Origin of the sequence: Psychrobacter sp. NPDC078409, assembly GCF_050268505.1 — a bacterium.
GTDB lineage: Bacteria > Pseudomonadota > Gammaproteobacteria > Pseudomonadales > Moraxellaceae > Psychrobacter.
This window is the reverse complement of record NZ_JBNNGW010000003.1, coordinates 1-57,671: the sequence shown is the minus strand read 5'-3', so window position 1 is coordinate 57,671 and position 57,671 is coordinate 1. Positions and strand designations below refer to the sequence as shown.

Sequence of the window (57,671 nt, the reverse complement as noted above, 5' to 3'; positions counted from 1 at the left end):
AAGCGTCAAAATATCTGGACCAAAGTTTTTTTCCACTTCAGCGAGACTGATGATTGATTTGCGCGCACTGCGATACAGCATGGCCGCGACCAATGCGTCTTCATCTTGATAAAGATAGGTCAGAATATCGGTCATACCAATACCGGTCACATAAGCGCCTGAACGCTCAGATTCACTGGTATTCATATGACTACGAATAAACTCGCAAGCTGCACTTAGGTTGGGTACTGACTCTTGTCCAATACGCTTGGCCACATTATCTAGCCAAGTAGGTACGTCGATGTTGGCTTGGTCTAAGTCGACCGCCTCAAGCTCTTCGTTTGATAGCGCATTGCTATCATCCAAATACTCGTCTTCAGTGTGAGGATCATGCAAATGATAAGTGTGTGCAGCTGAGCGATCAAAAGTAGTATGTAGCTTGTGGGTTGCCAACTGGTATTTGATGTCGAGGGGAATTTGGGCATAGCTATTGGCTGACTGGTGAGAGCGTTGGCTCGCCACCAGTTGCGCCGCAAGTGTTGCACTATCGGCCTGCGTGGTCTGTCCATCCACCAGCGGTAATCCTTCACGAATTTTTACCATAGCCGACTCCTCTTAGCTATTTTGAATTGATTATAACCTCATCTACTATGCACACACTCTGAATTAACGATCCATAAAGTGTCAGCTATAAACCAATACAACTGCTAAAAATGTTATTTTTAGCAGCTATAAAATGCGCGTAAAATATATAAAGCTATGAGTGCAAATGCTTGCTATGTAGCGATTGGAAACATCATCAAAAACATAGGAAGATTGTTTACTATTATCTCATTTTAAAGTGACAAATCAAGCGAGCCTCTGTACGGCTGTGGTCAATTAAGCTAAATAATGGCTACTTATTAGCACAAATTTATCAAAGCTTTGAGTTATCTTAGATAATTATAATAACGCTTAATTGTCTCTTTAATTAGGTTCAACTATCAGTTGTTATTAACTATTAATCATTTTTGAAGATTAACAATGTTAAACCGCTACTTTTTCAAAGCGAGCGATAGATTCAACATGGCCCGTATGGCAGAACATATCCATCACGCCAGCATGAGTCAGACGATAGCCTTGTTCTAACAATGCTTTTGTATCACGAGCAAGGGTCGCTGGATTACAAGAGACATAAACAATGCGTTCAGCATTGAATTTTGGCAAATATTGCATAATCTCCCAAGCGCCAGAGCGCGGTGGATCAATCAATAGTGCATCAAAACCTTGGTTGGCCCATGGCTTATCAGTACAGTCTTGCGTCAAATCTTGACTGTAAAACTCAGTATTGTTGATACCGTTGCGACGAGCGTTGTCAGCAGCACGTTCGGTCATGGCTTCACTACCTTCAACACCGACTACTGAGCCTGTCTCGCCAACGAGGCGCGCTAGTGGCAAGCTAAAGTTACCCAAACCACTGAATAAATCTAGTACGCGTTCACCTGCTTTTAAGTCCAATAAGTCACAGGCAAGCTTGGTCATCTGACGGTTCACAGATAGATTTACTTGAGTAAAGTCAGTAGGGATAAATTCAAAAGTCAGGTCATACTCTGGCAATTGATAATATAAACGCCCAAATTGCTCGCTCAAATCATCAGCGTCTGTCAACGCAATACGTTGGATGCTATCAACGCCTTTCGACTGCAAATATAGCTGCCAATTACGCGCCGCAAAAAATACTTTTAGTTTGTCTATATCAGCGTCTGACAACGGTTCTAAATTACGTACGATGAGCGCAACTGGCTGATTACCATCAGGTAGTTCTGGCAGTTGCTCACCCATTGCAAGCTCAAGCTGAGCAATCTTGTCACGGCTCTCTAAAGTGCTAATAAGCGTTTTTAGGTTTTCAATCTCAAACCCAATACGTGGATCTAGGATATGACATTCATTTAGCTCTGCCAAGAAATTACTTGAACGCTCACGAAAGCCGACAAGCGCGGTTTCTTTTTTGACGACATAGCGCACGCCCAAACGTGCTTTGGTACGATAACCAAGACGATCACCGACCACAGGCGGGAGCCAATTGTCAGGTTCCGCGTTGGCTTGATGCATCAGCATTTCAGCTAGTACTGACTGTTTAAAGTTTATTTGACCATCTGGTTGCCAGTGCTGCAAGTTACAACCGCCGCAAGTGCCGAAATGCGGGCAGGGTGGTACAGCACGTTCAGGGTTTGGGTTGGCAGTGATACTAATGGCATCGCCTTCTTCAAAGCTAGCACGGCTATTGGTTATTTTTACTAAGGCGCTTTCACCTGGTAGAGCAAAGCTAACAAAGATTTTTTTACCGTGTTTATCTTCAGCATGGCCTTCAGCAACATCAAAGCCATTACCATAGACAGCAACACCGCGACCATCATGTGACAAGCCATCAATATTAAATGGAATTGGCTCTGCGTCTTTTAAACGACGACGTGTCTTTGATGATGGCTTTGATTTTTTCTTACTCGGCGGAATGACAATCGTTTGGGTGTCGTTGGTTTGAGCTTCATTCGTTTGAGCGTTACTGCTTTGCGCTGCCATATCAGATGCTGAAAATGTTTTTGAATCGGTGGGTTGCATAAACCTGCCTTAATAATAAATAACTAGAAGAGGGGAATAAAAACTACTAATAATGCGTATTCTATAATTCGGGTGCCGATGACCAGTCAGCGATAAACTCTTGATGTCGCGGACTACCGTTAGCTTGGGTATACTTTGCCAGATAGTCATAGCTCTGCTGCTGCCAAGCATCAAAATCTTGTGAAGACAACTGTCCAGTTAGACGTAACCAGCGTAAATAAATAAGCCAAGTGTTCATAACATCAGACTCACAGTATATAGATAGGGTCTGCCAGTCACTGCTACTAACAAGCGCGCCGACCATGCTGCCATCTACCTCAGTTTTACCAGGTAATCCGTACAGACTTGCGACGATATCCATGGCTTCGCGGCGACTAGCACCGTACTGGCTAAACCGATCCATCAAGTCTAGATGGCGCGTATGAAAGCGATTAACATAGTTATCAAAGCGCATGTTTTTAATACGCTCGCCTTCTTCGAACAGCCATGGTGCTGACAAATCATACTGCATGGCACGATATATCAGTACAGGTATGTCAAAGCCTGAGCCATTCCAACTAATAAGTTGCGGTAGTGTCTCAATGTCGTTAAAGGCTCTAAAGAATTTGGCTAGGATTTCTTTTTCACTAAATTTATCGGCAGTCAAAGAAAATAGCGATAACTTACCATCCTTGATATACAGAGCTGAGATACAGACAATACGCTGTAGGGGCAAGCGCATAAAATCATGCCCTGCCTCTTGCGTACGTATCGCTGTCAGCGCGCTTAACGCATCTGCATCATTAAGATCGGCCAATTGCGGATAGATACGGCGTGCTGCATCGACATCGGCGACAGTCTCGATATCAAAAACCAAGATAGGGTCGGATGGTAGCGCTTGTGACATAGATAATCCTGACTATTTATGAGCTTATAGTTAATTCATTATAAAAGAATAACAGCATTGACCTTGCTTGAAGTATTACATCTGCACTTGGTCGTTTTGCACTTTTTTTAAATTAACGATACTAAATGGTATTTCTTATACATTAATTAACTTCTGCGCTGCTGTTATCCGTATTGCTATCGTCAACGTTATATAAACCCGTTGATAAATAACGATCGCCACGATCGCAGACAATAAAGGCAATAACAGCATTAGGATTTTCTTTTGCCACTTGGGTCGCTGCCCATGCAGCTGCGCCCGAAGATACCCCAGCAAAAATACCTTCAGTCTTCGCCAATTTACGCATATAGACTTCGGCAATACGCTGATCGATATCCATCACTTCATCAATCAAGTCTGCATCAAAAATACCTGGCATATAGGCAGCAGGCCAACGGCGAATGCCAGCAATCGAAGCTTCTTCGTCAGGCTGTAGTCCGACGATTTTGACGTCTGGATTTTGCTCTTTTAAGTAACGTGATACACCAGTAATCGTACCTGTCGTGCCCATCGAGCTAATAAAATGCGTAATTTTACCTTCTGTCTGTGCCCATAGCTCAGGGCCTGTAGTCAGGTAATGTGCTTGACTATTATCAGGATTATTAAACTGATCCAATACAACCCCTTTGCCATCTGCTTGCATCTGCAATGCCAAATCACGCGCAGCTTCCATACCTTCGTCTACTTCAATCAGCGTTGCGCCATAAGCGATCATGGCATCTTTACGCTCTTGGGTAGAGTTGGTTGGCATCAGCAATGTTATCGGATAGCCACGCATCGCAGCGACCATGGCCAATGCGATACCAGTATTGCCACTAGTGGCTTCAATTAACATATCGCCAGGCTTGATATCACCGCGTTGTTCTGCTTGATAAATCATATTAAAAGCAGGACGATCCTTTACAGAACCCGCTGGATTATTGCCTTCAAGCTTAGCTAATACCGTGGCACCATTGGCAATGTGCTCTTGCTCAGGCAGGCGTTGAAGTTTCACCAATGGCGTTTGACCAACGCAATCAGCGAGGGTAGTGATTTGAGTAATAAAGTTAGCATTTGACATGGCCGTAGTGGACATAAAGTATCCTTTTCTATTTTTTAAATATGTTTTTAATGGCTTGTTTTTGATGGAAGCGCTGTTTTTATTGTTTGATCATAATTTTAGACAGTCGCTTGGGTTATAGGTTTACGGTGATAAGCGAGCTAAAAACGAAAGGCATTAGAGTGCGCTCTCATATGTTATGACTATGAGCGATATATTGTGGTAAATAAAAAGTGGCTTTATTATATCATTTTGTTTTCAGCTGCGCTTATCGCATCAAGGATTAATAGTCACTGTATCAGGTCAATGTCAATGTTACGTTGAAGGTTGCAAAAATGGGACTGTTCGCTTAAAGCCATACTCTCTTTGACACAGAGTGGTTGGTACTCTAATTATAACGTTATTCATCACATGGAATGCCTAACCAGTACTTATAGAATCCTGTTAAGATAATCTTGAGCTGTACAGTAGTTGCCCCGTCAAAATCAGTTAATTTATTAACGATTAATAGCTTCATTAAGAGTAGCGCCTTACCCAGATGCTCTAATACGACACGCTACAAGTATCACGAATACTGACGTTATCACAAAAATTCACGGCAAGAACCTTAGTGGAGAGTAGACCTAGCATGGCATATAAAAAACGTTTCGATACCAGTAGTGCTTATGGTCAGCTGATCATACTGGTGTTTTTGCCTATCTGTGTGTTGGCAGCAGTAGGCGGCATTTTGGTATTTCACGAAACCATGCGTGCAAGCGACTCGGAGCAAGAAGTATTGGCCGAAGCGGTACTTATTCGCTACACACCAGTCATAGCTGAACTGATTCCTGAGCTGCTAGAACAAGAGCGCCAGCAAGTAGGGAGTAGTGCTGAGAGGACCCAGCAAGCGGCAATGACGACGCTAGAGGGTATCCAAGATAAGCTTGGACGTATGCAGTCTGAGCAGCATGTACAGCGCATTGCTATTATTAATGAAGGCAATCAAATACTGGCAACCGTCGGTTATGGCCTCAATGAAGAGTGGCCATTAATCAGTGATTCCGCAAGCTTTTTATCACAACGCCCAACGCCTGTAGGTACAGCGTATGGCAGTGTGTTAGGAGAGTTTGAAGGGCAAACGTTGTGGCTGCTCGTCGATATGGATAATGAGCCGCTCTACATTGCACGTTACCGTATTGCGATGGCGTTAGTGATTACTGGTTTATTTACTATCTTGATTCTACTACTGAGCCTAAATATCTATTCAAAACGTTGGATCGCCCCTATTTATGAGCTGCGTTTGCAGTTGCAACGTACCCATGTTGATAATTTATACCAACCTGTACCCGTTGAGTCAGATGGTGAGCTGAATTTATTACAGCAAGATCTAGTCAGAACATTGCGCCGCTTACATAGAAGCTTTCAAGAGCTCAAAGACCATGCCGAGCAAACTGAGGATGATTTACGGTTGGCATTTGATGAGATGGAGATGCAAAACATCTCTATTCGAAATGCACGTGATGCAGCGATTTCAACCAGCCAAGCAAAATCTGCGTTTTTAGCCAATATCAGTCATGAACTGCGTACACCATTGAACAGTATCGATGGTTTTATTAATTTGCTGGCACGTCATGGTGAGCTTAATCCTGAGCAGGACTTGTATGTACAGACCATACGTAAGTCCTCAGCACATTTGCTTGCTTTGGTAAATGATGTCTTAGATTTTTCTAAGATTGAAGCAGGTAAGCTAGTACTGGATCGTCATGAATTTGATCTCTATGACACCATTTACGATGTGGTCGATATGCTATCTCCGGTCTCTGCGGAGAAGGGTTTACGCATGGCAGTGCTGTTTTACAATGATGTGCCGATGCGCATCAACGGCGATGCGTTACGTCTTAAGCAAGTACTGACCAATATCGTTGGTAATGCCATTAAGTTTACGGATAGTGGTGATGTGGTGGTGCGTGTGAGCTTAGATGACCACCGTGATAATTATCTGATGATTAGTGTGCAAGATAGCGGAAAAGGCATTTCTCTGGCAGATCAAAAAATGCTGTTCCAAAGCTTTAGCCAAGGCGATCCATCAATCACGCGTCAGTATGGCGGTACAGGGTTGGGTCTGGTCATCTCCAAACAGTTAACGCGCTTGATGGGCGGTGATATTGGGTTTCATGATAATGCTCAAGAAAATATTGCCAATCAAGGCGCGACGTTTTGGTTTCGCATGCCAGCCCATGTCGATGTGCTAGAGGCGGCCACAGGGCAGACGATCGAATTACCAGTATTAGCGCCACTGGCGAGCGACACCGATGAGTTTAATGTGTTGGTTTGGATTAATCATACTGCTTCGATACAAGTACTAAAGGCTAGCTTACAGTATTTGCCAATTAAGTTGACTCAGGCCAACTCATTACCGGGTGTGCTTGAGTCATTAAAAGAGCACGGTAATTATTGGGATTGGGTCATCGTTGATGATGACACTCAAGACGATATGATGGCGCTTCTTAAGCAAATTCGTCTGCATTATCAAGGCAAGCTTGCTGTGTTTGGCTACCAAGTGGCGGCCGATCAAGCGCTACTCAATCGCTATCATGCCAACATACTGTATGAGCCATTAGACAAAAGACAACTCTATGCGATGCTCGATACGCAAAGTCGTAGTACGCCGCAAAGCCTTCAGGAACCACGCTGGAAAGGGGTCACGGTACTGGCAGTTGATGACCATTTGCCTAATTTACTAGTGCTTGATGCTCTATTGAGCGAGCTAGGGATTCAGGTAGTTACTGCGAGCAGTGGATTTGATGCTATTGAGATTATCAGTAAACAGCAAACCAAAAATATCAAAACTGCCAAGAGCGATAAGCAAAGCCTATCGAATAAAACGCAACTTTCTAAAGCAGAAACACGTGATGAGATAAATAAGAAAACAAATAGCGCGTTCTATCATGAGGACACGAGCGCTGATGATAAAGCGGCTACGCAAGACAAAGACAATATTGATTTGATATTTATGGATATCCAAATGCCGCGGATGTCAGGACATGAGGCGGCCAAGCAAATCCGCAATATCGAAAATGCGGACAGCCGCATTCCTATTATTGCTCTGACCGCGCATGGGTTGGCAGATGAACGTGACAAACTTATAGCCAGCGGCATCAATGATTATGTCGGCAAACCTATTAGCCAACCTCAGTTATTGCAAGTGCTACAGAAATGGCTTGGTCGCAAGAGTACCACACCACAATTGACCGCATTGCCCGATACAGATTTGCAGAGCTTTGGTTTACAGCATCCTGACTTGCAGGGTAATAATTTCAAAGGTGCTAATGTACAGGATGCTAATGTACGGGGCACCGACTCATCAGAAGCTGAGCTAACTGCTATTGACTCGCTGCGCGGTTACTCAATCAATGACAATGATTTATCGAACGACTTACTCTCTAACAAGGTAAATAATAAAGAGTCTCAAGCCAGTTCAGATATATCTTCAAATACATTAACCGCTACTTATCCAATAATAAGAGGAGACGGGGTAAATCGTAATAGTACTTCTGTCAGTAGCGAGCAGAAGATTACCCGTCCACTATCCTTGAAAAAAATCCGTGATGATTATTTGCGTGATAGTCAGCCTCGTGAAAACTATAGACGAGATGCTGCGCGTGATATTCAACCGCGCTATGAGAGCTTACGTCTACAAAAACAAGGTCAGTCGCCACTACTACAATCACCAACAAAATCTATCGACAACTCTCAAGATAAAAGCCCTCAAGACCAAAGCTTTCAAGATAGAACAGCTCATGATAATACGATTTTACACGAGCAAATCAACAATGACCTTAGTAACAACAATATAAGTAAAAGCGATACTTCAAACATTTTAGATTGGCAAGATGCGCTCACTCGTTCAGCGAATAAACCTGAATTGGCGGCCAAGCTGATTATCATGATGATCGATACTATCAATGATGAAAAACAGGCACTCATTCAGGCATGGGAAGCGCATGACCGCAATATGTTGGCACAAATTGCCCATCGTATACTAGGCGGTAGTCGATATACAGGTGTACCGCAACTGCGTCAGGCTAGCCAAGATTTAGAAGATAAATGCCTGCTGAATGTACAGCATACGACACCTGTGCAATTTGCAATGATTGAGCCATATTATGAGGCATTATTAACGGCGCTAGACAACTTGCAAAAGGTAGATTTATCTTCTTATCCGCAGCTTAACTATCATCGCTTGAGCGAAAATGATATGACGTGGAAAATGATATAAGTTGAGGGTAAGGCAAAGCAGACAAAATCATTCAGGTTCAGAGAGCGATAGGTAATCTTGTTAGATTTGCTTATCGCTATTAGCTAGGTGCTCTGTGTCTGCTGTATATGAAACTGACTATAGTATCGTGGCAGTCAGTTATTACTACGGTACAACAAAGACAAGCCTGCTAATATTGTGAATATTAGAACCATATTTGTTTTATTCATTAATAAGGATTGTTATGAACGCGATTGCAAGTTACCAGTATGAGACCTTACAAGTTAGTATTACAGACAACATACTGACGGTTACCTTAAATCGTCCACATAAAAAAAATGCCATGAGCTTTCAGGTAATCAATGAGCTGATTAAGCTGGCAGGTCGCATTAGCAAGGACAGAACCATACGCGCAGTCATTCTAAATGGGGCAGAGGGGACGTTTTGTGCAGGTATTGATTTAGGAGACTTAAATCATCCAAAAAACACCGCATTTGCGCTTTGGGAATTGATTAAACCATGGCAAAGTGCGTTCCAACGAGTATGTTTGGTATGGCGTGATCTACCAGTACCTGTCATAGCGGTATTGGAAGGATATTGTATCGGCGCTGGGTTGCAGTTGGCGTTGGCTTGTGACATACGTGTCAGCCATCCTGATTGTCAATTATCTATTATGGAAGCTAAGTGGGGTTTAGTGCCAGACATGGGACTGACCCAATCAGCATTTGGGGTCCTAAGAGAAGACACTCTAAAAGAGCTCGCCATGAGCGCTCGTATCATCGATGCCAATGAAGGCAAAGAGTTAGGCTTGATTAGTCATTGTAGTGAAGCGCCTCTTGAACAAGCACAAAAACTTGCTGCCGAATTCGCAGAGCGCTCTCCTGATGCGGTACTAGCAAGTAAACGCGTGATAAATGCGATGTATGATCAACCTGCTAAGACTTTGTATAAAGAAAAAGCATGGCAGCTTAAAATGATGCTTGGTCGTAATCGTAAGCTTGCTCTCAGAAAAGCGAAGCAGGCCAGCACCTTATTTGGCAAACGCCAATTCCGCTAAATTTTTGCTACTAGCAACTTTGCTAGTTCCGTTTTTTATTTGACTCGCTTTAATAGAAGAGGGCTATTGTCTAAGAATACCAGACATATTTTGATAAGTTATTTCGACGAGTTTTAATTGTTAGCAGTTGTTTCGCCATTATCTTATAGCCATTGAAATGCAAGTAGATAGCACGATATAGCATTGTCTGCTTGCACCGATATGGGTAAAGATGCACTATTGTTGTTAAAGGTATCTATTTTGATTACTGTATAAGCCAGTAAAATGACGAAAGCCTACCTAACAACACGTGCAAGCAGTTAAACGTCGAAAAATAAAATATCAAAAATAATAGTCACTATATAAAACGGTCTAAATATGTCTGCTTCAAAACCCTCCCTTCCAAACAAACCTATCGCTTCTGAGCGAGTGCGCTCTGCTGATTTGCCTGTTGCATGGATTATGATGCTTGGGCTGATGGTTGCGGTGGGCCCATTATCAATTGATATGTATCTGCCAGCGCTACCATCGATGGCCGATGATTTCGGTGTTTCAACGGCCTTTATGGCCAACTCTGTCCCTGCATATTTTTTAGGTTTGGTATTTGGACAGCTATTTTACGGACCTTTCAGTGACCGTGTTGGCCGTGTCAAACCCTTGTATATAGGTATGACGCTGTATGTTATCGCTTCTATCCTTTGTGCGACTACTGATAATGAGTACGTACTGTTTGCAGGCCGGACCCTACAAGCACTGGGCGCGTGCGTCGGTGCAGTAGTTACTCGTGCTGCGATTCGAGATCGCCTCACTGCAAAACAAACGGCAAAAGCTTTTTCCATCATGATTTTAGTGATGGGCTTAGCACCCATATTGGCACCATCGCTTGGCGCGCTATTCTTACAGTTTTTTGATTGGCACTCTATATTTTGGTTCTTAGCCGCATTTGGCGCTCTAAACTTGCTACTTACCAAGTTTTTCTTTTTTGAAACTTTAACCGAAGAAAATCGTAACGTACGCCCTGCAAGGGAAGTGCTCAGTCAATATTGGGATTTATTAAAAGACCCAACTTTTAACTATCCAGCAATTGGTGGCGGATTGTTAATGGGAGCGATGTTTGTCTATATCAGCTCGGCTTCTGAGCTAATCATGGATACTTATGGCGTTTCAGCAACACATTTCGCTTGGTTGTTCGGAATGAATGCGGCAGGTTTTGTAGGTTTGACTCAGTTAAACCAATGGCTTACCAATCGCTTTCGAATACTAAGTATTTTGCGCTTTGGGGCGATGATGCAGGTTATCTCTGCAGGTTTGCTATTCGTGATTGGCTTACTTTTAGGGACGGATGCTTGGTTGCCACTGGTGCTAGCTTGTATTTTCTTTTGTATCGCAGGATTGGGTCTGACCCAGCCAAATGCTTCTGCAATTGCGCTCGCTTTTCAGAAACGCCGTGCTGGTATGGCAAGTGCGCTACAAGGTTCGCTAATGTTTTCAGTCGGTATCTTTGGTGGTTTATTGTTGAATTTGTTTCCAGTTAACCCTGTCCTCAAGGTCGGTATTGCCCTGTTCTCACTAATGAGTTTCGGTTCCTTCCTGATTTGGAAAATTGATCGTAATCTAAACTTGGATGACGCAGAGTAAAAGTGTCTTTATTTTAAGTTAACTGTATTTTAAAAAGCACTCATACGTTCACAGCGTATGAGTGCTTTTTTTGTGTTGAATAATTATTCAGTTAAGGATCAAGTCTTGTAGAGACGTTAAGTAGCAACGGTCACTAGATTTTAGCAAACATAAGTTGTTCTGAATTATATGCTGTATTTTGTATGTATAACTAACTCTAAATAATGGACAAACATAATTATTGCAATCACAAAATTAGACAAGTATTATCTAACGTAACTTTCTGTAAGTGAATATGTATAGACATTGCTTAACCTTGCTAGATTGTCAATTAATTAAAACGTAAAACAACGTTAGGTTTCAAGGATAGATTATGAAGCAGTTATATCGAGCGTTACCGATTTTGTTGAGTGTTGGCCTATTTGGCTGTGGGAATTCTGCTACTCAAGAAAGTGCAAGCGTACCAGTAAAGGAAAACACAGATAGCTTTGTGAGTAAGTTACCTGATACAGCGCCAACCATAAAGGTGGCTACAACAGGCACGATGCCACCGTTCTCGTTTCAAGATGATTATGGCAATATGCAAGGTATTGATATTGATTCAATTCGTGCTATCGGTGAAGAACAAGGCTTCAAAGTCGAGTTCTACAAGGAAACTTGGCAGAACATGTTTGACACAGTAGAGTCTGGCGGTCGTGATCTAGCCATCTCAGGTATTTCTTATAAAGATGACCGAGCTGTCAAGTACGGTCTTTCTGCTCCTTATTTCTTTAACCCATCTTCAATTATGTACAAAAATACTGACTTGAAAATCAATCGTATAGATGATTTGCAAGGCATGCATGTTGCGGCAATGGAAGGCTCAAAGCAAGAAGATCAGCTCAGAGCGATGGGTAAATATAGCGAACTGACAACTCGAAGCACTGCTTATTTATTATTTGAAGATTTGATGCAGGACAAAGTCGATGTCATTTTGCATGACTTACCGATCCTACAGTTCACAGCAAAAAACCATCCAGAGTATGACGTGACTATCGTCGCTTATGAGGGCGAAGACAACCCATCAGCACAGCAGGTTATTCTGATGGCGAAAGGCAATAATGACTTAATTCGTAAAGTGGATGAAGGTATTGCAAAGCTCAAACAAAAAGGAACGTTTAAAGAGATTGAGAATCGTTGGTTAGGTGCAGCAGAGACTGCTAAAGAAAGTGATTCTGATACTAATACTAAGCAAGTGAACTAAGGAATTCTGAAGATGGCAACCGTACCTAATGTCGACAATAAGCGCTATCAAGGTCTGATTATTTCAATTGCACTATTTTTATCTCTAATCGGTGCTTTGCTAGCGTTCACGTTTTATACCTCAAACTTATTAGAAAGAAACACTGCTTTAATTGACCAAACCAACCAAGTTGCAAACAGTGCACAGGCAGTAATTAAAGATCTTTTCGACTTGGACAGCAGTTATGGTGAGGATACTAAGTCTCCCCACATACAACGAGTATTAAGCCGTTTAGAGCAAAACACTGCGCTAATTACCAGCTCTATTGCCGCGATTGAGCAAGGCGGTACGATCACAGATGCAGAAGGTAATAGCTACGATTTACCAAAAATTGATAGCAATGCACAAACCAACATTGCTGCTGCCAACGAGCAGTGGAAAACACTAGAGCCCAAAATTCAAGCATACTTAAAAGATGCTGACAACGTCATGGTGCCTTCTGCTGATGAATTGACTCAAGCAGTTGAGCAGGCTAAGACATCAAGTTTGTTTATTAACGACTCTTTGGATAATCTAACCAAAGACGTATTTAATAGTGCAGAGCGTCAAGCAACGACCATTCGTCTTATCCAGGTACTTGGTGTTGCCGCTATCTTTACCTACTTCTTAATCTTCGTATTCTTTTTTGTACGTCGTCTACGTGAGACGGATGCTGAAGCACTTGCCGCTCGCCAAGAAACGCAAGAGATTATGGAAACGGTAAATACGGGTCTTTTCCTACTGGATAAAGACTTAAATATTGGTCAACAGCATTCTCGAGCGCTGAACAATATCATCGGCTCTGATCGCTTGGCAGGGGAAAACTTTACCAATGTTTTGCGTGGTCGTATCTCTGATAAAGACCTCAAGACCACCCAGCAGTTTATTGAACAGCTCTATAACCCTCGCGTTAAAGAAAAACTGGTAGATTCACTTAACCCGCTAAACAAGGTCATGCTGCATAATTTGTCTGAAGACAAGAGTCTTGATAATCGCTTCTTGGATTTTAAGTTCTCACGTGTTTATGACAATAAAGACATTGCCCGTATCTTGGTCAACGTTAATGATGTATCAGATGCAGTCTATTTAGAACAGCGCCTAGAAAAAGAGCGTTCACAAAACGATATGCAGATTGAGATGTTAACGACTATCTTGAATGTGAATCCAAAGATTATTAATGAGTTTATTGGTAATACCCAAGCGCATATCGAGAAGATGAATAACATCTTGAAAAATCCTGGTAGCTCACAATACGAGCTTGAAGGCAAATTAAAAGCTATTTATCGTGAAATGCACAGCTTAAAAGGTGAAGCATCAGCACTAAAACTACACAGCTTTACGAAGATTGCTTCTGATGCTGAAGACAAGTTGCATGCATTGCAAAACCAAGGTCAGTTGTCTGGTAATGACTTCTTACCATTAGCAGTACATTTGGATGATTTGCTTAGCTTGTCGAACACGATTGCGACGTTGGGCGAGCGTATCAACCGCTCAGCACCGTCAGCAGCTAAGACGTCAACCGTACAAGCACCAATTGCTACTCAAAATCCAGTAGCAGACCATGCAGCTAGCAATGCTGACTTTGATGGTGATGGTGGGCTAGATATCGACTTAGACAATGAAGCAGATGACGATTTATTGTCTTTTTACAATGAATTTACAAAAGAAATTGCTGCAAGACAAGGCAAGCTAGTACAGCTAAAAAGTACGACGCTGACCCAAACCAGCATTCCGGCGCATCTTGCAAAACCAATCAAAGAAATCAGTATTCAGTTGCTGCGTAACGCGGTGGTACATGGTATCGAGTCGCCAAGTGTACGTCATGCTACTGGCAAAACTGACGTTGGGACCATTGATTTGGAAGTGCAAGACAATGGTTCAAACTTTATGCTAGTTGTGCAAGACGACGGACAAGGTATCAACTATGACAGCATCCGTAATAAGCTGATTGAAGAAGGTCGTTTCGGTACGGAAGACGCAAATAAACTTAGCAAAGGTGACTTGCTCAAACAGCTGTTCTCTTCTGGATTCTCTACCAAAGAGCATGCAGATGAAGACGGTGGCCGTGGTGTCGGACTTGATATCATCAAGGCAAAAGTAAAAGAGTATGATGGCAAGCTTAATGTAAATAGCGAGCTGGGTCAGATGACACGGTTTGTCATTACTTTACCTAAAGCTTAATCAAAATAGTAATTATATTGTCAGGGACGACAAGCACTTCATTAAAGGTAGTAGATAAGTTATGCATAAGTTAATGATTGTTGATGATTCAAATATTATTAGAAACCGTATTCAGCGCGCATACGATTCAGGAAAATTTATGCTGGTTGCGACAGCGACCAGTGGTGTTCAAGCCATCGAAAAGTTCAATGTTCATCGTCCTGATGTGATCACCATGGACCTAACCATGCCACAAATGGATGGGCTAGAATGTATTGAAAAAATCATCGCGATTGATCCTGAAGTACGCATTTTGGTGGTATCAGCGTTATCGGACAAAGCCACCGGTATTGAAGCATTGTCACTAGGTGCTAGCGGATTTTTGTGCAAGCCTTTTTCGGAAGAGGAGCTTGTAGAGTCTTTGTATGAGCTGATGCAAGACTAATACCATTCATCGACCAAAGCAGATGTCATTATGAAAGAGCAAAAGCTACAGATTTTTTTAAGTATTATTAGTAATTATTTTGACCAGTTTGGTGGAGAAGAGCTTATTGCCGATACCCCTTACTTACTAGAAAATAAACAGCCAAAAGTCCATGATTATACGGGCGTGATTGGTATATCTGGTGGCCAAAAAGGCGTGGTGTATTTTTCGGCGACGCGTAACTTGCTGTCTTCAATCTTAGACAGCATGGGCGAAACCGATAAAAGTGAAGAGAACTATGTAGATCTGGCTGGGGAAGTGGCCAATACCATCGCAGGCAATGCACGTAAAGAGTTTGGCTCAGAGTTTCATATCTCTGTACCATTTGTGTTCAAAGGTGCACCGCAAAGTATTGTATTGCCGAACGATGAGCGTTCTTTTATCATCCCCATCACTTGGCATTCTCAAGTAGGCGAGATTGTGGTTTGTTTGCAAGATTAATGCTGCCACGTAATACAGATGGATATTAATATATTATGGTTAAAGTAGAAAAACTGGGTGTATTTCTAAGCTCGATCAATGCATTTTTTGCGCAAATCGATGGCTCAGAAGTGTCAATTGATACCCCTTACTTGAACAACAACAAAAGCGCGATTGGCTTTGATTATAGCGGTGTCATTAAGATATCAGGGCCTTTAGAAGGCTGCGTCTATGTCAGTGCACCAAGCGTGATGTTGCGAGAAGTCATCAAAGTGATGGGCGAGCCTGACTCTTCAATCACTATGATGAAAGATTTGCTTGGTGAAATGGCCAATACTATCTCAGGTAACGCTCGGACAGAGTTTGGTTCAGAGTTTATTATCTCTCCGCCGCACATTGTAGAGAGTGCACCAAGCGTGTCTTATTTGCCTAAAGATCGTCAAAGCTATATCACACCATTTACGTGGCGTGGTTACAAGGCGGTTATTGGTATTTGCATTGCATAAATTATAGTCAATCCTCTATAAACGAGTGATAACTATAAAAGAGCGACAGCATTAACCTCACTTAAAAAATAGCTATTAAAAAGACAATCATAAAAAAAGCGATGCAAATGTGTCGCTTTTTTTTGTTTTATTATCGCCATAGTTTGTTTTTATCTTATTGATACGCTACAAACAAACTGCTGGAGATTCCAAGACGTTATGTGATAAAATACAGCGCAGCTATTTTTTATAATTCACTTTATAGTTTAGATTTGGGCATTTGCTTCAATCTAGCAATAGCTTCTTTTTTTAAACCAACCAATGACACACACATCATGGCAAAAAATTGCTGGGTGTTTGGCGACTTGATTAATTTGTGATCTGTTAGTGCTTTACTAATGAAAACTAACCGGTAGCAGATGCGTGTCGCTAAATAGGCTGTTTTTGTGATGTGGAGGCATAACCCAACCAATAGGATATATTATCATGGCTACAAAGAATCCAACCAAAATCGAAATGCGCGACTTACTACAAGCAGGCGCTCACTTTGGTCACCAAACACGTTTTTGGAACCCAAAAATGGGTCCATACATCTTTGGCGCACGTAACAAAATCCATATCATCAACTTAGAGCACACCGTAAAAGCGTTCAACGAAGCGTTGACTTACGTAAACGGTTTAGCTGCTAAGAAAAACAAAGTATTATTTGTTGGTACTAAACGCGCTGCAAGCGGTATCGTACGTGAGCAAGCAGCTCGCGCTGGTATGCCATACGTTGACCATCGCTGGTTAGGTGGTATGTTGACTAACTGGAAAACTCTACGTCAGTCAATCAACCGTCTAAAAGAGCTAGAAAAGCAAGCAGAAGACGGTACTTTCGCTAAGCTAACTAAACGTGAAGCGCTAGAGCGTACTCGCGATATGGAAAAACTTGAGCGTTCACTAGGTGGTATCAAAGACATGGGCGGCCTACCTGACGCTATCTTCGTAGTAGACGTAGATCACGAAGCTATCGCTATTAAAGAAGCCAAGAACTTGGGTATCCCAGTTATCGGTATCGTTGATACTAACTCTAGCCCAGACAACGTTGATTACATCATCCCAGCTAACGATGATGCTATCCGTGCTGTGACTTTGTACGTAACTTCTATGGCTGATGCTATCATCGCTGGTAAAGAATACGCACAAACTCAAGCTGGTGGTAAAGCTGAGCAAGCACCTGCTGCAACTGAAGAAGCGCCAGCTACAGAAGAAGCTGCTGCAACTCCAGCAGAATAAGTAGCTGACTTAAAAAGTTTAACTTTGTAAGGATGCCTTGATAGTGTATCTATCAGCATCCATATAATGTTTTGAACAGCGTATAAGCTCATAATAGGCATGATGTAGTTTTACTCGTCATGCCTTGTTATTGAATAAAGCCTTATTAATATGCCATGCGTATAAGCGAGCAGCTATTGAGCGAGTATTATCGCTCCTACTGGTCATATTGCTATATTGTACAGATGTTATTTGTTTGACATCATCTATGGCTATATTAGTAATCGTTCAAAACGAGCTGTCTGCTAGATTTTAAGTAATACCAAGATATCGAATAGAAATACAGCACTCCTATACATAACTATACTAAGGTGACTCTTATGACAGAAGTAAAAGTATCTGCCAAAATGGTAAAAGAACTGCGTGACCGTACTGGTCTTGGCATGATGGAATGTAAAAAAGCGTTAGAAGAATCAAACGGTGATGTTGAAGTTGCCATTGATAACCTACGTAAATCTGGTCAAGCTAAAGCAGCTAAAAAAGCGGGTAACATCGCAGCTGACGGCGCTATCATCATCGCTCAAGGCGAAAACAAAGCATTCTTGTTAGAAGTTAACTGCCAGACTGACTTCGTTGCAAAAGATGACAGCTTCACTGCATTTGCAGAAAAAGTTGCTAGCCTTGCGCTAGAAAACAACGTAACTGACGTTGCTGCTATCTCTGAATTGTCTTATGGCGAAGGTCAGACTGTTGAAGAAGCACGTGTATCTCTAGTACAGAAAATCGGTGAAAACATCCAGATTCGCCGTGTTGAAACACTTGAAGGTGCTAACATCGCTGCATACCGTCATGGTCTACGTATCGGTGTAGTGGTATCTTTTGAAGGTGGCGACGCTGACACTGGTAAGAACCTTGCTATGCATATCGCTGCATTCAACCCTGTTGCTGTAGATGACGAAGATGTTGCTGCTGACGTATTGGCACGCGAAAAAGACATCATCGAAGCGAAAGCTCGTGAGTCTGGCAAGCCTGACAACATCGTTGAAAAAATGATCGAAGGTGGCCTACGTAAGTACCTAGACGAAGTAACTTTACTACGTCAGCCATACGTTATGGACAACGACAAGAAAGTTGGCGAAGTCCTAAAAGCTGAAGGCGTAAAAGTACTTGGCTTTAAACGTCTAGAAGTTGGTGAAGGCATCGAGAAAAAGCAAGAAGACTTCGCTGCTGAAGTTGCTGCAACTCAGGCTGCTAACAAGTAAGCACCAAATAGTATTGGATCAGGCTGTGAGTCCTTAATTGTGGCTCACAGTTTGGCTTTATTACTCTTAATGCATCAAAATATGAAGCCTCAAGACATAAAGCATCCAGACATAAAAAAGCCCATTAACGAATTAATGGGCTTTTTTATGTCTGGCTTTTAGATAACTGGCTTAGCGTAAAGCAGCATAGGCTGAGTTGGCATAGCTGGCACTATTCACATTGCTGCTAGTACCATAACTGACATTTTGTAAGCCATTACTTGTACTGGTGCTACTGGTTTGATTGTTAGCACTGATACTCGCACCAAACAGTCCTGCATCGTTCTTATACAAGCTATGATAACGGCTCATCACTCTTTGAACATAGTTACGTGTTTCTTTGAACGGAGGAATGCCACCGTATTTATCGACATTGCCTTCACCTGCATTGTAGCCCGCGACAGCATGTTCGATATTGTTATTGAAGCGGCGCATGAGCCAAGCGATATACTTAGCTGATCCTTCGATATTATCTGCAGGGTTCCAAGGATTGCTGACATTGAAGCGGCGCGCAGTCGCTGGCATCAACTGCATAAGCCCTTGCGCCCCCACTGGTGAGCGTGCGTTTGGATTAAAAGCTGATTCGGTATGCATCATGGCTTTCATTAGGGCAGGGTCCACACCGTTGCGCTCAGCGGACGCACGAATGTAGCTGTCGTAAGAGTTGCGACTTCCGCTGTTGCTAGCGGCACTGCTACCATAGCTATCGCTGCTTCCGTCATACATCTTGGAGTCTTTATAATAAGTTACTTTTACTTTTTTCGTAAACTTATCGAAATTTCCACTAGGATTGACGTTGGTCAACAGTACTTGTCCACCTTTGTCTTTGTAGATATACATATTGCCTGCATTGGCAGCGACAGAAAAGGTCGAAAAAGCTATTGCACTTAGCAAAAGGGGAGATAAGCAGCGAGTCATCAAAGTAGCCGTATTTATCATAGTAAAATCACTTTTTATCGAATAACAGCAAATTATTTTGCCTACATATGCATTGATTTAGGCGCTTAAGCGGTTACTAATTTTGCAGAATTATTTAGCCCACTGTGAGGACAGCAGCTTAGCAATTATCACTTTCAATAAGGAACCACTTGCAATAGATACAAAAAATAATAGTTGCTTACTATAACATATAATAACTTTTTGGCGCATCAGATTGACAAACTAAGTTGTAAAATCAGATTTTCATTGCTAAATAAACTTAGATAAATCAATATACTAACTTTTCTAGGTTGCTTAATGAGCCATTTATAGTGGGTTTTCTACGCTTATGAATTCAGACAAATAAAGTGTCTCAATTTTTTAAGAGATAATAATGACATTTGAATAGTCGAGATGATTTTCAATCTGACGTTAACAGTAGATAAGCCTATTAATGGTTAAGTTCTTAAAAATATAAGAATAGTTTAGGTAGACTTTCAGTGATGACTAGATACCGATAGCACTGATGAAGATAGGCACCCAAACCGCGGTAACCAACCCGTTCACTGCTAAGCCAAATGCTGCATAACGTCCGGCTGTATGACTGATTTGCCATGCCTCTACTGTACCAAACGCGTGAGCTGCTAACCCCAGTGCTAAGCCTTTGGCACGGTCGTCATTGATACCGCGGAACAAAAAGCGCGCGACAGTACCACCTATCAATCCTGAGACGATGATAATTAGGTTAGCCATTGCCAATGGTGCTTTGATTAAATCTGCGACACTCAGACCAATCGGTGTCGTAACAGAGCGGGTAGCGAAAGCCAATAGGGTTTCATGGCTGAGTGAAAATAAGTAAGCCAACGATATAGGCAGTAATGCGCCAACGACACTAGCAATAGCGACAATTAGAGTGAGTTTTTTGATTGGTAAGCCTTTAAAGTTCATCGCCGCCAATGGCACAGCCAAGAGTACCGTGACATATCCCAACAGATGGTCAAATACAGGTTTTGCCGCGCTGTAATAGTTGTTGTAATCCCACTGCAGTATAAATAGGAAAACAAGCACTAGGACAAGTGCGGTAATGACCATCGGTAGCCATGATAATTTACGTGCCAATACACGTGCAATTACGTGTGCTGCTAATGTCAATAATATTGCGGCTAGGGTTGCCATAAATACGCTGTCAAAAGTCATAATATCTCTCCGCAGCTCACGGCTGTCCCTTTTGCTCAGTAGTAGTCGTACTATCAGTATTTGCAGCATGGTTGAGCCAACGATTGGCCAATAATGCTAGTCCCCATAGTGGTATGAGCGTACTAATAATTATTGTTATCATCACACCCAATAGCTCATCTCCTAGAGCAAATAGCAACAAGCCTGCACCAGCAGAAACTGGTAAGAAGGCAAAACCACTATCGACTAGTAACGTATTACTGGCCTGTGTGAGCCAGCTCGGTAACCCCTTGAGTAATCGCCACGCCATCAAGATAACAAACATCGCAACCAAACCGACAATATTGGCCGCTTTTTCGATGCCTGCCATTTGACAGAGAACAACCGCCGTTTCTCGGACAACGATAACCATGGTCAACGTTAGAATTAACGCAAGCCATAGTGGGAGATGGGGAGAGTGAGCAGGCTTCATAAGCAATTCTGGCCAAATCAGATATAAATGGATGGTGTACAAAACAAAATGCGTGATCGCACCAAGAATACAACGTAGAAAATGATGCTATAAATAATGATAGTAGCAATGATTCACTTTTAAAGTATTAACGCTATCTATCAATATTTGTTGAATGTATAACAGGCGATTATATAGAGAGTGGAGCAACTAATAAAGCCTATGCGCCGTGACTCGTCATATCCAAAAAAAATAGACGATATCAATGGATATCGTCTATTCTATTTTAACGTACTATATAAGGGTTTTTGGTCTAACAGTATGAATCAAACGTTCATTCAACTACTGTCGCAAATGACTCACTTTAACAATAGTTCTTATTTTGCAGAAATGATCATTATTTTTCTGAATCAGCTGTTTCTGAGTTTAATGCATCAAACTCATCAAATGCTTTTTCCTCAGCCTCTGTCATAGTTGGCTCTTCAACGTCATCAACCTTCTCAAACTCTTCTAGTACCGGCATCAGTAGTGTTGCTTGTGCAAGCGGCAATACATCGATAGGTTTTAAGTTGGCTTGACCCAGTAGCTGTCTTAGACGGTCACTTGGCAAACGAATCGTCAGACATTCACGACCCGTATCGTCATAGCTTTCTTCTTCAATAACACCCAATTCATATAGAGTGTTTTTGAATTGTCCGGCATCATACGGCAAGGTCAAATCAAACGTCGTCAGTTTACCCGTCAGCAGTTGCTGTACGGCAAGCGTTAGCTCTTCCATGCCGAGGTTCTGTCTAGAAGACACATAGACGCGGTTTGGCTGACCTTCGCTAGCATAGCCGATATGTGCAGGTTCATCAGTCAAGTCAATCTTGTTGTAGACACTGAGCACAGGTACATCGTTATCGATTTCTGCCAATACCTCTTTGACCGCCTGAATCTGCTCGTGCATGTCTTCGCTAGAAGAATCAATGACGTGCAATAACAAATCTGCTTCTAGTGTTTCTTCTAGAGTTGCATGAAAAGACTCAACCAACTCATGCGGCAGATGACGGACAAAACCAACCGTATCGACCAAGACGACACGACCAACTCCCTGCCAGTCTAAACGGCGTAGAGTAGGATCTAGCGTCGCAAATAGTTTGTCAGCAGCGTAGATGTTCTCATCGACCAAACGATTGAACAAAGTAGATTTGCCCGCATTGGTATAGCCGACCAGTGAGATGGTCGGTACGTCTGATTTTTGGCGACGGGCACGACCTTGCGCACGGGTCTGGCGAACTTTTTCTAGTTTGCTCTTTAGCTGATTGACGCGAGTCTGTAATAGACGACGATCGGTCTCAAGCTGGGTTTCACCAGGTCCACGCAGACCAATACCACCTTTTTGACGTTCCAAATGCGTCCAACCACGTACCAGACGTGTTGATAGATGGTTAAGCTGAGCCAGCTCTACTTGCAACTTACCCTCATAGGTACGGGCACGCTGCGCAAAAATATCCAAAATTAAACCAGTACGATCCAACACGCGGCACTTCACTAACGCTTCGATATTACGCTCTTGTGATGGCGACAAGCTATGGTTGAACAATACGATGTCTGCTTCGTGTTCGCGTACTAGTTCTGCGATTTCTTCTGCTTTTCCGCTACCAACGAAGTATTTGGCGTCAGGGCGTGAGCGTGATCCAGTGACTAATGCCAAACGATCGGCACCTGCTGAATCAGCCAACAGCTCAAACTCACTAAGATCATCAGGATCTTGAATTTGGCGGATGTCTAAATGTACTAAAATGGCGCGTTCGCCACCTTCATGTCTTTCAAAATAATCCAAAGAGTATCACCTATTTAATAAAGTAAATGTCTCGCTATTATCAGCTCAAGAAGCTTTGACGTAGCGTTCATATGATTATCTATATATGGTCTTATCACTTGATATTAAAGCGTATTAGCATAATTAGCGATGGTTTTATGTTACAGCGTTTGCTGCGGATAATTTTTTATAAATCTGCTTTATTACCCGTTTGTATAAAAGTCGGCACTCACTGAGTGAACAAGCTATCACTGAGTGTGCTAACTTTGTTATACTGAGCTCGTTTTTTGACTATTAAACACCCGTTATTTAATCATGAGGGCGAAGATGAGCCAAGCTAAATCAAGCTTTTCACTCAGACGACAGTTAAGCCGAGGCCGCCAGGTTGCTGGTATGACCACGACCATGGTCGGTGGCATACGCGCGGCAAAGCGTATTGGTGCCTTTAAGCAGCCACCACGCGAAACCCTACCACGCTATATCCAGACATTCTGCCGTAAGATGGCAGGCTCTTTTGGGGTTAAAGTAGTAGAAGTGGAACCTGTAGAGCAGTTCCATGGCTTATGGGTATCGAATCACGTGTCATGGATGGATATCCCTGTCGTTGGTACTGTGAGCCCAGCGTTCTTTTTATCAAAGGCTGAAATCGGTGAATGGCCTGTATTTGGCAAACTTGCCCATGCCGCAGGGACGCTTTTCATCGAGCGTGGCTCCGGTGATGCAAGCTCAGTATCGGCGCAGATTGCTGACTTTTTAGCCAAAGGTTTTTCGATTATTTTCTTTCCTGAGGCGACCACTACCAGTGGTAAAAAAGTAAAGCGCATTCATGGAACATTACTGCAAGCAGCCATTGATGCTGATGTGCCTATCAGACCGATTATCATCGCTTATGTCAATAAAGATGGCACACTAAGCGACGCATTGCCATACTATGGTAAGCTTACGATGAAAGAAAGCATGAAAAAAGTGCTCGATAGCAAAAACGTGACTGCTTATGTATTGCCACTTGCGCCTATAGATCCAGAAGGTCGTAACAAAAGCGAGCTGACCAATTTATTGCAAGCACGCATGAACGAAGGATTGGCTGAGCTGCACTCAAGAGTCCTTAGCGCACCAGTTGAAGACTGATTATTTACAGTTGAACTAGTTAGAGTTGAGCTAGTGTAGCTAATCTCAGCCAGTCAGTAAAAGGGCGCAAATCGAAACGATTTGCGCCCTTTTTTATAAGAGATTTAATAGAGCACGCATACTTTCATTTATTCAGCAGGCTCTATTAAGCTTTACTCTCTGTAAAAGACCAACTATGGCGATGGATTGGGCTGCTGTGTATGCACCGCTTCAATCGCTTCTAATACATCTGCTGTTAGCTCCACATTGACACTATCGATGTTTGATTTGAGTTGCTCGGTCGTCGTTGCCCCAATAATGTTGCTAGTGACAAAGTGACGAGAGTTTACAAAAGCCAATGACATCTGCGCCATGTCTAAACCTGCATCAGCAGCTATCTTAGCATATTGTTCAGTGGCTGATTTGGCTTGCTCGTTCACATAACGACCAAAACGATCATACATGGTCAAACGTGCGCCAGTTGGACGTTTACCATCAAGGTATTTGCCAGACAATACACCAAAACCAAGCGGTGAATATGCAAGTAGACCAACGTTTTCACGATGGGCAATCTCTGCCATACCGACTTCGTATAAACGGTTCAACAGGCTATATGGGTTTTGCACGGTAAGTGGTGGAATTAGGCCATTCTTATCTGCTTCCCATAGATAGCGCATCAGTCCCCACGCGGTATCATTCGATAGACCATAAGCACGAATACGACCTTTTTTGATCTCATCATTTAAGGCCTGAATAGTCTCTAAAAATGGGGTTAAATCGTCTAATGACTGTGCCGCCATCTCTTCATCATAGCCGCGCTGACCAAAGAAGTTGGCTTGACGCTCTGGCCAATGCAGCTGATAGATATCAATATAGTCTGTTTGTAGACGTTCCAAATTACCATCGATAGCGCTGCTGATATGCTCGGCGTTAAAGCGCGTTTGTCCATCACGCAAAAAGTTCATTGGTGATATTTTGCTGGCAAGAATGACTTTGTCACGTTGTTTGGTCTTGTTAAACCAAGTGCCCATAAAGCGTTCAGTATCGCCTTGTTTGTCTTTATCTGGTGGTGACGGGTACATCTCGGCGGTATCCCAAAAGTTCACACCTTCACTGAGTGCCATGTCCATTTGCTCATGTGCTTCGGACTCAGTATTTTGCTGTCCCCATGTCATCGTGCCTAGACAGATTTTAGATACTTTTTCATCGAGTTGCGGTAACGTTTGATACTGCATATAAGTCTCCCTTTTGATTTTTTTTCATCGATATTAATTTTTATCGTCGCGAGCTTTTATCTTAGTTAATGTCTAACGAGTTTTTGATAGTTTTTAAATGACTACATTAACTTAATGCCTGTGACACCGGGCGGTGTGACTTTAAAGATTTTTACTTTGAATAATACGTCTTGTCCTGCCAGTGGGTGGTTAAAGTCTACTTCGACTTGGTCTTCATCGATGGCACTAATCGTACCGGGCAAGGTGTTTTTACCTTTGTCTTCGAACTCAACCATCATGCCAATTTCTGGATTGTCAGCGACTAGCGCAAACTGAGTACGGCTAAAATGTTGGATGTTTTCAGGATTCCACTCACCAAATGCTTGCTCTGGCTCAAGGTGTGCGGTGCGAGTATCACCGGCGCGTAGATTCATCAGTACTTGCTCAAAGCCAGGTAACAAGCTCTCATCACCAATGGTCAAAGACACAGGTGCATCACGATTAAAAGTTGAGTCGATGATGGTGCCGTTTTCTAGTGAAACTTCAAAGTGCAGCTTAACGAGGCTACCATGAGCGATACGAGTGTCTTCGTTTGGATTAATAAATTGAGATTGAGTCATAATAAAAAGCCATCGGTTGCTAGAATAAAAGAATAGAAAATAATGAGTTTGATTGCAGTCTTTTTAATTGCCGTATTATCGTGTAAGAAATAATAAGCCATCTAAGGCCAGATGTAAGCGTCAATAATGTAACGCAGATGGTGTACTATAATTGGCAATTCTAAAAGATATGAGGTGTCGGTAGTGAATAAACAACAAGGCACTGTCAAAAAATGGCAGGATGATAAAGGGTTTGGCTTTATTGAAACTGAAGCAGGCGAGTCTGTCTTCTTTCATATAAGTGAGTTTAAGGCTCAGCGCCGTCCTGATATCGGTGAGGCAGTGGTCTTTAGCATTGGACAAGATGCGGAGGGACGCAAGCGAGCCACGCAAGTACAAGAACTTGGGTTCGTAAAACAAAAAATGGCACAAAAAAATCAGCAGATCCGTCATCGCAATCAGAAACGTAGCCATCAGGCAGAGTTTGAAGCAGGTCAAAAGAAACGTTCGTTTCTTGGACTGGCTTTTTATGGCGTTTTAGTTTTATTAGCAGCGACAGATAAACTGAGCTGGCTAGTGGTCGGCTGGTACGTCGTGCTAGGGATTATTACTTATGGCATGTATGCCAAAGACAAAGCTGCTGCGCAAAGTGGCGACTGGCGTACGCCTGAGTCTACATTACATATACTAAGCGCGCTTGGCGGTTGGGTAGGTGCGCTATTGGCTCAGACGTATCTGCGTCACAAATCACAAAAACCCGAGTTTCGAGTGACTTATTATTTGACCGTTGTCATCAATATGGCAGGGCTATTGTTTTTATTGGCAGGTGGTGGCTTAGAGACTGTCACTGATTTATTAACAGAGTATCTATAACTATATTATAGATACTGCTATGGTTGGTGACATCAATGTTTATATAAAAAATTGTTTTTAATAGCAGATAAAAAAAGGTGGGTTACGACTGCGTAACCCACCTTTTCAATTTATAAATTGAACTATTATCTCTAGCTATAGACGGTTATGAACGTGACATTTCACGCTTCTTTTCCAAAAACAGCATGTCAATGACAATCAATAATACACCGATAGAAATACCAATATCCGCGATATTAAAAATCGGATAATGCCAAACATCAGCATAATGCACATGGATAAAATCAATCACATGACCATGCAACAAGCGGTCGATTAAATTACCAACTGCACCGCCCAATACTAAGGCTAGGCCGAAAGATAACAGTTTGGCTTTGCGTGGTGCTTTAATCAGATAGATGATTAGAAATAGCGACATTAGTAAAGCCAGTCCTGAAAAAAACCACTTCTGCCAACCGCCAGCATCTGCCAAAAAGCTAAATGCCGCGCCGTAGTTATAAGCCAATGTCCAATTGAGAAATGGCTCAATCACCGGCACTGGATCATGAAAGGTCAGTTTGGTTTCTGCCAGCCATTTAGTCCACTGATCGATAATGACAACAACCAATGCCAATATATACCATACAAAAGCACGACTGCCATTGGCCACCAGCTTTGGTGTCCTATTTGTTGACTTGGTCAGGCGACTTCTAGGTGTAGTCGAGCTACCTGTGGTTGCATGAGCAGGCTTAGGCGAATGGTCAACCTCAACCTGCGAGTCGTGCTGGCTTTCAGGTGAGTCTGTTGGGTTAGGCATAGTGACGTACCTCGCCATCGCCACTGACATTGGTCACGCAGCGCGCGCATAGTTCAGGGTGTGCGCTATCTGTACCGATGTCATCACGAATGTGCCAGCAGCGTACGCACTTAGTACCAGTAGCCGCGCTTACTTGTACCACTAAATCTACAGCATCTTCGGTATTGGTGTCGGTCGCTTCTGCTGTCTGTGTAATGCTATCAGCAGGTGCTTCGCTCATTGGCTTTAGTGCAGCGTTACTAGTAATTAGTACAAAACGAAGTTCTTCATCAAGCTTGGCTAAGCTCTCATACATTGCACCGTCAGCGTATAGATTTACGTCAGCAGACAAGTTGGCATTGATGATTTTTTCGCCACGTGCAGTTTCGATATGTTTGTTCACCATGTCTTTTGCGAACATGATGCGCTGCCAGTCATCGTTGCTGATAGCACTTAGCTCAAACGCTGGGAACTCATACCACTCTTGAGTGAATACATAGCCGCCTTTATCTGCATCACGTTGGTTCAGTACTTCCCATGCCTCTTGCGCCGTGAATGACAAGATTGGGGTAATCCAGCGAATCAGCGCATGAGTGATATGGTAGATAGCCGTCTGTGCAGAACGACGAGGCTGTCCATCCGCCTGCGTGGTGTACTGGCGATCCTTGATAATATCTAGATAGAAGCTACCCAAATCTTGCGAGCAAAACGCCGTCACGTGCTGAGTGACTTGGTGAAAGTCCATCGCATCATAAGCGCTAATGATTTGCGCTTGGACGGTTTGTGCGCGCTCAATGATGAATTTATCAAGGCTAACCAATTCATTGATATCAATGCTGTCGGTAGCTGGATTGAAGTCATCGGTATTGGCAAGCAAGAAACGTAAGGTGTTACGGATACGGCGATACATATCGATCGCACCTTTAAAGACCGTCTTACCTGCGCTCATCTCATAACGATAGTCACTTGAAGCAATCCATAGACGCAGCATGTCTGCACCTGTCTTATTGATTTCTTCTTGTGGGGTGATGATATTGCCAAGTGACTTACTCATCTTGCGACCATTTTCATCAACGACAAAGCCATGGGTCAGTACTTGCTTAAACGGTGGGCGCTCATACATCGCTTCTGACGTTAGCAGTGACGTCTGGAACCAACCACGATGCTGGTCAGAACCTTCTAAATACATATCAGCTGGATTGGTCAACTCTTCACGTTGATCAAGTACCGCAAAATGCGTCGTGCCTGAGTCAAACCAAACGTCCAATGTGTCAGTTGCTTTGTCATAGTCAGCGGCTTCACTACCTAAGAAGTCTTCACAGCTAGCATCAAACCACGCTTCTACGCCGCCTTCATTGATTTTTTGCGCCGCAGTTTCCATCAGCTCAAGCGTGTTTGGATGCAGCTCGCCGGTTTCTTTGTGCGTAAAGAAGGTAATCGGCACGCCCCACGTACGCTGACGCGAGATACACCAATCAGGACGACCCGTCATCATTGATTCGATACGGTTTTGTCCCCACGCTGGCGTCCAACTTACTGATGGAATATCAGCAAGCGCGCGAGCACGTAAGCCTTTGGTTTCCATGTTGATAAACCACTGAGGCGTAGCACGGAAAATGATTGGTGACTTATGACGCCAGCAATGCGGATAGCTATGCTCAATTTTGGTATGGCTAATTAGATGGCCATTGTCATGTAGGGCAGCGATGATTTTTGGATTTGCTTTATAGATGTGCTCGCCGGCAAATACAGCAGCGCTATCTAAATAAACGCCCGTACCGCTTACTGGGTTTTCCACTGGTAAGTTGTATTTTAGACCAACGATATAATCGTCTAAACCGTGACCAGGTGCGGTATGTACCAGACCAGTACCACTATCAGTAGTCACATGGTCGCCCAAAATGAGCGGTACTTGACGGTCTGCAATCAGTGGATGTTGTGCATGTAAGCCTTCAAGCTCGCTACCTGATACAGTTGCTAGGATGCCGTTATTTTCTAATTTAAGTTCACTTAACGCAGTTTCTACAAGATCCGCTGCGAGTAGTAGGTTGCCTTTTTCAGTAGCGACCACGCTATAGTTATGCTCAGGATGTACTGAGATAGCTTGGTTGGCAGGTAGTGTCCATGGCGTGGTAGTCCAAATAACAGCAGCGATATTGCCCGCTATTTCAGCCAATGCAGCTACTTTGTCCGTACCGAGCACATCAAAGCTGACATAGATCGCGTCAGAGACTTTGTCTTGATATTCTACTTCTGCTTCTGCTAGGGCAGAGCTACAGTCCAAGCACCAGTTGACCGGCTTCATACCGCGAGTCACATGACCATTGTCATAGATTTTGGCAAGCGCAAGTACGATGTTGGCTTCTTGATGGAAGTTCATGGTCAGATAAGGGTTGTCCCAATCACCAAACACACCTAGACGCTTGAAGTCTGCTTTTTGCAATTCAATTTGAGTACTCGCATATTCGCGGCATAGACCACGGAATTCGGTCGCAGAAACTTTTTGACCAACTTTACCGACCTTGGCTTCGACTTTTTGTTCGATTGGCAGACCATGACAATCCCAACCAGGGACATAAGGCGCATCAAATCCTGACAAGGTTTTTGATTTTACAATAATGTCTTTTAGTACTTTATTGACTGCGTGACCCAAGTGAATCTGACCGTTGGCGTATGGAGGGCCATCGTGCAAAATATATTTGGTTGCACCAGCACGCGCCTGACGAATTTTACCGTACACGTCATCTGCTTCCCAAGCCGCAAGCCAATCTGGCTCGCGTTTAGCAAGGTTTGCGCGCATCGCAAATGGCGTATCCGCAAGGTTCAGCGTGTCTTTGTAATCTTGGCTTGGTGTGTCAGTGCTTTTATCAGTCATAGAAGGTATCTTTTTAAAAGGTAGGTTTGTGTGTCGGTTCAAAACCGGATACAAGGCTCGATGTTCAATGTAGTTCAATATAGTACTGAAGGTTACACGGTATTGATAATGCTTAATTACGAATAGTAGGTATATTGCTCATCATAGTCGGTTTATCAACCATCATGTCAATAAATACCCATTGTCGCTCATTAGTCGGTAAATAGTTACGTCAATAATAAATGGTAACGAGACGATTGCAACATAAAATATGCTAGTAAAAATAATTCAAAAAAAGATTTAGATCGGCAGCTATTATATGACAAAAAGGGTAGGGTAAAAAGAGCTGTGCGAGGTCAGTCCAATTTTGTCCAATATCAATCGTTTATCTGTGTTGTATATCCTCAGCACGGACGTAGCTATAATCTCCTTACATAATGATTTATTGAAACATAAAGTACGACTCAAGTGCTAAAAAACAGATGCTAACCATAAGCGCAGTTTCAATGACCATAATGGCTGAATCCCTGTTAGCCCCTGTATCATCTCGCCATTTTCTAATACCACATAAGATGGTGTGACTTGTCCTTGCCAATCTGCAAAGATATTGCCTTGTTGATCATTTATGGTGGTGAAATCAAACTGATGCTGATCGAGATAGCTGCGTAATTCCTGATTTGAGCCTGACTGTACGGCAACAGTGACCACGGGATAATTATCTGCTGCTAGTTTACTGATGGTGGGCGAGGTAAAGCTGCAGACTGAACACCACGTACCCCAGAAATATACCAATGTAGGCTGCTCATGACTCATCGCTGCTAGGTCGATAGTTTGTCCTTGGTAATCGGTCAGTTGCAACTGAGGGTTGGCAGGCATGACAGGCTGTCGCCACCAATTGACCACGCTATAGATCACGACAAACATGAGACCGTATAGCATTATCGTTTTAAGTATCGAAATTATCTTCGGCTTCGGCTGCTTCTTTGGCTTTACTTCTGTTTGCTTAATATCAGTCGTCATGACATCCGCTTTTTAGTTTGCATACTTTTTTCAGTTATTTTCAAATGATGGCCTATCGTCACTACTTATCTTATCGTGATTGCCCATATGATCATTGCACAAAGAGTAGACAGTAGATAAAAATAAACGGCTGAAAATCAGCCGTGTTATTTATAAAGTCTACTATAAGTGTGTGACGTCAACCGACCATAACTAACTACAATTAACTACGGCTTTTGCGCTCGGTTTTGTAATGGATCACCAATCAGTACGCTGCCTGAATTTTCACGGCGCTGCTCATCACTCAATTTGCTTGCTGGCACTTTGGCTTTGCGCTTCCACTTTAAGCTGAACAAATCATCACGGCGGTCGATTAAGTTATGCACTGAGCCTTCATGACGAACGTGAGTCAGCTTGTCCAAGTTTACATCAGAAAAGAATACCATCTCAGTGTTGGCAGTGGTCTCTGCCATAATCGCATCATGCGGGAACGCAAAGTCCGACGGTGAAAAAATCGACGACTGAGCATACTGAATATCTAAGCTCTCAACTTGCGGTAAGTTACCGACTGAACCACAAATCATCACATAGCATTCGTTTTCGATAGCACGGGCTTGTGCACAGTGGCGGACACGTAGATATCCGTTTTTGGTATCAGTCCAGAAGGGCACAAACAAGATATCCATGTCATCAAGTGCCATGAGACGTGCAAGCTCAGGGAACTCAACATCGTAGCAGACCAAGATGCCGATACGACCCGCATCCGTGTCGAATACTTTGACTTCATCGCCACCTTCGATTACCCAAGCGCTACGCTCATGCGGAGTAATATGAATTTTGCGTTGCTCTTCAACCGTACCATCACGGCGGCACAGATAGCTGACGTTGTATAAGGTATCGTCTTCGTCTAGTAACGGCATTGAACCGGTAATGACGTTGACGTTATAACTGACGGCTAAATGCGAGATTTCATTTTTGAACCACTCGGTATAGCCAGCCAAAAATCGAATGGCAATATTTTGATCGGTTTCTTCGCATAGACCCATCAATGGCGCATTGAAAAACTCAGGTAAGCAGGCAAAGTCCGAGTTGTAGTCAGCCATGATATCGACAAAGAACTCAACCTGTTGCAATAATTCTTCAGGTGATTCGACTTCACGCATCTGCCACTGAATACCACCAATACGCACTTCAGATTTGCGAGTATTAGGCTTATAGTCTTTAGGCTCGTAGTAGATATTTGCCCACTCAAGTAAGGTAGCAAAGCCTTTTGATTGTTTGTCATCTGGCAGATAAGCGGTCAAAATACGTTTAACGATAAAGCCATTAGATAGCTGAAAAGACAGCGCTGAATCGTGAATTTCACGGCTTTCAACGGCATCAATATATTCGCCTGGAGTCAGATCTTTATGGTTATGATAATTAGGTATGCGTCCGCCAGCTAAGATAGCGCGGAAATTCAACTGTCGGCATAGCTCCTTGCGTGCATCATACAGACGACGACCGAGACGGTAGCCGCGATAATCAGGGTCAATGAGTGCATCCAAACCATAAATGGCATCACCTTCTGGATTGTCTCTAATGATTTCTTTTTGCCCAATCAAATCGTCATAAGTGTGCGGGTTTGAAAACTTGGCATAGTCAACGCGCATGGAGAGCACGATACCAATCAGCTGATCATGATCAAACAAGGCAATCTGACCTTCCGGAAAAGCGTCAATCAAAGTATGAATGGTTGTCTTTGACCAAGCGCCACCCAAGTTTACATAGACACGATCCATCAATGCTTTTAATTGTGGATAATCTTTTTTCTTAATCTCAGCAATCGTGAGGTGAAAATCATCTAGTTTTTCCATCTTACTCATAAGTTTCCTGTTTTAAATAGCTATTGAATGTAGTGGTATCACATAATGGTGTCATGGCACATTGATGTACCGATTTTTGTGCAAAAAAGTAATAAAAACATTCCAATAGGAAGATATTGTCGTTACAATAATTTATTGCCGTATTTACAATAGGTTATGTTGATATCTTAGACTGTTTTACTCATTATGTTTGGTGCTTGTTTCGACTAACGTAGAGGGCTAAAGGATAGCGACTGCCACAATCTACATCACTCTATACCTATAGGGTTTGTAAACATCGATAAGCGCACAACTCTGCACTATCATTGTACCTACGACTGTCTTGCTATTTATTATCTCAATATAGAATCTAAATAATATCTATCAGCACCTTTTGTTTTGCTTGTTATCATAGCAAGCTGTAACGGTAATAACAGTCTCACGTAGTAAATATTTGCTACGTTTTTGTGAGTCAATTTTTTGGTTCAACTCAGGCATAGTATTGTGTTGCTTGTTTCGTTTAGCCGTATCTCATCGGCTTCTTAGGATTATTTTATTATGCCTTTAAATCATACCAATAGAATCATGAAGTGGGATGACATAGATGACTCCGCTTTGGTTCAGTTGGTTTATGTCAGTACGCTGACTCTTGGCTCGCGTTTGAGCACCTCCATCTTTGATGAAGTAGAAGGCCACGCACGTAACTACAATCAGCAGCATAACATCACAGGCACGCTATGCTACGGTAATGGTCACTTCTTGCAATGTATTGAAGGCAAAAAATCAGACGTATTTGCTTTGCAAGAGCGTATCTTTGTAGATAGTCGTCATAAAAATGTAGAAGTGTTGCTATTACAAGTCATCAATCATCGCAGCTTTGCCGACTGGCGTATGCGCTTGCTGTTTTTAGAGCGTTGGTTATGGTCTCCCGCGACCAAGAAACAGGCTGTACAACTATCTCCGTTTTTACCATTTGCGCCGCACGGCTGGTCATCTGATCGGACTGAGCAGTTTTTGCAAATTATCAAAACTTTCGATAGTCCACCTCATATTAAGGCGGCAGGTATTACTTATAATGCATTGGGTAATATGGTACGTCATATCGCGGCACCGCATCAGGCGTTTCTGATTATTCAAGGGTTTTTGAGCATATTACTGGTCGTTGCGCTGATACTGTTATATTTATAAATCGTAGTTTTTGCGAATTATAAAGCAATAAAAAAGACGCTAGCCTTTCGGTTTAGCGTCTTTTTTGGGTTAAGCGTTTGGAGTGCTCATCACATATCAAAAATTTTACCACGGTTCATAATGTTGTTTGGATCGAATACTTTTTTGACTTCCTTTAGGTACTCAATCTCAGTCTCACTACGGCTATAGTGCAGATACGGCTTCTTCGTCATACCAACCCCATGCTCAGCAGACACTGAACCCCCATATTTTTGTACCGTCTCAAATACATACTTATTGACAACCTGACACTCAGCAAAGAAATCATCTTTGCTCATGTTCTCAGGTTTTAAGATATTCAGATGCAAATTACCATCGCCGATATGACCGAACCAACAAACTTCAAAGTCAGGATAGTTACTGCTGACAATGTGATCAATCTCTTCGATAAAGGTCGGTACGTGGCTTATTAGCACCGATACATCGTTTTTGTAAGGGGTAAAGACTGAGATGGTTTCTGAGATATACTCACGTAGCTTCCACAGTTCTGCCGCTTGTGTGAGATTTTGGCTCATAACCCCATCGACGACCCAACCTTGCTCCATACAATGCTCAAATATGGCCATCGCTTTGTCCATGATTGGCTCATAAGGCGCTTCAAACTCTAATAGCGTATAAAACTTGGTACGTGATTCAAACGGCTCTTGTACTTGACCATGTGCCATCAGCTTATCAATGGCTACATCGTCAAAGAATTCAAAAGCGGTCAAATCAATTTGTGCTTGAAAGGCAGAGAGTACGTTCATGACGTCATTGAAGCTGTCCATGCCAAGCACCATGACGTTTAAATCTTGTGGCTGACGCTCAAGCTTGATTTGCGCATGAGTGACAAGGCCAAGCGTGCCTTCACTACCGATGAATAGTTGGCGCAGGTCATAACCGGTGGCGTTCTTTACCATGCCGCGATTCAGCTGCAAGATATCGCCTTTACCTGTGACAACAGTCAGACCCATGATCCATTGACGAGTCATGCCATAGCGAATGACTTTGATACCGCCAGCATTGGTGCCGATGTTACCACCCATTTGACTAGAGCCTGCTGAGGCAAAGTCGACAGGATAGTACAGGTCTTTTGATTCTGCGAACTGTTGCAGCTGTTCGGTAATGACGCCGGCTTCAATCTCGACGATACGGTCGGCTGGATAAAACTGGCCAATCTGATTCATTTTATCCATACTAACGACGATTTCGCCATTGGCGGCAACTGCGCCTGCAGAGAGTCCAGTACGACCACCACTAGGGGTAAGGACGACATTGTGCTCATTAGCAAGCAGGACAATCGCTTGAACTTGCTCAGTAGTCTTTGGAAAGACGATGGCTGCTGCTGCGGGGGCGAAGTGCTTGGTCCAGTCTTTGCCCCAGTGCTCTAAGCTTTCGGCATCGGTCTTTATTTGGCTGGGATCGAATTGATGAGTGTCAGTCAGCGTGCTTAGGATCGTTTGCACAGCGTTGGTATGGGCTTGGGAGGTGGACTGTTCGGTAGTTAGCGTCATGGTCAAATCTCAATATTAGCGTAAGCACGATGTTGGGACTGTTTATTATATAGCGAAATGACTATAAATTCAGTGAGGAGTCGGCTTGTGATGGCAATAAGTGGGTGATAGTTTTTAAATAGAAAAGGAGACAAACAATAAAAAGTGGTTTGTTTGATTTCAAACCGAATGATTCACTATAGCATAAAAATTTTTCAGGCTTGATAATCAATAATTCATCTAATCTGCTAACATCGGCGTCAAATTTTGTGTAAGATATCGGGACTGTTTTCGTTTCATCCATCACAGATTATCTAACAGTTAATCTTATAAAACAATTATAGGACAGTTCTCATATGGCGTTATCACTACAAAAAGACAAAATCCGGTTTTTATTGCTTGAAGGTCTACATGACAATGCCCTAAAAGTATTGGAAGGCGCTGGTTATCACAACATCGAGAATATCAGTCACGCCTTAGATCAAGACGAGCTGATTGAAAAGATCAAAGATGCTCACTTTATCGGTATTCGTTCGCGCACTCAGTTGACGCGTGAAGTACTTGAGCACGCACACAAGCTTATCGGCATTGGTTGCTTTTGTATTGGTACCAACCAAGTAGATTTAGATGCCGCTCGTGATCTTGGTATCCCTGTTTTTAACGCGCCATTTTCGAACACTCGTTCGGTAGCTGAGCTAGTATTGGCAGAAGCCATTATGCTGTATCGCGGTATTCCTGAAAAGAATGCAACTGTACATCGCGGTGGCTGGGGCAAGTCTGCAACCAACTCACACGAAGTACGTGGCAAGACTATCGGTATCGTCGGTTATGGCTCTATCGGCTCGCAGCTGTCTGTCTTGGCAGAAAGCTTCGGTATGAAAGTCATTTATCATGATGCTGTGACCAAGTTGCCACTAGGCAACGCGGTACAGGTTGGTAGTCTAGAAGAGCTACTATCAACGGCTGACATCGTAACATTGCATGTACCTGATGTACCAAGCACTCGCTATATGATGAAAGCTGAGCAGTTCGCTCAGATGAAAGAAGGCAGCTACTTTATCAATGCGGCTCGCGGTACGTGCGTCGAGATTGATGATCTGGCGGATGCGCTTGAGTCTGGTAGAATCTTGGGCGCGGCTATTGATGTGTTCCCAAAAGAGCCAAAGTCAGCTGACGAAGAGTTTGAGTCACCACTACGTAAGTTTGATAATGTGATTTTGACGCCGCATATCGGTGGTTCAACACAAGAAGCACAGGCCAATATCGGACTGGAAGTAGCCGATAAGTTTGTTAGATACTCTGATCAAGGTGATACGGCGACGGCTGTGAACTTCCCAGAAGTTTCTATCCCGTTCAAAGAAAACTCGCATCGTCTACTACACATTCACAAAAACGTGCCAGGCGTACTGTCTCAGATTAACCGTTTGTTTGCTGAAGCTGGCATTAACATCCTAGCGCAGAGCCTGATGACAGAAGGTGATGTTGGTTATCTAGTAATGGATGTCGATTATAACGATTCGACTGCGGCACTCGATCAATTAAAAGATGTAGAAGAGACTATCCGCGTACGTATTCTGTTTTAATTGGTACGAATAGCTGATATAAAAAAGAGAGGCCCTATTCATTAGAGCCTCTCTTTTTTTGCTTCTTTTTTATTGTACTAATGACAAGCTTAGTTTGCTTTAGCGTTGTTTGCAGTTTCTGCTTGCAGACGAGCTTCCGTCTTAGCAGCTTTACGTTTTTCGATTACATCCATCACGTCGCTACCAATATGGGCTTCACCACGCTTCTTGGCTAGCTGCATTTGGTGCTCACGCTCACGGAAACGGGCTTTTTGCTCGTCGGTCGCTTTGTCGATACAGTGTGGGCATGACTCACCTTTGATATAGGCAGGGCTTTGCATCTCATCGACAGTGATAGGCATACGGCAAGCAAAACATTGCTCGTAGCTGCCTTTCTCTAAGTTATGGTTGACCGAAACTCGATTATCAAAAACAAAGCAGTCACCTTGCCACATAGAATCACTGGCAGGGACTTCTTCGAGGTATTTTAGGATGCCGCCTTCTAAATGATAGACCTCTTCAAACCCTTGCTCACGTAAATAGGCAGTAGATTTTTCGCAGCGGATACCACCTGTACAGAACATCGCAACTTTTTTATGCTTGGTTGGATCAAGCTCTTTTGAAACGTATTCTGGAAACTCGCGGAACGTTTCAGTGTTCGGATTGACTGCGTTTTGGAAAGTACCAATTTGCACTTCATAGTCGTTACGCGTGTCGATTAAGGTGACTTCAGGATCTGAGATCAACGCATTCCATTCGCTTGGTTTTACATAGCGACCAACGGATTCCAATGGGTCGATATTCTCGACACCCATAGTGACGATTTCTTTTTTTAGCTTCACCTTAGTACGATAAAAAGGCTGTGCGTCAGTATAGGACTCTTTAAAGGTAAACGTACCAATTGCCTCGATACTACGCAGGTAGTCAAGAACAGTATCGATAGCTTGACGCGTACCAGAAATCGTACCGTTAATGCCTTCGCTTGCAAGTAACAACGTACCTTTCACATCGTGATCGAGCATAGTGTTTAGTATGGGCTCACGATACTGTTCAAAATCAGCAAAGCGCGTGAACTTATATAGTGCAGCGACAACGATATTATTAGTCACACTATCGTATACAGGGGCTGAATTATTATCAGTTATCGCGGTTTCTTTGATATTACTATCTTGAGAGGTGCTCATGTCTTTCTCCTGCTGGCTAGGTCGCAAACCTAGTGCGTTGGTAATAAAAAAATAGATAGGTATATAACATTATCTCAATTGTGGAATTGACTAATGCGCGCGTAGTGTAGCAAATTTTTCTAGAGTTTTGAATAGCTTGTAATGTTTGGATTCTTGTTATAGAAAACGTTCGACCACTGATGAATATGATAAAAAACAAAAAAGCCCAGTAAAATACTGAGCTTTTTTTATATTCAATTCGTAATACGAAAACTAGATACTATTTACTCTGGAACCAAGTATCTGCTTTGCTACGAGCACTGGCGATATCATCACTTGATAAGTTTAATGCCAACTGACCAATTTTACCGCGTGCTTTGTTACGAACTTTTTCGTCTAGCATGCCATCACGGGCAGCTAAGTCATACCATTTATAGGCATCAACCAGGTTTTTTTGCTTTTCATCTAATAGCGCAAGCGTGTAACTGGCACGGTTATCGCCACGCATTGCAGCTTTTTCTAACCACAGACGGGCTTGTTGCAGGTTAGGCTGTACGCCTTCGCCACGCAAATACATAATAGCAAGATTCAACTGAGCAGGAGCAACGCCTTGCTGAGCGGCTTTGGTATACCACTGGATTGCTTGTTGGGTATTTTGCGCAATACCTTCACCTTTTTGCAAACGCTTGGCCAGATAAAACTGAGCGTGATCGTTACCTTGAGCGGCACGACTAGACAACTCGCTTACAGGCATCAGTTCAAAACGTGAGGTATCAAGCGGTACGTTTGATATTAACTCAGCATTGGCTAAACCAGCACAAGAAAATAATGCAGTAAACAACGCAGCTTTTAATAATTTCATAGCAGCTCCAAAATTAGGCAGTTAATAAGCAAAAAGAATTGTACCGCTAAACATTGTCTCGCTAAAGACAGTTAGACGGCGATAACAATTAGGTGAAATCTTGCGATATGAACTTACCTAATCATTAGCAAAAGGGGGTTGTCATCTCTAAATCAGAGATTTCACCCTAACTGATTAGACAAACGGTCGTAATAGTGGGGTGGCTGACAATATTTTGCTAGCTTAACACCCAAACTTACGAAACTCAAATACTAATTACAAGGTCTCATAGACGTTTGTACTTGATTGTCCTTAACAAAATCAGACAGTTACTAAAAAATTATATTAAGTTAACAATCTATTAAGGTTGATACTAGCTCGTAAAGCACTGTTCAGCACTATATAAAATACAAAGATAGCTGATGGTTTAGTGCCTATTTCTTGGTCACTCGGTAGATAGCGACGTCTGCTAATAAGTTAGGGGCTTGTCTTATTAAAGCCTTCATCAAAGGTGTATGACCTTTTTCAGAATCGCTAACCGCAAAACGATTAATAATATGAATATCATGCTGCGCACATAACAGCTCAAAATCTTTAAAGGTACATAGATGAATGTTTGGCGTGTTGTACCATTCGTAAGGCAGCGCTTCAGAAACGGGCATCATACCTTTAAGCCCTAAATGGATACGGTTTTGCCAATGCGCAAAGTTAGGGAAGGTGATAACTGCTTCACGGGCGACTCTCAGCATATCAAGCAACAACTCGTCAGGTGCTTTTACTGCTTGTAGGGCACGTGCCATGACGACCGTATCAAAGCTGTTATCAGCAAAGCGCGCTAGACCATCGTTCAGGTCCTGCTCGACAATTGACAAGCCATTACCAATCGCCTCATTGATTTTGTCTTCATCAATCTCTAGTCCGTAACCTGTCACGCCTAGTTTCTGTTGTAAGTGGGCAAGCAGCTCGCCATTACCACAACCTAAGTCCAGTACATGTGCTTGTGGCGCAATCCAGCGCTCTGCCAGTTGATGATCCATTCTCATGAGCGCTCTCCTGTGACTGGGCGGCTAGGGGTGATAAATGGCGCAGTCAAAAATCCTTTAACCGCACCCATGTAGCGAGGAATATCAAACAAGAAAGAATCATGTCCGTGCGGCGCGTCAATATTGATATAGCTGACTGGTTTGCCAGTGGCCATCAGCGCATCGACAATCTCTTGCGAGCGCTCAGGTGCAAAACGCCAGTCAGTAGTAAATGACACGACCAGATACTGGCATTGTGTATGGGCAAAGGCTGCTTTGAGCGCAGAAAGCTCTTGCTGACGATCAGACTCAATATCTTCAATCGTCGTTACTGCATCTTCTAACTCACTCTGTGCCTTGGCTTTGCTAGACTCGACTGAGGCCGCGATTGAGTCTTCTATTTGCACTGCTGACTCTGTAGTATCTTTTGCTACGGTTGATGGGTAGTCGCGTATTGGATAGTCACGCGTCGGATCAAAGTAATCTAAGGCTTTGGTCATAAGTAGATAAGTATTGGCATCGAAGTTTTCACTAAAGCGCTCGCCTTGATAGCGTAGGTAGCTTTCGACCTGAAATTCGACATCGTAGCCATACATGAATTTGCCAGATTTTAAATCACGACCAAATTTGGCTTTCATCGCGTCATCAGTTAAGTAGGTAATGTGTCCAACCATACGCGCCAATATCAGTCCGCGACGAGGATAAGTGCCTTCTTGTATATAGCGACCATCTTTAAAGTCAGGATCGGATAATATAGATTGGCGCGCCACTTCATTGAAGGCGATATTCTGAGCAGATAGCTTTGGCGTACTGGCGATAACTACACAGCGTTTTAATCGCTCTGGATAATCAACAGACCATTGTAGCGCTTGCATACCGCCCATTGAGCCGCCGACAATAGCGTGCCAAACGTCAATGCCTAAACGATCTGAGAGCATTGCTTGGGTTTTTACCCAGTCTTTGATGGTGATTAGCGGAAAATCAGGGCCATACACTTGTGGCTCATCGCTGCTATTTGCATCAAGGCTGTCCGAACTAACACTATCCGAATCAACACTATCAGGGTTAATAGTGGTAGGCCCTGTTGAACCAAAACAGCTGCCGATATTATTGACACACACCACATAGAACTGATTGGTATCGATGGCTTTGTTGGGGCCAATCATATTGTCCCACCAGCCTGCTTTTTTATCATCAGCGCTATGGAAGCCAGCTGCATGATGATTGCCCGATAACGCGTGGCAAATTAGAATCGCATTTGATTTGTCGCTATTGAGCGTACCGTAAGTTTCTACCATCAAGTCAAAAGAGGGCAGGGTACGGTTGCATTCTAACGTTAAGGGCTCAGCGAAATGAAAATTCTGAGGCGTAACGACACCCACAGACCCTGCAGCACTATCGGTATTGGCTGAGCCATTAGGGTGAGGTTGTGAATTAGGATGCTGGTCACTGGTATTATCAGAGCGTGCGTTCAAAGTTACCTCGCAAGACTACAATCATCAATAAAATAAAAGCAAAATGGCACGTTGTTAACTGGCTATTTTAGCTACACGGTTTTTATAAACTGGGCCTGCCTATTGTATGGTGATGCGCGTTGGAGTACAACCGTCGAGCACGCCTTTCGAGCGTATCGATCGTAGTTTTTATGGAAGGTGCGCTAGAAATAAATAACGAATACGTCGCCAGTATCAAGTAATCAAGAGTTAATAAATAGCAACTGCGTATCAAATTGTATAGGGGCGCTTTTAGCCCGCGTCATTAATGGATAAAATGCTACACTAATGAGGTGTTCATTCAACTGTGTCTTAACAGTATCGTCTCTTATTATTTTGACCTCACCCTTAATAAATTACTGCTAATAAAGTGCTGCTATGAAACCTAAATTGCCCCCACGTATTGCCGTTTTGTTAGTGAATCTTGGTACACCAGATGAGCCAACGGCACCTGCCGTACGTCGCTACCTTAAACAGTTTTTGTCAGACCCACGAGTGATTGAGATTCCCAAATTTCTATGGGCTATTATTCTGAATCTATTTGTCTTGCCCAGTCGTCCTAAGCGCGTAGCAAAGGCATACGCCAGTATTTGGGAAGGTGATTCACCAATTCGTAAAATACTAAAAAGCCAAGTTGAGCTATTAGAACCACGTTTGGCTGATAGTGTGGCACCATTTCGAGTCTCTGTGCATCCTGCGATGAGCTATGGTAATCCTAGTTTACCTGATGTGATGGACGCGCTACGTGGTGAAGGGGTTGATCACTTTGTCATACTGCCGTTGTTTCCGCAGTACTCTGCCTCTTCAGGCGGTGCTGTATATGATGCGCTGACGAAATGGACGCTTAAGCAACGCAACTTGCCAAATTATACGATTGTCAAAGATTACTTTGCCCATCCACTATATATTCAAGCTTTGGCCAACTCTATTCGCCGTTTTCAAGAGAAGCATGGCAAGCCTGAAAAATTGATGTTTAGTTTTCATGGTATTCCGCAGCCTTATGCCGATAAAGGCGATCCGTACCCTAAACGTTGTAAATGTACGGCTGCGCAAGTGGCGCATGAACTTGGCCTGAACGATGACGAATGGATTATTAGTTTCCAGTCACGCTTTGGTAAGCAAGAGTGGGTTAAGCCGTATACCGATGTGGTGTTGGAAGATTGGGGTCAGTCAGGTGTGCGCTCGGTACAAGTCATTAGCCCTGCATTTTCAGCGGATTGTCTTGAAACGTTAGAGGAGCTAGCCATTGAAAACCGTGACAACTTCCTTAATGCTGGCGGGCAAGAGTATCATTATATTCCTGCATTAAACCTTGATGAGACACATATTGAATTGCTTGAAGCGTTGAGCTTGCCTCTAGTAAAAGGTTGGGCTGGCACGCTAGATGGCTGGGTTTAGTCAATTAAGAGGCGCTGTTTCAGTAAGTTGAATAGTAAAACTAAAAAAGCACGCTTAATATAGTTAAGCGTGCTTTTTTGGTTTAGAGGGGTAGATCAACAATCGTATTAAGTGCTAAAAATCATCATCGTTGCTACGTTCGGCCGCTTCTCTATCCACAATATCCATCGCATCTGGATAATCGCTGTCATCAAGGTTGTCTTGAACCAAAATCTCATCGACACGAGACTCATCGATATTTTGACGATGCGCAGGTGTTAGTCCTTGGGTCGCATCACTACCGACTTCTGAATTGTTGAATCCCGCACTATTATCAATCACATCATCGTTATCAATAGTATGCAGCATAGGATTATCCAAATCGACCAATTGGTTGTCTTGTTCATCTTGATTGTTGTTATCTAAGTTATCGACGCTGTCATTGATGTCACGACGATTACCATCAATATGATCCATCTCTTCTGGTAGTGGGTTTTTTGAGTTTTCCATGAATAATTCCTTATTGTAGTTATTAGATGTTGCCATCATTAGAAGTAAAAATATCGCACTGGCTTATCAGATCATCGCTCATTGCAATGTAAATAATATGCTTCTCAGTGTGTACGCTTATTCAACTTTTCACTAGTAGTAAGGTGTGACAGGATGTTCAAAAAATGTAAGACGATGATTAGAACGCAAAACGGCTACTCAAGATGAGTAGCCGTAATTGTTTATAAAATTTTTGCTAAGTCTTTGTACGATAGCAAGATTGCTACATAAGGAATCAAACTTATAGTGTTAATTATTGGCGTGGTCGAACTTATAATTTAACTTTTGTACTAGACATGACTGATAGTCAGCCAGTTTAAATCGCCATAAATAGGTCAAGGCGATACCATAAATGGCAGTCTCAGCCAGCTCTTCGACAATTTCACCAAATGTATGCGGGAACACAATAGCGTTCTCACCCATGTACTGAATGATAGCCAGTACAGTAACGCTAAGATAGAGTGAAACTGGCACGTTTTTTAGCACTGCCCATAGGTAATGCCTTGAGTAGACCAGCAAACCAAGCGCGACGAGATAAATAACGGTAAGGACGCTGTCCTCCCACCAGTCATAAGACTGACCAAGCATCAAAAAATCGCTTGGAACCAGTAAGTCTGGTAGATAGTTCAACTCTCGACGAATGACAGCGACAAATATAAGTACTGCTGCTAGCCAAAAAGCCTTAATTTGTTTGACATGACTTTTCATAACATATTGTGAACTGCGCAATAGGCATATTATCAAAAGTATAATGCCAGGGATTTCGATGATGCCATCTGAACTCAAGATAAATGACTCCTGCGTATCAAAAAGAATGTGTTAAAAACAAAAAAGTGAACCCAAAGGCTCACTTTAAAGCAAAAATATCGAATAGTTAGGGTTTAACAGATGACCTATTATAAACCCCGTACCCAGATATTACTGTTATGAAATATAACTAACTGGTCATAAGTGATTGTTAATATAAACAATATATAATGACTTATTGTAGTATCAGTTATCAAAAACTCTCATATTTGCAAGGTACATCGATAATCATACCTTGCACTCTTGATTAAATGGCAGTGAGTGATTAATGCGCCTCATCCCAGTTTTGACCGCTATCAGTCTCGACTAATAAAGGCACTGCAAAGTCGACGTTCCAACCTTTTTCTACTGCTGTAGTCGTCAATACATCTTGCATAGCATCAGTAATCAGCTGGCTAACTTCGTCTACTTTATCGGCATTCACTTCGAACACCAGTTCATCGTGAACCTGTAGTAGCATTTTAGCTTGCTCTTTTGGCAGCACTTTATCAACGGCAATCATAGCAAGCTTGATTAGATCAGCAGCAGATCCTTGTAGTGGGGCGTTAATCGCCGCGCGCTCAGCACCTTGCTTGACCATACGATTACTGTGATTGATATCAGGCGTATAGAGCTTACGGCCCAGTATCGTCTCGACATAACCTTGCTCATAGGCGCTTGCACGAGTATTGATCATATAGTTTTTGACGCCTGGATAGCGCTCAAAGTACATATCGATATAGTCTTGCGCTTCACCGCGGCTCATTTGTAGCTGCTTGGCAAGTCCAAAGGCACTCATCCCGTATAGCAGACCAAAGTTAATGGCTTTAGCATTACGACGTTCGGTCGAAGTGACGTCTGCGACATCTTTACCAAGTACTTCGGCAGCGGTGGCCGCATGAATATCTAATCCTTCGTTAAAGGCATGAGTTAGGTTTTTATCACCTGAGAAGTGCGCCATTAGACGAAGTTCAATTTGTGAATAATCCGCTGCCAAAATAACGCGACCTTCTGGTGCGATAAAGGCTTGACGAATGAGGCGACCAGTTGCAGTACGAATGGGGATGTTTTGTAAGTTAGGATCTGTTGAGGATAAACGCCCAGTGCTCGTTAATGCCTGATGGTAGCTAGTGTGTACGCGATCGGTTTCGCTATCTGCGACATTATCCAGCGCATCAGTATAAGTGCTTTTGAGCTTAGACAGTCCGCGATACTCTAGCGTAATATCGACCAATGGATGATCAATTTTTGATAGTACCGCCTCACCAGTCGAGTATTGACCAGACTTGGTTTTTTTGCCACCAGCGACGCCTAACTTTTCAAATAGCATCTCACCTAATTGCTTAGGAGAGCCTAAGTTAAACTCTTCACCTGCCACTTCATAGGCGCGCTTCTCTAGAGCGATAATTTCTTCATCAAAGCGTTTTGATAGCTCATTTAAGAAGGAGCGTTTAATCAAAATACCATGCGCTTCCATTTGGCAAAGTATCTCTGCCGTTGGAATTTCTAGCTCGTGTAGTAATTTGGCATTATTAGCATCGTTAGCCAGCTCAACGCTGAACACGTCAAATAATTGATAGGTGATATCGGCATCTTCACAAGCATAATCGCTCGCGATATCGATAGCCACTTGATCAAAAGTAACTTGCTTAGCGCCTTTACCTGCCACATCTTCAAAGCTGATGGTTTGCGTTTGCAAATAATGACGTGCCAAATCATCCATACCGTGGCGAGTAGCTGCCGCATTGATAACATAGCTGGCAAGCATGGTGTCCATTGCCCAGTTATTTGGCTGCTCATGTATGGCGCCAACTAGGTCGATATCGTAGTGAGCGAGGATGTGCGCATCGTACTTTAGATGCTGACCGATTTTGCCAATATTTGGATTTTCTAGTACAGGTTTTAAGCGAGCTAATACCGTATCACGATCAAGTTGCTTGGCAGTTAGCTCATCACCTTCTAGGCTATGCGTAAGCGGAATGTAATAGGCTTCATGTGCTTGCAACGCAAAGGATAAACCGACAATTTGTGCGTCACGCCAATGAACGCTAGTGGTTTCGGTATCAATGACAAAATGCGGAGCAGCTTCTAACAATTCGACCAAGCTATCAAACGCTGGCTTGTCGAGTACAGTGTGCCATGCTTTATCATGGTTAGCGCTGTCTTTGATGTTGTCGCTCTTGGTGGGTTGGAGCGATTTTGCCACCTGTGCCTGTGACTCAGTATCGGCTTGGCTATCAGCAACACTTTTAGAACCATTGGCAGGGTGATTTGGATGATCAAGCGATGCCAGCTCATTTCTAAACTCAAGCTCATTATATAAGTCGCGCAATTCGTCTATATGCGCACAAGGGTCGGTATTGATTTTTAGATCATTCCAATCTTGACCGATGGCTAAGTTGGTAACGATGGTAGCCAGCTTTCTATTAAAAGGAATGTCGTCAGCGTGTTCGATCAAACCCTTCGCCCCACGACCTTTGATAAAGCCAATATGCTTAAGCATATTTTCGATATCACCGTACTCAACGAGTAGGTCTTTAGCAGTCTTCTTACCGATACCAGGTACGCCTTTAATACCGTCAGAGGCATCACCCATTAGCGTTAAAAAATCGATCATTTGATTTGGGTTAATACCAAATTTATCGATTACTGCTGGTGTATCCGTGACTTTACCTGTAAAGCTGTCTTCTAGTATCACGCAGTCATTGACCAGCTGCATCATGTCTTTATCACCTGTTGAGATGACCACATGATGGCCTTGTTCGACAGCGCGATGGGCAAGTGTACCGATGATATCATCGGCCTCTGCACCCTCGATACGCAACAGTGGAATACCTAAGGCAGTGACCAAACGATGAATATAAGGAATTTGCTCTACCAGCTCGATATCGATGGGTGGACGAGCGGCTTTATAATCAGCAGACATATGATGGCGAAACGTCGGTGATTTAGTATCGAAGCAAACAGCCATGTGGGTAGGATGATAGCGACGCATCAGCTTTAGTAGTGCGTTGAGTGTACCGCGTATCGCATTGGTGATTAAGCCCTGCGAGTTTTGCATGGTTTTTGGTAAGGCGTGATAAGTGCGGAAGAGATAATAGGAGCCATCAACCAAAATAAAAGGCGGCTGATCTTTGTCTACATGACTGGTATCCATCAGCGCCACGTTAGGCATGCTATCGAAGTTCGGTAGTGCTTTGGGGTCAAGCGCTTGGTGAGAGTTGTGGTCGTTATCGGTGGTATTGTCAGCTATGTCATCAGTCATAAAAGTCACTTATCAGCTATTAGATAAAAATATATACGCTTATTATAACGATAAAATTAGCGCGTGCCGAACTGCTTAACCGTTACGAGATGTTCTATCGTGTTCTTTTTTATTGAAATCTATATTGGAGTTTTCGATATTTCATGTCTAGGATAAACAAATTGCTAAAAACAAAAAAAGAACCCAGATAATCTGAGTTCTTTTGGTATTGGATGACTATCGACTACTTGTCATTTAATAGATGTTAATAACGAGTCTCTGAATGCGTTATTTTACTTCTGAAGAGACTTCTACATCGATGTTACCGCTAGTCGCTTTCGAATACGGGCATACTTCATGCGCTTTTTCGACCAATCTTTGGATCTCGTCAGCAGATAGGTCTGTGTTATCAGCGATGACATGAATTTTCACGGCAAGCTTATATTCGTGATTGTCACCTTGTAATAGATCTACAGAGGTCTCAACAGTTGAGCCAAACGTTGCACTTTCCATTTTTTTGACTACGCCTAAAGCACCATCAAAACAAGCGCCATAACCCATTGCGAGTAATTGCTCAGGATTATTACCTTTTTCATTACCGCCTGGTGGTACCATATTGATTTCAAGATCACTATCGCTTAAGGTTGCTGTACCCATGCGGCCGCCAGTCACAGTAGATTTGGTAGAGTATAAAGATTTCATGACACATCCTTTGTTGTAAGTTTTTATGTTTATATTTGAGTAGTAAATCTTAATATGAAACTTAGCATAACAAATTGCTCACGCAGCTCAGTGCATAGAGAGTAAATATATACTGCTAGTTTGTAAATGAGATTTCGAGATCAGTTTTATTCGTTTTTATATTTACAAGCTTATCGTATAGGCGTCAAAGAGGTACAATAGCGGTAATGAGCCATATATGCGTTATCAGTACGGATAATAGAAATCTGAATCATAAGGACATTGTTTGATGAATAGATGGATTGCGATACCTAGTGTTTGCTTTTTGACGACGCTTGCTTTGATAGGGTGCGAGGAAGAAGACGGCGCTTATGGGACGGCTAGTAGCAAGATTACATTGACAAGCTTTGCTAATAGTTACGATAGCAAAGCCAATGCTACGGCGATTGCGCGAATTGATGAAACGTATCGTACTGGTGCGCGCGAGATCAAAACAACCAATCTCATCAACAGTTATAGCAATCAAAGCCTGAATGATTTAGACAGAACCGTGCTAGCAGATGACTTCGAGGGTCGACTTGAAAATAAAGACATCGAGGTTAATGGTCGGACGGTCAAACGCCCCATCTATGAAAAAAACACCAACAACCAGCTAGACTACCAAACCACTTATAAGACGCTCAACTTATCAGGTCTGCGTGCGAACAGCTATGTTGCTAGTACAAACGTGAACAATAGATACGGTATTATTACCGACTTAAATAACTATTCTGAAATTCCGACCAATGTTGCTTTTCCTGAAGGGTCGGTTTGTTATATCCCTGTGGTAACCAGCGAGCGTTCGTTTTTGGCATTTAATGAGAAAAACAAGACTGGTTACGCTTCAATAGAAAGGTGGATTGAAGTGGCCAAAACTCGCTTTAGTGCAGATAGGGATCATAGAACCTCTCAGTTCGGCGTTGGCGTAGGCAATCAGCAACAAGCCGCGCAAGTTATGTTTTTCGAATACGATGATCAGCCTGCTTATGAATATAGCGGTGTTGAATACGGAAAAGACGTCTATGAAGCAAATTATATCGGCAAAGGTAGTACTGACCCGAACACGGACAGTCGTTTTGACGTAGTCGATTGTACAATCGTCAATGAAGTGGCTGGAAACTTCTTAGCTGAGCAAATCGAACGCTACTATTGAGATAAATTAATGGCTATTAGTCGTGCTAATTAAGCATGATGATCGCAATTAAAAAGCCCAAAAACACGCTTCGTTTAAATAACGGAGCGTGTTTTTTTATACGCTAATTCTGCACCCTGATGCTAAATCCGCTACAATACGCCCATTATTTTATTTATTTATTTAGAGTCACTTCTAAATCACATAACTGTTGAAGCTGAAAATTATGAGCGTAGATCCAAAGAAATTAAACAAAGAAGTTGCTAAGCGCCGCACCTTTGCCATTATCTCGCATCCCGATGCTGGTAAGACCACCATGACCGAAAAACTCCTGTTGTGGGGTCAAGCGATTCAGGTAGTGGGTGAAGTAAAAGGCCGTAAGACAGATCGTCATGCAACCTCAGATTGGATGAGCATGGAACAAGAGCGTGGTATCTCGATTACGACATCTGTCATGCAGTTTCCGTATAAAGACCATATGGTCAACCTACTAGACACCCCAGGTCACGCCGACTTTAGTGAAGATACTTACCGTACTTTGACCGCAGTAGATAGTGCGCTGATGATGGTCGATGGTGCAAAAGGTGTCGAAGAACGAACCATCAAGCTGATGGAAGTATGTCGTATGCGCGATACGCCTATCATCTCATTCGTCAACAAGCTAGATCGTCAGATTCGTGAGCCGCTTGAGTTGCTTAGCGAAATCGAAGCCGTTCTAAAAATTAAATGTATCCCAGTGACTTGGCCTATCGGTATGGGTCAAGACTTCATTGGCGTCTATCATTTGACTGAAAATAAAACTTACTTTTATGAAAAAGGTAATGGCGGCAAGATGACGGTCTCTGAGACTCGAGAAGGCTACGATTATCCAGATATTCGTGAACGTCTAGGACAGTTGATGTTTGACGCTTTCGAAGAGTCGCTTGAGCTGGTACAGATGGCGCTAGAAGAGTTCAGTGTTGAAGCGTTTCTGGCTGGCGAGATGACACCAGTATTGTTTGGCACAGCATTGGGTAACTTTGGGGTAAACATGGTACTTGATACCTTGGTCAAATATGCTCCGCCGCCAAAAGCCCATCCAACGACTGAGCGTGAAGTATCAGCCACCGAGACAGATTTTACGGGCTTCGTCTTTAAGATTCAGGCCAATATGGATCCGCGTCATCGTGACCGTATTGCGTTCTTGCGAGTGTGCTCTGGTAAGTACGAAAAGGGTATGAAAATGAAGCATGTGCGTCTGGGTAAAGACGTACGTATCGCCGATGCTCTAACCTTTTTAGCAGGTGACCGTGAGGCGCTAGAAGAAGCCTATCCAGGTGATATCATTGGTTTGCATAACCATGGCACCATCTCTATCGGTGACAGCTTCACTGAGGGCGAAGAGTTGAGCTTTACGGGTATTCCGCATTTTGCCCCTGAATTGTTCCGCCGTGTGGTACTAAAAGATCCGCTCAAATCAAAAGCCCTGCAAAAAGGCCTGCAGCAGTTAAGTGAAGAGGGTGCAACGCAGGTCTTTATGCCGCAGATTAATAATGATTTGGTTTTGGGTGCAGTCGGTGTCCTACAGTTTGAAGTGGTCGCGCATCGTCTAAAAGAAGAGTACAAAGTTCAATGTACCTTTGAGCCAGTATCGATAGCTACGGTACGCTGGATTCATTGCGATGATGAAGTAGCATTGGCGAAGTTCAAGAAAAAAGCCCATGACCAATTATCATTAGATGGTGGTGGTTATCTGACTTACCTTGCGCCATCACGTGTCAATCTACAGCTGATGCAAGACCGCTATCCAGAAGTGACTTTTAGTAGCACTCGCGAACATTAAATTTATTTATACGCTCATATCGTTTATTGATTAAGACACGCCAGCCGTGTCTTTTTTATTGCCTGTATCTGTGACCTAAACTGCATCGGCGACTCACATAGTAAGAGTCAGATAATCGTTCGCTTGCATCACCTCAAAAACGTGAACAGTCTTCCTACAATACATTGCAATTGTTACGGTAGAATATTGAATGGCATTTTATATTTGTAAAAGAGGACATATGCACACTACGACTCAAACTGATGATAAATCTATATCGGCTAATCTATTTTCGATAAAGGTAAGCCAGAGACGTTCAATTGCTATGTTGACTGGCAGCCTATTGTTGAATGCCGTTAGTATGTCGGTAAATGCAGGAAGTTTCATTAGCAGCACGGAATATCTACCGTATCAGCTACCCAGTAATATACAAGAGACGTGTGACAAGCGTGATAACTGTCCAGAGATTGAAGTTAAATATCTTAAAAGCAGTCAAAACTGGATAAATGAGATTGCAAATGCCCGTATCGATAACTTAGTCGTCAATAGTCAGATGACAGAGTCAGCACCTATTTCAGCACCTATTAAGGGTAAAATCAGCGAAAAAGAAGTTAAAGATGCTCTTGATAGCTTTGTGAGTTCGCAATTCAAAGATACGCCTGATGATGTGTCATGGGGTTATAATCTGATGGTAGCGCCCAATTATCTAGGTCATGTCGATGAGTTTGAACTGTTTGAGATTAGTTCCTATGTCTATACGGGCGGTGCACACGGCATGCCTTATAGCGAGTACCTAGTATTTGACCCAAGTACCAAAAAGCAAGTCACGCTTGACGACATGCTTATCTCAGGTAAAAAACCTCGTTTTGAGGCGCTTGCCTATGATGCTTATAAAGTGTGGGTTAAAACGGTTGCCGAAGACGTGAGCAGTTATGAGAAAAACTGGCCATTTACGTTAAGCGATAATGTGACTTTGACAGATACAGGCGTTAGCATTCGTTATCAGCATTATTCTATCGGTCCATACGCTTACGGTATGCCTGTCCTTAATATCCCGTATAGCAAGCTTGATAAAGTTATAAAACCTCACTTTATACCAAAGTAAATGCTGTATGGTGTTTGAGGAAAGTACTTAATAAACCGTGTTAGGCAAATATCATTAAAGAAATAGCGACAATACTTATCATAAATTGGCAGTAATATTTTAGAGTTATTATTTTTAGCATCATTGGATATTCAATAGAAAAATAAGGAGTTATAACATGACAAACGAGACAGATAGTATGAATACGGCAGCAAGTACAACTTGGCAGCTGAATGCATTGACGGAAGCGCTAGGTGACCTAACACTGACAGTTAGTGATAGTTTATCTATAGGTCGTGGTAGTGATAACGACGTAGTGCTAGGTAGCAAGCAGGTTTCTCGCAACCATGCAGTGCTCAGTGTGCTAGATGGTCAGCTGTACGTGAAGGACTTAGATTCTTCTAACGGCACGTTTATCAATGAGCAACGTATTGCAGGTAATGAATCTAGTCATCTAAAAGCAGATGATACACTTGGCTTTGCAAGTTTTAGCTTTCAAGTACAGGCATCTACTGCGCCTGTGACGACGTCAGAGAGTGAAACGCTAGCGCCAGTGACCACAGAAGAGCCAGTAGTAGATACACATGAGAATGCTGACACGGCTACTGTGCTAGAAACTCCTGCTAGTGAACCTGTGACTGAAGAGCAAATAGTTGAAGAAAGCGTTCTTGAAGAAAGTGAGAGCAGAGAAACTCTGATTGAAGAAGAGCCGATCATAGAGCAAACAGGCAACGAGCCAGTGATCAAAGAAACTGGCATCGAAGAAATATTACCTGCTACAGATGATACTGTACCTGTAGAGCCTTTACCTGTAGATGCCGGCTCAGATATGACCGAAGACTCAGTCACTCCTACGCACGAAACCGTTGAACCAGTTGTTGAAGAACCGGTTTTTGAAGAATCAGCTGTTGAAGAGCTAGCTACTGAACAAGCCGTTTCTACAGAGCCAGTTGTCAAAGAAACAGGGATTAATGAAGTACTGTCTGATGTGGATGCAGCATCGTCTACGCCAGTAGAAGAAACGCCAGTTGCCACAGAAGTAGTAACTGACGCATCTGTACCAGCAGCAACTGAAAAAGAGGCTGTGACGACTACAGAGCCATCACAGACAGCATCTACTGATAGCGCGCCAGTGGTAGAAGAGCAGCCAGCAGTGCATGAAGAGCCAGCAGTGCATGAAGAGCCAGCAGTCCAAGACGAACACGACAAAACGACAAAAACAGAGTTACAAGAAGAAGCTGACCCTGAAGTTTTAAAAGCCAAACAAGCAGCTAGCGCCCAGTTTTCAGGCACAGCTAATTTAGGGCAGCCGCGCGATCTTGGTACCGAAGGCAATAATGCGATGGATCAAGAAATCAGCAACCCTGCTCATGCAGGTCATGTAGAGAAAAAAGCGAGCGGCGGCTGGTTTATATGGGTATTTGTGACCATTCTAATTATCGGTTTGGCCTTATGGTTGTTTAATATGGGCGGTGCATAATTCAACTCTACACTAGGTCTTTGTCGTAATTTTTGACAGAGGCCCTTGTGTGCGTACCGTTTTTTAAACAAATGACTCATTATAGCGTCGATATTTTAGCGAATATTGGCGCTATATTTTATAGAGCAGCTTATAGTTTTGTTATTGCCTATAAGGTGCTAAGAGAGCGCTATTATGATGACTTTTGAAGAATATCAAGCTTTTAGAGATAGGGGCTTTAGTCACGCACCGCTAGTAAAAAAACGTCTGATGGATGCGCAGACTCCCGTATCTGTATTCTCCAAAGTACGTGATCTAAATGGCTCTGCCTATCTGTTTGAGTCTGTGGTAGGCGGTGAGCGCTGGGCGCGATACTCCATGATTGGATTGGGTAGTGATCTGATTTTACAGTACGCTGATGGCAATATGACGACTAAACGAAACGATCATATTGATACAGAGTCAGTAGAGAATCCTTTTGATTACCTGCGTGAGCTGATGGCGCAATATCATATGCCAACCGCTGAAGATGTGCCGACGATGCCGAGCTTTAGTGGCGGTCTAGTCGGTTACTTTGGATACGATATGGTACGCATTATTGAGCCAAGTGTCGGTTTATCTGATGCGCCCAATCCAATGTCGATGCCAGATATGTGGCTGATGCTTTCGATGAGCGTTATTGTATTTGATAATTTAGAGAATACGCTATCAATCATCGTCTATGCTGATTGCCAGTCTGAAGATGGCTATAGTTCAGCTATCCGTGAGTTAGAACAAATCGAGGAAAAGCTAGCAGAACCATCCAATCTGCGTGCCCCTGTAATGCCGACACCTAAATTTATATCGCAAACAGGTGCCGAAAGATACTGTAGCAACGTCGATAAAATAAAGGATTACATTGCCGCAGGTGACGTCATGCAGGTAGTGCCAGCGCAGCGCCTGACAGCGGACTATACAGGCGACTCTCTAGCCGTCTATCGTGCGCTTCGCTACCTAAACCCATCACCATATCTGTTTTTGGTGCATGGTTATACACTCGATGATCATAAACGCTTTGATATTATCGGTGCTTCTCCTGAAATCCTATCCCGTATCGAAAATGGCAAGGTGACGGTAAGGCCGCTGGCAGGGACACGGCAACGTGGCCGAGATGAGGCTGAAGACCTAGCACTTGAGCAAGAGCTGTTAAATGATGAAAAGGAAACAGCCGAGCATTTGATGCTTATTGATTTGGGTCGCAATGATATTGGCCGTGTTTGCGAGTATGGCAGTGTCAAAGTCACAGAAAAGATGTTTATAGAGCGCTACTCACAAGTAATGCATATCGCATCTAACGTTGAGGGTACGATACGAGCTGACAAAGATGCACTAGACGTATTTTGTGCCACTTTCCCAGCTGGGACGCTATCGGGTGCACCCAAAATCCGCGCTATGCAAATTATCGATGAGATAGAACCAGTACGTCGAACGGTGTTTGGCGGTTCAGTTGGTTATTTAGGTTGGAACGGTAATATGGACACGGCCATTGCTATCCGTACTGCGGTGATGCGCCGTGGTGAGATACATATTCAAGCCGGAGCAGGAGTTGTCGCTGACTCTATACCAGAAAAAGAATGGGATGAAACCAATAAAAAAGCATTAGCATTAATAAAAGCGGTAGAAATGGCCTGTAATGGCTTGCGCATTCGCTAATTAAATAGCCAGTTATAGGGCAAAAACAAAGGCTGCAAGTAAAAAGCCAATTTATCGCCATATTTTTATTTATAAAAAAACTAGCTTAATCAGTGACTTAAATATTTATATCAAATTAATTTAAAAAAAGATGAAAAAGTACTTGCGCATCTCAAAAAATTTGATAGAATAGCCACCACTTTAAGAGAACAAGCCGACTTAGCTCAGTTGGTAGAGCAACTGACTTGTAATCAGTAGGTCGCCAGTTCGATCCCGGCAGTCGGCACCATCTCTCTTAAAGTAGCTTTTTATGAATTTGTCTTAAATGTAAGTCATTTTTGTTCAAAGCAACCTAAGGTGGGGTTGGGGAGCGGTCAAACCCAACAGACTGTAAATCTGTCGCGAAAGCTTCGAAGGTTCGAATCCTTCCCCCACCACCATATTTTCTAAAGTTTGTCATAGCGCCAAGCATACTCTCTATATCTCATAACTCTCGATTAGAGTTATCCTGAATAAGAGTAAATGCGGGTGTGGTATAATGGTAACACCTTAGCCTTCCAAGCTAATGACGCGGGTTCGATTCCCGCCACCCGCTCCATATATACACCATCGCAAAGCATAACAATAAATCATCACGAGAGTCAGTAATTATTGCTGCATCGTGATATTTTTTTTAGTGCAGTTCAAAGGTTTCAATATACGCTCATATAGCTCAGCGGTAGAGCACTCCCTTGGTAAGGGAGAGGTCTCGAGTTCAATTCTCGATATGAGCTCCATTTATTGTTTATACCTTTTATGCTTGTTTTGCTATTTATATAACTTTGCGTCGATATCGAAATTATAGAATATTGAAATATATAACAGTAGTGCGGTAGACAATGATTCAAAGGTGACACTGAGGTGTTGCCTTTTAGTGCTGTCAGTATATTAATAAATATTGGTTTTGATGGTCTTATATAGAGAAGACTAAAGCTAATAGGCCAGTATGCAGACATTAATACATTACTTTTTGCATTTTGGTTTCCCTCTTTTTATCGCGATTGCGTTTTTTAGAAAAGAGTGGAAAAAAGCATATCTGATTTTGCTTGCAACCATGTTGGTTGATATAGATCATCTGGTAGCAAATCCAATATTTCAGGCAAATAGATGTAGCATTAATTTTCATCCGTTACATACTTATTATGCGATGCTAGTGTATTTTGTTTTACTCTTTCTTCGTAAGCCTTTTAATATCATTGGAACTGGACTGCTGTTCCATATGTTAACGGATTTTACGGATTGTTTGATGATGTCGGTCAGCTAATATCGCGACCTTGCATATCAAGATAATTATACGGTTATAAGAAAGGTTATAATCAATCGAGCTTTATATCTACTCGTTAGAGAGAAGTTGATTTCGATTGAGAGATGTATGACTATTTAAGACAAGTCAGCGTATAATAACGGATACAAGAATTAGTTCGGAGCATTGTTTAAGCAGTGGTTCGTGCGGTTGATAGCTAGGTTTATGATGATTTAATTCTATTATGAGCCATTAAACAGCTTTTTATTGATCATTCACCAAAAAAAGAGGAAATACCCATGGCAAAGGCCAAGTTTGAACGTAACAAGCCACACGTCAACGTCGGTACAATCGGACACGTTGACCATGGTAA

The 57,671-nt window shown here is 42.8% G+C and carries 44 protein-coding genes, 4 tRNA genes and 1 pseudogene (1 of these 49 running past the window's edge); 26 read left to right on the top strand and 23 right to left on the bottom strand.

From position 1 onward, the window contains the following. From ACQKC9_RS06265 to cysM, 4 genes are all read right to left on the bottom strand, one after another. On the bottom strand, positions 1-582 hold the 5' portion of the coding sequence (locus ACQKC9_RS06265; protein WP_427621000.1) for a RelA/SpoT family protein. The gene continues 1,956 nt to the left of window position 1, outside the view; the window shows 582 of its 2,538 coding nt (coding positions 1-582); it begins with the start codon at positions 580-582; the stop codon falls past the left edge of the window. A gap of 423 nt (positions 583-1,005) precedes the next feature. Beyond that, positions 1,006-2,577 carry a 23S rRNA (uracil(1939)-C(5))-methyltransferase RlmD gene (gene rlmD / locus ACQKC9_RS06260; RefSeq protein WP_427620999.1) on the bottom strand — a complete coding sequence of 524 codons (1,572 nt, stop codon included), beginning with the start codon at positions 2,575-2,577 and terminating at the stop codon, positions 1,006-1,008. A 61-nt stretch (positions 2,578-2,638) separates the two neighbouring features. Beyond that, positions 2,639-3,463 (bottom strand): 3'-5' exonuclease, encoded by an 825-nt coding sequence (locus ACQKC9_RS06255; protein WP_427620997.1) that lies wholly within the window; start codon positions 3,461-3,463, stop codon positions 2,639-2,641. A gap of 142 nt (positions 3,464-3,605) precedes the next feature. Then, on the bottom strand, positions 3,606-4,577 hold the full coding sequence (gene cysM, locus ACQKC9_RS06250) for a cysteine synthase CysM (RefSeq protein WP_427620996.1): 972 nt from the start codon (positions 4,575-4,577) through the stop codon (positions 3,606-3,608). Between the two features lie 592 nt (positions 4,578-5,169). Between cysM and ACQKC9_RS06245 the strand changes: the two genes are divergently transcribed. From ACQKC9_RS06245 to tsf, 10 genes are all read left to right on the top strand, one after another. Then, complete coding sequence (locus tag ACQKC9_RS06245) at positions 5,170-8,799, top strand: ATP-binding protein (RefSeq protein WP_427620994.1); 3,630 nt, start codon at positions 5,170-5,172, stop codon at positions 8,797-8,799. A 223-nt stretch (positions 8,800-9,022) separates the two neighbouring features. Then, entirely contained in the window at positions 9,023-9,835 is an 813-nt protein-coding gene (locus ACQKC9_RS06240) for a crotonase/enoyl-CoA hydratase family protein (RefSeq protein ID WP_134292623.1), read from the top strand. A 357-nt stretch (positions 9,836-10,192) separates the two neighbouring features. Next, the gene (locus tag ACQKC9_RS06235) at positions 10,193-11,452 is read left to right on the top strand and encodes a multidrug effflux MFS transporter (protein WP_191114724.1); all 1,260 of its coding nucleotides are present in this window, start codon (positions 10,193-10,195) and stop codon (positions 11,450-11,452) included. 352 nt (positions 11,453-11,804) lie between these two features. Further along, positions 11,805-12,674, top strand: coding sequence for a substrate-binding periplasmic protein (locus ACQKC9_RS06230; RefSeq protein WP_427620993.1), 870 nt, complete (start codon positions 11,805-11,807; stop codon positions 12,672-12,674). A gap of 12 nt (positions 12,675-12,686) precedes the next feature. Next, positions 12,687-14,873, top strand: a complete 2,187-nt coding sequence (locus ACQKC9_RS06225; RefSeq protein ID WP_427620991.1) for an ATP-binding protein — start codon at positions 12,687-12,689, stop codon at positions 14,871-14,873. 61 nt (positions 14,874-14,934) lie between these two features. Next, positions 14,935-15,297, top strand: coding sequence for a response regulator (locus ACQKC9_RS06220; RefSeq protein WP_057758425.1), 363 nt, complete (start codon positions 14,935-14,937; stop codon positions 15,295-15,297). A 30-nt stretch (positions 15,298-15,327) separates the two neighbouring features. Beyond that, positions 15,328-15,777, top strand: a complete 450-nt coding sequence (locus tag ACQKC9_RS06215) for a chemotaxis protein CheX (RefSeq protein ID WP_427620990.1) — start codon at positions 15,328-15,330, stop codon at positions 15,775-15,777. Positions 15,778-15,812: 35 nt separating this feature from the next. Then, entirely contained in the window at positions 15,813-16,262 is a 450-nt protein-coding gene (locus tag ACQKC9_RS06210; protein WP_057758429.1) for a chemotaxis protein CheX, read from the top strand. Between the two features lie 465 nt (positions 16,263-16,727). After that, on the top strand, positions 16,728-17,519 hold the full coding sequence (rpsB, locus tag ACQKC9_RS06205; protein ID WP_335731855.1) for a 30S ribosomal protein S2: 792 nt from the start codon (positions 16,728-16,730) through the stop codon (positions 17,517-17,519). Positions 17,520-17,878: 359 nt separating this feature from the next. Beyond that, the gene (gene tsf, locus ACQKC9_RS06200) at positions 17,879-18,760 is read left to right on the top strand and encodes a translation elongation factor Ts (RefSeq protein ID WP_427620989.1); all 882 of its coding nucleotides are present in this window, start codon (positions 17,879-17,881) and stop codon (positions 18,758-18,760) included. A 171-nt stretch (positions 18,761-18,931) separates the two neighbouring features. Here tsf and ACQKC9_RS06195 read toward each other — a convergent pair whose 3' ends face one another. From ACQKC9_RS06195 to hflX, 4 genes are all read right to left on the bottom strand, one after another. After that, positions 18,932-19,738 (bottom strand): lytic transglycosylase domain-containing protein, encoded by an 807-nt coding sequence (locus ACQKC9_RS06195; RefSeq protein ID WP_427620987.1) that lies wholly within the window; start codon positions 19,736-19,738, stop codon positions 18,932-18,934. Between the two features lie 486 nt (positions 19,739-20,224). Then, a complete protein-coding gene (locus ACQKC9_RS06190) occupies positions 20,225-20,914 on the bottom strand; it encodes an LrgB family protein (RefSeq protein ID WP_427620986.1) in 690 nt (229 codons plus the stop codon). A 16-nt stretch (positions 20,915-20,930) separates the two neighbouring features. Continuing rightward, a complete protein-coding gene (locus tag ACQKC9_RS06185) occupies positions 20,931-21,365 on the bottom strand; it encodes a CidA/LrgA family protein (protein WP_427620984.1) in 435 nt (144 codons plus the stop codon). Positions 21,366-21,741: 376 nt separating this feature from the next. Next, a complete protein-coding gene (hflX, locus tag ACQKC9_RS06180) occupies positions 21,742-23,169 on the bottom strand; it encodes a ribosome rescue GTPase HflX (RefSeq protein ID WP_427620982.1) in 1,428 nt (475 codons plus the stop codon). A 306-nt stretch (positions 23,170-23,475) separates the two neighbouring features. Between hflX and ACQKC9_RS06175 the strand changes: the two genes are divergently transcribed. Beyond that, positions 23,476-24,276 (top strand): lysophospholipid acyltransferase family protein, encoded by an 801-nt coding sequence (locus ACQKC9_RS06175; protein WP_057758444.1) that lies wholly within the window; start codon positions 23,476-23,478, stop codon positions 24,274-24,276. A gap of 173 nt (positions 24,277-24,449) precedes the next feature. Here the strand turns inward: ACQKC9_RS06175 and ACQKC9_RS06170 are convergent, their stop codons facing one another. Together ACQKC9_RS06170 and ACQKC9_RS06165 are read right to left on the bottom strand one after the other, a co-directional pair. Then, on the bottom strand, positions 24,450-25,490 hold the full coding sequence (locus ACQKC9_RS06170) for an aldo/keto reductase (RefSeq protein WP_201568509.1): 1,041 nt from the start codon (positions 25,488-25,490) through the stop codon (positions 24,450-24,452). 101 nt (positions 25,491-25,591) lie between these two features. Continuing rightward, positions 25,592-26,089 (bottom strand): FKBP-type peptidyl-prolyl cis-trans isomerase, encoded by a 498-nt coding sequence (locus ACQKC9_RS06165; protein ID WP_057758447.1) that lies wholly within the window; start codon positions 26,087-26,089, stop codon positions 25,592-25,594. 183 nt (positions 26,090-26,272) lie between these two features. On the opposite strand from ACQKC9_RS06165, the gene ACQKC9_RS06160 reads away from it, so the two are divergent. Then, positions 26,273-26,941, top strand: a complete 669-nt coding sequence (locus tag ACQKC9_RS06160) for a DUF1294 domain-containing protein (protein ID WP_427620980.1) — start codon at positions 26,273-26,275, stop codon at positions 26,939-26,941. 145 nt (positions 26,942-27,086) lie between these two features. On the opposite strand, the gene lspA is transcribed toward ACQKC9_RS06160, so the two are convergent. From lspA to ACQKC9_RS06140, 4 genes are all read right to left on the bottom strand, one after another. Then, the gene (lspA, locus tag ACQKC9_RS06155; protein ID WP_427620978.1) at positions 27,087-27,737 is read right to left on the bottom strand and encodes a signal peptidase II; all 651 of its coding nucleotides are present in this window, start codon (positions 27,735-27,737) and stop codon (positions 27,087-27,089) included. Continuing rightward, positions 27,730-30,591 (bottom strand): isoleucine--tRNA ligase, encoded by a 2,862-nt coding sequence (ileS, locus tag ACQKC9_RS06150; RefSeq protein WP_427620976.1) that lies wholly within the window; start codon positions 30,589-30,591, stop codon positions 27,730-27,732. The genes lspA and ileS overlap by 8 nt, the downstream gene beginning before the upstream one ends. Positions 30,592-31,041: 450 nt before the next feature. Then, on the bottom strand, positions 31,042-31,590 hold the full coding sequence (locus ACQKC9_RS06145) for a protein disulfide oxidoreductase (RefSeq protein ID WP_427620974.1): 549 nt from the start codon (positions 31,588-31,590) through the stop codon (positions 31,042-31,044). Between the two features lie 206 nt (positions 31,591-31,796). Continuing rightward, positions 31,797-33,434 carry a carbon-nitrogen hydrolase family protein gene (locus ACQKC9_RS06140; RefSeq protein WP_102094613.1) on the bottom strand — a complete coding sequence of 546 codons (1,638 nt, stop codon included), beginning with the start codon at positions 33,432-33,434 and terminating at the stop codon, positions 31,797-31,799. Positions 33,435-33,971: 537 nt separating this feature from the next. On the opposite strand from ACQKC9_RS06140, the gene ACQKC9_RS06135 reads away from it, so the two are divergent. Then, positions 33,972-34,601: a BLUF domain-containing protein gene (locus ACQKC9_RS06135; protein ID WP_201568524.1), complete on the top strand. Its 630-nt coding sequence runs from the start codon at positions 33,972-33,974 to the stop codon at positions 34,599-34,601. An 89-nt stretch (positions 34,602-34,690) separates the two neighbouring features. Here ACQKC9_RS06135 and ACQKC9_RS06130 read toward each other — a convergent pair whose 3' ends face one another. Beyond that, positions 34,691-36,133 (bottom strand): FAD-binding oxidoreductase, encoded by a 1,443-nt coding sequence (locus ACQKC9_RS06130; RefSeq protein ID WP_427620973.1) that lies wholly within the window; start codon positions 36,131-36,133, stop codon positions 34,691-34,693. A gap of 335 nt (positions 36,134-36,468) precedes the next feature. On the opposite strand from ACQKC9_RS06130, the gene serA reads away from it, so the two are divergent. Further along, positions 36,469-37,695 (top strand): phosphoglycerate dehydrogenase, encoded by a 1,227-nt coding sequence (gene serA, locus ACQKC9_RS06125; protein ID WP_201547948.1) that lies wholly within the window; start codon positions 36,469-36,471, stop codon positions 37,693-37,695. Positions 37,696-37,784: 89 nt separating this feature from the next. On the opposite strand, the gene ACQKC9_RS06120 is transcribed toward serA, so the two are convergent. The 4 genes from ACQKC9_RS06120 to metX form a co-directional block, all read right to left on the bottom strand. Then, positions 37,785-38,858, bottom strand: coding sequence for a rhodanese-related sulfurtransferase (locus ACQKC9_RS06120; RefSeq protein WP_427620971.1), 1,074 nt, complete (start codon positions 38,856-38,858; stop codon positions 37,785-37,787). A 259-nt stretch (positions 38,859-39,117) separates the two neighbouring features. Then, entirely contained in the window at positions 39,118-39,699 is a 582-nt protein-coding gene (locus tag ACQKC9_RS06115; protein ID WP_057758462.1) for a tetratricopeptide repeat protein, read from the bottom strand. Positions 39,700-40,112: 413 nt separating this feature from the next. After that, positions 40,113-40,721: a methionine biosynthesis protein MetW gene (gene metW, locus ACQKC9_RS06110; RefSeq protein WP_057758464.1), complete on the bottom strand. Its 609-nt coding sequence runs from the start codon at positions 40,719-40,721 to the stop codon at positions 40,113-40,115. Beyond that, positions 40,718-42,082: a homoserine O-acetyltransferase MetX gene (gene metX / locus ACQKC9_RS06105; RefSeq protein ID WP_427621410.1), complete on the bottom strand. Its 1,365-nt coding sequence runs from the start codon at positions 42,080-42,082 to the stop codon at positions 40,718-40,720. The genes metW and metX overlap by 4 nt, the downstream gene beginning before the upstream one ends. A 489-nt stretch (positions 42,083-42,571) precedes the next feature. Here metX and hemH point away from each other — a divergent pair, with 489 nt between their 5' ends. Further along, positions 42,572-43,591 carry a ferrochelatase gene (gene hemH / locus ACQKC9_RS06100; protein WP_427620969.1) on the top strand — a complete coding sequence of 340 codons (1,020 nt, stop codon included), beginning with the start codon at positions 42,572-42,574 and terminating at the stop codon, positions 43,589-43,591. Between the two features lie 114 nt (positions 43,592-43,705). Here the strand turns inward: hemH and ACQKC9_RS06095 are convergent, their stop codons facing one another. The 4 genes from ACQKC9_RS06095 to ACQKC9_RS06080 all read right to left on the bottom strand — a co-directional run bounded on the left by ACQKC9_RS06095 (position 43,706) and on the right by ACQKC9_RS06080 (position 48,851). Next, a complete protein-coding gene (locus ACQKC9_RS06095; RefSeq protein ID WP_427620968.1) occupies positions 43,706-44,080 on the bottom strand; it encodes a hypothetical protein in 375 nt (124 codons plus the stop codon). Positions 44,081-44,368: 288 nt separating this feature from the next. Further along, a complete protein-coding gene (locus ACQKC9_RS06090) occupies positions 44,369-44,827 on the bottom strand; it encodes a hypothetical protein (RefSeq protein ID WP_427620966.1) in 459 nt (152 codons plus the stop codon). Positions 44,828-45,191: 364 nt separating this feature from the next. After that, on the bottom strand, positions 45,192-48,170 hold the full coding sequence (gene polA / locus ACQKC9_RS06085) for a DNA polymerase I (RefSeq protein WP_427620964.1): 2,979 nt from the start codon (positions 48,168-48,170) through the stop codon (positions 45,192-45,194). A gap of 267 nt (positions 48,171-48,437) precedes the next feature. After that, a complete protein-coding gene (locus tag ACQKC9_RS06080; RefSeq protein WP_298808379.1) occupies positions 48,438-48,851 on the bottom strand; it encodes an Ohr family peroxiredoxin in 414 nt (137 codons plus the stop codon). A 268-nt stretch (positions 48,852-49,119) separates the two neighbouring features. Between ACQKC9_RS06080 and ACQKC9_RS06075 the strand changes: the two genes are divergently transcribed. The 11 genes and pseudogenes from ACQKC9_RS06075 to ACQKC9_RS06025 form a co-directional block, all read left to right on the top strand. Next, positions 49,120-50,022 carry a hypothetical protein gene (locus tag ACQKC9_RS06075; RefSeq protein ID WP_427620962.1) on the top strand — a complete coding sequence of 301 codons (903 nt, stop codon included), beginning with the start codon at positions 49,120-49,122 and terminating at the stop codon, positions 50,020-50,022. 205 nt (positions 50,023-50,227) lie between these two features. Continuing rightward, positions 50,228-51,823, top strand: a complete 1,596-nt coding sequence (locus ACQKC9_RS06070) for a peptide chain release factor 3 (RefSeq protein ID WP_057758477.1) — start codon at positions 50,228-50,230, stop codon at positions 51,821-51,823. Positions 51,824-52,043: 220 nt separating this feature from the next. Next, a complete protein-coding gene (locus tag ACQKC9_RS06065; protein ID WP_427620960.1) occupies positions 52,044-52,907 on the top strand; it encodes an RsiV family protein in 864 nt (287 codons plus the stop codon). A gap of 157 nt (positions 52,908-53,064) precedes the next feature. Then, complete coding sequence (locus ACQKC9_RS06060; protein ID WP_427620958.1) at positions 53,065-54,366, top strand: FHA domain-containing protein; 1,302 nt, start codon at positions 53,065-53,067, stop codon at positions 54,364-54,366. Between the two features lie 174 nt (positions 54,367-54,540). Next, positions 54,541-56,037 carry an anthranilate synthase component I gene (gene trpE, locus ACQKC9_RS06055; RefSeq protein ID WP_427620956.1) on the top strand — a complete coding sequence of 499 codons (1,497 nt, stop codon included), beginning with the start codon at positions 54,541-54,543 and terminating at the stop codon, positions 56,035-56,037. Between the two features lie 192 nt (positions 56,038-56,229). Further along, positions 56,230-56,305 (top strand) — tRNA-Thr (locus ACQKC9_RS06050). Between the two features lie 67 nt (positions 56,306-56,372). Then, positions 56,373-56,456 (top strand) — tRNA-Tyr (locus ACQKC9_RS06045). A gap of 84 nt (positions 56,457-56,540) precedes the next feature. Next, a tRNA-Gly gene (locus tag ACQKC9_RS06040) sits at positions 56,541-56,614 on the top strand. A gap of 103 nt (positions 56,615-56,717) precedes the next feature. Further along, a tRNA-Thr gene (locus ACQKC9_RS06035) sits at positions 56,718-56,792 on the top strand. A gap of 209 nt (positions 56,793-57,001) precedes the next feature. Next, positions 57,002-57,319, top strand: a complete 318-nt coding sequence (locus ACQKC9_RS06030) for a DUF6122 family protein (protein WP_427620954.1) — start codon at positions 57,002-57,004, stop codon at positions 57,317-57,319. 278 nt (positions 57,320-57,597) lie between these two features. Next, positions 57,598-57,671, top strand: a pseudogene (locus ACQKC9_RS06025) (hypothetical protein); the annotation flags it as partial.

What these genes read in the sequence shown, in the direction of transcription:
- rlmD (WP_427620999.1), bottom strand. Translation starts at nt 2,577, where the DNA reads ATGCAACCCACCGATTCAAAAACATTTTCAGCATCTGATATGGCAGCG.
- ACQKC9_RS06255 (WP_427620997.1), bottom strand. Translation starts at nt 3,463, where the DNA reads ATGTCACAAGCGCTACCATCCGACCCTATCTTGGTTTTTGATATCGAG.
- cysM (WP_427620996.1), bottom strand. Translation starts at nt 4,577, where the DNA reads ATGTCCACTACGGCCATGTCAAATGCTAACTTTATTACTCAAATCACT.
- ACQKC9_RS06245 (WP_427620994.1), top strand. Translation starts at nt 5,170, where the DNA reads ATGGCATATAAAAAACGTTTCGATACCAGTAGTGCTTATGGTCAGCTG.
- ACQKC9_RS06240 (WP_134292623.1), top strand. Translation starts at nt 9,023, where the DNA reads ATGAACGCGATTGCAAGTTACCAGTATGAGACCTTACAAGTTAGTATT.
- ACQKC9_RS06235 (WP_191114724.1), top strand. Translation starts at nt 10,193, where the DNA reads ATGTCTGCTTCAAAACCCTCCCTTCCAAACAAACCTATCGCTTCTGAG.
- ACQKC9_RS06230 (WP_427620993.1), top strand. Translation starts at nt 11,805, where the DNA reads ATGAAGCAGTTATATCGAGCGTTACCGATTTTGTTGAGTGTTGGCCTA.
- ACQKC9_RS06225 (WP_427620991.1), top strand. Translation starts at nt 12,687, where the DNA reads ATGGCAACCGTACCTAATGTCGACAATAAGCGCTATCAAGGTCTGATT.
- ACQKC9_RS06220 (WP_057758425.1), top strand. Translation starts at nt 14,935, where the DNA reads ATGCATAAGTTAATGATTGTTGATGATTCAAATATTATTAGAAACCGT.
- ACQKC9_RS06215 (WP_427620990.1), top strand. Translation starts at nt 15,328, where the DNA reads ATGAAAGAGCAAAAGCTACAGATTTTTTTAAGTATTATTAGTAATTAT.
- ACQKC9_RS06210 (WP_057758429.1), top strand. Translation starts at nt 15,813, where the DNA reads ATGGTTAAAGTAGAAAAACTGGGTGTATTTCTAAGCTCGATCAATGCA.
- rpsB (WP_335731855.1), top strand. Translation starts at nt 16,728, where the DNA reads ATGGCTACAAAGAATCCAACCAAAATCGAAATGCGCGACTTACTACAA.
- tsf (WP_427620989.1), top strand. Translation starts at nt 17,879, where the DNA reads ATGACAGAAGTAAAAGTATCTGCCAAAATGGTAAAAGAACTGCGTGAC.
- ACQKC9_RS06195 (WP_427620987.1), bottom strand. Translation starts at nt 19,738, where the DNA reads ATGATAAATACGGCTACTTTGATGACTCGCTGCTTATCTCCCCTTTTG.
- ACQKC9_RS06190 (WP_427620986.1), bottom strand. Translation starts at nt 20,914, where the DNA reads ATGACTTTTGACAGCGTATTTATGGCAACCCTAGCCGCAATATTATTG.
- ACQKC9_RS06185 (WP_427620984.1), bottom strand. Translation starts at nt 21,365, where the DNA reads ATGAAGCCTGCTCACTCTCCCCATCTCCCACTATGGCTTGCGTTAATT.
- ACQKC9_RS06175 (WP_057758444.1), top strand. Translation starts at nt 23,476, where the DNA reads ATGAGCCAAGCTAAATCAAGCTTTTCACTCAGACGACAGTTAAGCCGA.
- ACQKC9_RS06170 (WP_201568509.1), bottom strand. Translation starts at nt 25,490, where the DNA reads ATGCAGTATCAAACGTTACCGCAACTCGATGAAAAAGTATCTAAAATC.
- ACQKC9_RS06165 (WP_057758447.1), bottom strand. Translation starts at nt 26,089, where the DNA reads ATGACTCAATCTCAATTTATTAATCCAAACGAAGACACTCGTATCGCT.
- lspA (WP_427620978.1), bottom strand. Translation starts at nt 27,737, where the DNA reads ATGCCTAACCCAACAGACTCACCTGAAAGCCAGCACGACTCGCAGGTT.
- ileS (WP_427620976.1), bottom strand. Translation starts at nt 30,591, where the DNA reads ATGACTGATAAAAGCACTGACACACCAAGCCAAGATTACAAAGACACG.
- ACQKC9_RS06145 (WP_427620974.1), bottom strand. Translation starts at nt 31,590, where the DNA reads ATGACGACTGATATTAAGCAAACAGAAGTAAAGCCAAAGAAGCAGCCG.
- ACQKC9_RS06140 (WP_102094613.1), bottom strand. Translation starts at nt 33,434, where the DNA reads ATGAGTAAGATGGAAAAACTAGATGATTTTCACCTCACGATTGCTGAG.
- ACQKC9_RS06135 (WP_201568524.1), top strand. Translation starts at nt 33,972, where the DNA reads ATGCCTTTAAATCATACCAATAGAATCATGAAGTGGGATGACATAGAT.
- ACQKC9_RS06130 (WP_427620973.1), bottom strand. Translation starts at nt 36,133, where the DNA reads ATGACGCTAACTACCGAACAGTCCACCTCCCAAGCCCATACCAACGCT.
- serA (WP_201547948.1), top strand. Translation starts at nt 36,469, where the DNA reads ATGGCGTTATCACTACAAAAAGACAAAATCCGGTTTTTATTGCTTGAA.
- ACQKC9_RS06120 (WP_427620971.1), bottom strand. Translation starts at nt 38,858, where the DNA reads ATGAGCACCTCTCAAGATAGTAATATCAAAGAAACCGCGATAACTGAT.
- ACQKC9_RS06115 (WP_057758462.1), bottom strand. Translation starts at nt 39,699, where the DNA reads ATGAAATTATTAAAAGCTGCGTTGTTTACTGCATTATTTTCTTGTGCT.
- metW (WP_057758464.1), bottom strand. Translation starts at nt 40,721, where the DNA reads ATGAGAATGGATCATCAACTGGCAGAGCGCTGGATTGCGCCACAAGCA.
- hemH (WP_427620969.1), top strand. Translation starts at nt 42,572, where the DNA reads ATGAAACCTAAATTGCCCCCACGTATTGCCGTTTTGTTAGTGAATCTT.
- ACQKC9_RS06095 (WP_427620968.1), bottom strand. Translation starts at nt 44,080, where the DNA reads ATGGAAAACTCAAAAAACCCACTACCAGAAGAGATGGATCATATTGAT.
- ACQKC9_RS06090 (WP_427620966.1), bottom strand. Translation starts at nt 44,827, where the DNA reads ATGAAAAGTCATGTCAAACAAATTAAGGCTTTTTGGCTAGCAGCAGTA.
- polA (WP_427620964.1), bottom strand. Translation starts at nt 48,170, where the DNA reads ATGACTGATGACATAGCTGACAATACCACCGATAACGACCACAACTCT.
- ACQKC9_RS06080 (WP_298808379.1), bottom strand. Translation starts at nt 48,851, where the DNA reads ATGAAATCTTTATACTCTACCAAATCTACTGTGACTGGCGGCCGCATG.
- ACQKC9_RS06075 (WP_427620962.1), top strand. Translation starts at nt 49,120, where the DNA reads ATGAATAGATGGATTGCGATACCTAGTGTTTGCTTTTTGACGACGCTT.
- ACQKC9_RS06070 (WP_057758477.1), top strand. Translation starts at nt 50,228, where the DNA reads ATGAGCGTAGATCCAAAGAAATTAAACAAAGAAGTTGCTAAGCGCCGC.
- ACQKC9_RS06065 (WP_427620960.1), top strand. Translation starts at nt 52,044, where the DNA reads ATGCACACTACGACTCAAACTGATGATAAATCTATATCGGCTAATCTA.
- ACQKC9_RS06060 (WP_427620958.1), top strand. Translation starts at nt 53,065, where the DNA reads ATGACAAACGAGACAGATAGTATGAATACGGCAGCAAGTACAACTTGG.
- trpE (WP_427620956.1), top strand. Translation starts at nt 54,541, where the DNA reads ATGATGACTTTTGAAGAATATCAAGCTTTTAGAGATAGGGGCTTTAGT.
- ACQKC9_RS06030 (WP_427620954.1), top strand. Translation starts at nt 57,002, where the DNA reads ATGCAGACATTAATACATTACTTTTTGCATTTTGGTTTCCCTCTTTTT.